The sequence below is a fragment of the Sphingomonas sp. 67-41 genome, assembly GCF_001899725.1.
In the GTDB taxonomy this organism is placed as follows: Bacteria; Pseudomonadota; Alphaproteobacteria; order Sphingomonadales; family Sphingomonadaceae; genus Sphingomonas; species Sphingomonas leidyi.
Genome location: NZ_MKWJ01000022.1, coordinates 1 through 57671, shown reverse-complemented (window position 1 = coordinate 57671; position 57671 = coordinate 1). Strand labels below are relative to the sequence as shown.

Sequence of the window (57671 nt, the reverse complement as noted above, 5' to 3'; positions counted from 1 at the left end):
CTGCCGATCACGATGCCGGGGATCGAGCCGAGCAGCAGCGCGACGAGCAGGCCCGGGTCCACCGATCCCATCGTCCAATGGCCGATGCCGGCGATGAAGGTGAGCGGCACCGCATGCGCGATGTCCGAGCCGACCAGCCGCGCCACCGGCGCGCCGGGATAGAGGACGAGCAGCGCCGTCATCCCCAGCGCGCCCGCGCCCACCGAAGTGAGCGAGACGAGCACGCCCAGCACCGCGCCCAGCACTATGGTGAGCCCGGCGATGATGCGCCCGTCCAGCCTGGCGAAGCGCTGTCCCGCCGCGCGCACGATGCGGGTGCGGAAGAACAGCGCGATCGCAGTGAGGATCAGGGTGACGCCGAGGATCGCCGAGATCAGATGCCCGGTATCCTGGGCGCCGCGATGGGCGGCGTTGAGGAACAGCAGCGTGGTGATCGTCGCCGGGACGCTGCCGGTCGCCAGCCGCCGCACCACCCGCCAGTCGACCGATCCGCGCCAGCCATGGACGACGGTGCCCACCGCCTTGGTGCCCGAGGCATAAAGCAGGTCGGTGCCGACGGCGGTGGCCGGGTGGAAGCCGAAGACGAGCACCAGCAAGGGCGTCATCAGCGATCCGCCGCCGACGCCGGTCAGCCCGACGAGCAGGCCGACGAGCACGCCGGCAAGCGAATAGAGCGGATCGACGTGCAGCACCGGCCCGGGCTCAGCCTGCCTTCGCCGCGGTGTTGACGCCCATCGACTTGAGATACTGCTTCACGTTGCGCGCGGCCTGGCGCAGGCGCTGTTCGTTCTCGACCATTGCGATGCGCACATAGCCCTCGCCATTCTCGCCATAGCCGACGCCCGGCGCGACCGCGACCTTGGCATGGGTGAGCAGCTGCTTGGAGAATTCCAGGCTGCCCAGATGCGCCAGTGCCGGCGGCAGCGGCGCCCAGGCGAACATGCTCGCGGGCGGGGAGGGGATTTCCCAGCCCGCGCGGCCGAAGCTCTCGACCAGCACGTCGCGGCGCTTGTGATAGAGTTGGCGATTGGCCTCGACGATGTCCTGCGGGCCGTTGAGCGCGGCGCAGGCGGCGGCCTGGATCGGCGTGAAGGCGCCATAGTCGAGGTACGACTTCACGCGCGTCATCGCCGCGATCAGCTGCTTGTTGCCCACCGCGAAGCCCATGCGCCAGCCGGCCATCGAATAGGTCTTGGAGAGCGAGGTGAACTCGATCGCCACGTCCTTGGCGCCCTTGACCTGCAGGATCGACACGGTCGGCTTGCCGTCGAAATACAGCTCCGAATAGGCGAGGTCGGAGAGGATCCACACCTTGTTCTCGCGCGCCCAGGCGACGAGCCGCTCGTAGAAGGCGAGGTCCACCGTCTCGGCGGTCGGGTTCGACGGATAGTTGACCACCAGGATCGAGGGGCGCGGCACGGTGAAGGCCATCGCCCGCTCGAGGCTTTCGAAATAATGTTCGTCCGGCGTGGTCGGCACCGCGCGGATCGTGGCGCCGGCGATGATGAAGCCGAACGTGTGGATCGGGTAGCTCGGGTTGGGCGCCAGCACCACGTCGCCCGGCGCGGTGATCGCGGTGGCGAGGCTGGCCAGGCCCTCCTTCGAGCCCATGGTCACGACGACTTCGGTCTCGGGATCGATGTCGACGCCGAAGCGGCGGGCATAATAATTGGCCTGGGCGCGGCGCAGGCCGGGAATGCCCTTGGACTGGGAATAGCCATGGGCATCGGGCTTGCGGGCGACTTCGACCAGCTTGTCGATCACGTGCTGGGGCGGCGGCAGGTCGGGATTGCCCATGCCGAGATCGATGATGTCCTCCCCTGCCGCACGCGCCGCTGCCCGCATCGCATTGACTTCGGCGATGACATAGGGGGGCAGGCGCTTCATGCGGTAGAATTCTTCGGACATTTCCTCGTCTCTCAGGGATTGGAGCGCGGCACGAACTTGTGCCGTGCACATGTCCTACGCCATGTTCGCGCCTGCGGGAATGACGAGTTGCCTGTGGTGCGCTAAAGCGGCGCTTGAAGAGGATGAGCATGGCCGAAACGACCACACCGCCGATTCCCGATCTCGAGGACCTGCAGCACTGGACCTGGGTGCTCGGCCGCGCGCAGCAGATGATGCTCGAGCACGGCCTCGACATGATGGAGCACATGCCCGCCGCGCCGCCCTTCGGTACGCTGCTCGATCCCGCCGCGGCCGTGAAGGCGACCACTGATTTCTGGTCGGACACGATGAAGCTCTGGCAGCGTTTCCTCGATCCGCAGAACGCCCAGCCTTTCGAGGAGACGCCCGAGCAGGCGCGCGACAAGCGCTTCAAGGCGCCGCAATGGCGCGAGGAGCCGGTGTTCGACTTTCTCCGCCAGAGCTATCTGGTGATCGCCGACCATATGCTGCGCGGCGTCGACGGGCTGGAGGGGATGGACCCCAGGCAGAAGGACCAGGTGCGCTTCGCGACCAGGGGCTTCCTCGACGCGATGAGCCCGACCAACTTCCCCGCGACCAACCCCGAAGTGCTCGAGAAGATCGTCGAGACCAAGGGCGAGAGCCTGCTCAAGGGGCTGTCCAACATGCTGGGCGACCTGGCCAAGGGGCAGATGACCCAGACCGCCGAGGGCGCCTATGAGCTGGGCCGCAACCTGGCGATGACGCCGGGCAAGGTGGTGAAGCGCACGCCGCTCTACGAGCTGATCCAATATGCCCCGGCGGAAGGCGCGAAACAGGTCTATGCGACGCCGCTGCTGATCTTCCCGCCCTGGATCAACCGCTTCTACATCCTCGACCTCAATCCCGAGAAGAGCTTCATCCGCTGGGCGGTGGAGCAGGGGCTCACCGTGTTCGTCGTCTCGTGGAAGTCCGCCGACGCCACGATGAAGGACATAGTCTGGGACGATTTCGTCGAGGGCGGGCAGATCGACGCGATCGACACGGTGCGCGATCTGCTCGGCGTGGAGGCCGTGCACGCGATCGGCTATTGCGTTGCCGGCACCACGCTCGCCGCGACGCTGGCGGTGCTGCACGCAAGGGGGCAGGCCGAGAAGGTGCGGAGCGCGACCTTCTTCACCGCGCAGGTCGATTTCTCCGAGGCCGGCGAACTGGGCATGTTCGTCGACGACGACCAGCTGGCGATGATTCGCAGCCTGGGCGGCGAGGGATTCCTCGACGGGCGCTACATGGCGGCGACGTTCAACCTGCTGCGCGGGCGCGACCTGATCTGGAACTACGTCACCAACAACTATCTGATGGGCAAGGACTATGCCCCGTTCGACCTGCTCCACTGGAATTCGGACGTCACCAACCTGCCCGCGCGCTGGCACATGAGCTATCTGACCGACCTCTACCGCGACAACAAGCTGGTCCAGCCCGGCGCGCTGGCGATCGGCGGCACGCCGCTCGATCTCGCGAAGGTGGCGACTCCCACCTATGTCCAGGCCGGGCGCGAGGATCACATCGCTCCGGCGCAGAGCGTCTGGAAGATCACGCAGTATTTCAGGGGGCCGCTCAAGTTCGTGCTCGCCGGATCGGGGCACATCGCCGGCGTGGTGAACCCGCCCTCCGCGCAGAAATATCAATATTGGACCAATTCGGAGAAGGTCGAATCGCTCGCCGAATTTTTCGCGGGAGCAAAAGAGACCAAGGGGAGTTGGTGGCCCGACTGGATCGGCTGGCTCGACGCGCTCGATGCCGCCAGGGTTCCGGCCAAGGGCGCGCGGATTCCGGGCAAGGGCAAGCTCAAGCCCTTGGAGGATGCGCCGGGAAGCTATGTCCGGATGCGCTGATTTCCCGCGCTATCCCAGGCTTTTATCTATTTTTGTGCAGTGCACAAAAGTCACTTGCATTGCAGTGCAAGAAGAGCTACATGCTGCATCGCAGCAATAGCTTTATGGGGAAGGCACATCATGGCCACCAAAGGACCGAAGACCGGCGCGCCCAAGCCCGTCGCTCCGAAGCCTGCGGCGCGCGCCAAGCCCGCGCCGAAAGTTGCTGCGCCCAAGGCTGAGAAGCCCGAGCCGGTGAAGGCCGCCGAGACGATCGTCGAGGCTCCCGTCGTCGCCGAGCCGGTCCCGGTCCTTGAGGCAGCACCGCAGGAAGTGACCGAAACCGAAACCGTCCAAGCCGTGGCCGAGACCCCCGTCGAGCAGATCGCCGAGGTTGCCGCGGAAACCGCAATCACCGTCGTCGAAGCCGTCGAGGAGACGGTCGCCGCGCCGGAAGTGAAGGGAAGCTGGAAGATGACCACCATCGAGAACGCCACCGACAAGGCCCAGGCTCTGTTCGCCGAGTGGAACGACCGCACCAAGGCCGCCGTCGAGAAGTCGACCAAGCTGGTCGAGGAAGCCAATGACTTCGCCAAGGGCAATGTCGAGGCGCTGGTCGAGTCGGGCCGCATCGCCGCCAAGGGCTTCGAGGGCCTGGGCCAGGACGCCGCCGAATATGGCCGCAAGTCGTTCGAGAGCGCGACCGCCGCGCTGAAGAACCTTGCCGCCGTCAAGTCGCCGACCGAGTTCTTCAAGCTGCAGAGCGACTATTTCCGCGGCGCGTTCGACTCGTACGTCGCCGAGGCGTCGAAGAACACCGAGGCGCTGATCAAGCTCGCCAGCGATGCCGCGCAGCCGCTGTCGAACCGCGTTGCCGTCGCCGCCGAGAAGGTGAAGACCGCCGCGTAAGCCGGCGCTTCCGGCTTGCCGGAAGACGAGATCAGGGCGGTCGTCCCCCGGGGGCGGCCGCCCTTTTCCTTTCCGGTGTCTCGTCGGGGGCACGCGTGGCCGGCGGCCTTGCCCTTGGGAGCGCGAGCCCATATTTTCGGCGGCGTGACAGATCCCGTGAAATTCGACATCAGCATGCCATGGCGCATGGCCGAGGACGGCAATGACGACGACCGGGGCAACGACCCCTCGGTCGGCATTGCCACGCGCACGCGCACCCGGACGAAGAAGCCCACGCCCTATCGCGTGCTGATGCTCAACGACGACTATACGCCGATGGAGTTCGTCGTGCTCGTCCTGCAGCGCTTCTTCCGGATGAACATGGAAGAGGCGACGCGCGTGATGCTCCACGTCCATCAGCGCGGCGTGGGCGTATGCGGCGTGTTCAGCTACGAAGTCGCCGAGACCAAGGTGGCGCAGGTGATCGACTTCGCCCGCCAGAACCAGCACCCCCTGCAATGCACGCTGGAAAAGGCGTAGGGCGATCGTTTCGCGCCTGCCTCCGTATCGACCCGTGTAGGCATTTTTCCGGGAAACACAGCGGCCCCGGCCCGGGCTATGAGATCTTCCGTTCCTGGGAACCGGGGGGTTTCGGGCGGGAACGGGGGCCGGACGGCGCGACTTGTCATCGCAGACGTCCGGCCCCTCGCGTTCCCGGCGAAGCTCAGCGCGCCCGGGGCAGCCAGCCCAGGTCGAGCCCCTCGTAGCGGTTGACATAATTGGCCGCGCGGGCAAGCGCGCGCTCGTCGAGCAGCGTGACGCGGCCGCCCTCCCGGGCGATCATCCCTTCCTCCTCGAGTTGGCGCAGCATGCGGTTGACATGCACGGCGGTGAGGCCGGTCGCGTCGCCCACTTCCTCCTGCGTCAGCCCCAGCGGGAAGACATTGGCGAGGCTCTTGTCGGTGGCGCGCAGGCGATTGCGCAACTCGAGCAGCAGCGCCGCGACCCGGGCCTTGGCGCTGGTGCGGCCAAGTGCGGCCAGCCGGTCGGTCAATGCGACGCGTTCGATCTGCGAATAGACCAGCACCATCGCGGCGAGGCGCGGATGATCGAGCATCAGATCCGACAGCACGCCGCGATCGAACGGGCAGACCACGCAGTCGGACAGCGCGGCCAGGGTCTCGGGCGCTTCCCGATAGACTGCGCTGGAAATCCCCAGCATGTCGCCCGGAAAGAGGAAGCGCAGGATCTGGCGGCTGCCATCGTCGAGCAGCACATAGCTCATCATCAGGCCCTTGCGCAGGATATAGAGTTCGTTGCCGCCCTCATTCTCGCGCTGGAGCACCGCCCCGCGGCGCAAGTGGCGCTGGCGTTCTTCCAATCTTTCGAGCGCTTTCCGCTCGACCTCTGATAAGTCGATCAGCTCGCTCAGCCTCTCCGCGAAACAACTGCCGGACACGCGATGGCTTCTCCCCACGCGCAATGCAAAGCAGTGCAACTGAATCAATGCATTAAAATCGATCAAGGGTGCGAAAAACGCCTGCCCTTGCGCGTGGCGGGACAAAGATTAGAAGCCCGGCATGGACCGTATTCTCATTCGCGGCGGCAAACGCCTTTCCGGCAAGATTCCCGTCTCCGGCGCCAAGAACGCGGCGCTCACGCTGATGCCCTGCGCGCTGCTCACCGACGAGCCGCTGACCTTGCGGAACCTGCCGCGCCTGGCGGACGTGGACAGCTTCGGCCATCTGCTCAACGAGCTCGGTGCCTCGACCGCGATCGAAGGCACGCGGCCCAGCGATTTCGGCCGGGTGATGACGGTGCGGGCCGGCAAGCTCACCTCGACCGTGGCGCCGTATGACATCGTCCGCAAGATGCGCGCCTCGATCCTGGTGCTCGGCCCGCTGCTCGGCCGCGCGGGCGAGGCGACGGTGTCGCTGCCTGGCGGCTGCGCGATCGGCAACCGCCCGATCGACCTGCACCTGAAGGCGCTCGAGGCGATGGGCGCCGAGATCGAGATCGCCGCGGGCTATGTGAAGGCGACGGCGCCCGGCGGTCGGCTGCGTGGCGGGCGCTACAGCTTCCCGGTGGTCTCGGTCGGCGCGACCGAGAACGCGCTGATGGCGGCGGTCACCGCCAAGGGCACCACTGTTTTCGACAATGCCGCGCGCGAACCCGAGATCGTCGACCTGTGCAACCTGCTCGTCGCGATGGGCGCGCATATCCAGGGCATCGGCACCGAACGGCTGGAGATCGAAGGCAGGGACCGCCTGCACGGCGCGACCTATGCGGTGATGCCCGACCGGATCGAGGCGGGCAGCTATGCCTGCGCGGCGGCGATCACCGGCGGCGACGTCGAACTGGTCGGCGCGGCGGCGAACGACATGCGCGCGACTCTCGACGCGCTGGTCCAGGCCGGAGTGACGGTCGAGGAGACCAGGGGCGGGATCCGCGTGGCAGCCAACGGCCCGCTCAAGCCGCTGACGCTGTCGACCGCGCCCTTCCCGGGCTTCGCGACCGACATGCAGGCGCAGTTCATGGCGATGCAATGCATGGCCGAGGGCGCCAGCGTCTTCACCGAGACGATCTTCGAGAACCGCTACATGCACGTGCCCGAGCTGGCGCGGATGGGCGCCCATATCGATGTGCGTGGGCGCACCGCGGTGGTGCACGGGCCGACCAGGCTGGTCGGCGCGCAAGTGATGGCGACCGATCTCCGCGCCTCGATGAGCCTGATCCTCGCCGGCCTGGCGGCCGAGGGCGAGACGCAGGTCAACCGCGTCTATCACCTCGACCGCGGCTATGAGCGGCTGGAGGAGAAGCTTTCGGCGGTGGGCGCGGATATCGAGCGGGTCGGCGACGGCTAGGGCAGATGCTCGGGCGGCGCTTCAGCCTGGCGATCGGGGCGGCGGCGCTGCTGCTGTTCCTGGTGCTGACGGCAAGCTGGTTCCTCGCATCGAAGATCGCCGCCGGGCATGCCTCGGCAGTGGCGCCGGTGCCGCCGCCGGCCGAGCAGGTGCAGCTTGCGGCGCGGGACGGTGTTTCGCTCGCCGGCACCTATTGGCCCGGGCGACGCCCCGATGCGCCGGCGGTGCTGCTCCTCCACGGCGTCGGCGCCTCGCGGAACCAGACCGCGCCGATGGCCGAGGCGCTGGTGGCGCAAGGCTATGCGGCGCTGGCGATCGACCTGCGCGGGCATGGCGCGTCGACGATCACCGATCATAGCTATGGGCTCGACGAAGGGCTGGACGCGCGCGCGGCGTTCGGCTGGCTCAAGGCAAGGCAGCATGGCGCGAAGGTGGCGGTGATCGGCGTCTCGCTGGGCGGCGCTGCGGCGCTGATCGGGCGCGACGGCATGGTCCCGGCCGATGCGCTGGTGCTGGTCGCAGTGTTCCCCGACATTCGTCATGCGATCTACAACCGGATGGCGGCGGTGCTGACGGCGGCGGGCGCGACGCTGGCCGAGCCGCTGCTGAGTTTCCAGGCGCTGCCACGTTATGGCGTGTGGCCCGGGCGGATCGCGCCGATCGCGGCGATCCGGGACTATTCCGGACCGGTCTTCGTGATTGGCGGCGCGGCAGATCGCTACACGCCGCCGGCGGAGACCCGCGCGCTCCATCGGGCCGCGCCGAACCGCAAGGCATTGTGGCTGGTACCGGGGCTGTCGCATGGCGAGGTGAGCAATCTGCACGACGCCGAATGGGCGCGGCGAATCGGCGGGTTCCTGCGCGAGACGATCGGGACGCCATAGGTTGCGGACTCGTATTCCCTCGCCCGTCCTCGTCCTCTTCGCAGGGATGGCGGGCCTGGTTCCAAGGCCTTGCTCGGAGTTGCCGACCTAGCGCGCCGTGCTCATCGAATAGGGGCGCGCCGCCCTGGCCGTAGCCCAGCCCTTGTTCGGCGTGGCGCGCATCGCGAAGCGCAGCTCGCCGCCGGCGACGATCTCCTCGTGCCGCAGATATCCCCGCGCCAGCGGCCTGCCGTTCAGCGTGACCTTGCCGACATAGGGGTTCGCCTCCGACAGGCCGTCGGCGATCACGGTGAAGCGCTTGCCGTTCGGCAGGTTGAGCGTCGCGCGGTCCAGGAAGGGCCGGCCGATCACATATTCGTTCGAGCCGGGCGCGACCGGATAGAAGCCGAGCGCGGTGAAGACCAGCCAAGCGGACATCTGGCCCAGATCGTCATTGCCCGAAAGCCCGTCCGGCGTCGGCTTGTACTGGCTCTCGACGATCTGCTTCAGCCGCTCCTGGGTGCGCCAAGGCTGGCCGGCATAGGCGTAGAGATAGGCGACATGGTGGCTCGGCTCGTTGCCATGGATGTACTGGCCGATCAGGCCGGCAATGTCCTCGGCATGGCTGTAGTCGAGCTTCGAATTGTCGAAATCGAACATCGCGTCGAGCTTGTTCACTGCCGCCGCGTCGCCGCCGAGCAGCGCGAACATGCCGGCCTGGTCCTGCGGCACGAACCAGGAATATTGCCAGGCATTGCCCTCGGTATAGTCCGATCCATAATTGATCGCGGTGGGATCGAAGGGCGTGCGATAGCTGCCATCGGCCTTGCGGGCGCGCAGGAAGCCGGTCTTCGCATCGAAGCTGTTGCGCCAGTTGCCGGCCCGCTTCCCGAAGGCGGCGGCGACGTCCGCCTTGCCCATCGCCCCGGCCATGCGCGCGATGGTCCAGTCGTCATAGGCATATTCGACGGTCTTCGACGCCGCTTCCGGCTCCCGGTCGATCGGCACATAGCCGAGCTTCATATACTGGTCCAAACCGCCATAGGGGCCGTAGGTCGCGCTCTTCACCATCGCATCGAGCGCGGCTTGTGCGTCGAAGCCGCGAATGCCCTTGAGATAGGCATCGGCGATCACCGGCACGGCGTGATAGCCGATCATCGTCCAGGTCTCGCGGCCATGGAACTGCCAGACCGGCAGGATGCCGAAGGGACTCACCTGCTGGCTGGCGACCAGCGATTGGACGAAGTCGGCGTTCCGCCTTTCCGGCTGGAGCAGCACCAGCAGCGGATGTTCGGCCCGGAAGGTATCCCATAGCGAGAAGGTCGAGTGGAAGGTGAAGCCCGTGGCGGCATGGACCTGGTCGTCCGGGCCCCGCCAGCGGCCATCGGCGTCGGAGAAGACGCTGGGGGCGATCAGGCTGTGATACAGCGCAGTGGCGACCATGCGCTTCATCGGCGCGGGCCCTTCGAGTTCGACTGCGCCGAGCGCCCTTTCCCAGGCCCTGCCCGTATCGGCGCGGATCGCGTCGAAATCGCCGCGCTCGCTGTCGAGATTGGCGATGGCGCCGTCCTCGTCGACCGCGGAGATGGCGACCTTCACTTCGAGCGGCCTGTCGAGCACGCCGAAGTCGAGCTGGGCGACCAGCGCGCGCCCCTGGAGCTGGGCCGGGTCCGCGGCGCCGCGGCCGGGGCCCTGAAAGCCGTTATACGCCACCTTCTCCTCGGTGTTCGAGAAGGCATGGCGGGTGAGCGGCGCGGAGGGGCGGATCGCGAAATAGAGCTTGCGGGCGGGCGCCCAGCCGCGCGTCTCGCGCATGCCGGTGATCGTGCCGTCCGCGCGGACCCGGATCGAGGACCAGAGCGTCTTGCCCGGATAATTGTAGAGCGAGCTGCGCAGATCGAGCAGCAGCCGGGCATCCTTGCCGGCGGGGAAGGTGTAGCGCTGCACGCCGACGCGGGTGCCCGCGGTCATCTCGGCACGTACCCCGCTATCGGCCAGGGTGACGGCATAATAGCCGGGCCGCGCCTGTTCGGTCGCGTGATCGAAGCGCGCGCGCTGGGCGCCGGGCTCGAGCGAAGTCGCATCGCCCACCAGCGGCTGGATCAGGAAGTCGCCCAGGTCCGAATGGCCGGCGCCCGAGAAATGCGTCATCGAGAAGCCCTGGATCGTCGGGTCCTCGTAGCGATAGCCGGCGGCGTGGCCGTAGCATTTGCGGATCTCGCAGGTCGTGTCGGTATCCGGGCTCAGCTGGATCATGCCGAAGGGCGCGACCGCCCCCGGGAAGGTGTGCCCCTCGCCGCCGGTGCCGATCATGGGATCGGCGGCGTCATAGGTGGATCCGCCGGACGTCTGGGCCGCGAGCGGCGCGGTGGCGAGCGACAGGGCGGCGAGCGCGGCGAGGCCGGTGCGAAGGGGCGCGGTCATGCGCTTCGTTAGAGCAGAGCCGCGCCGCGCCTCCAACCCGGATCGGAGCCGATGCCTGCCGCCGGCCGATCCGATGCCGCGATTTCGCGCGCCGGCGGAACGGGCTAGGGTGGCGCGATGAAGCCCTTTGCCCTTGCGCTGCTCGCGCCGCTTGTCCTCTCCGCCGCGCCCCCGCCCGAGGGCAGGCGACTGGCCGTCCATGTCGGCGGCCGCGCGATCGTCCAGGGCGGCGAGGTGCGGTTCGGCTGGCCGGGCACCTATGTCGAGGCGCGCTTTCGCGGCACCGACGTCACCGTCCGGGTCGAGACGCATGGCGACTTCCTGCGGGTGAGCGTGGACGGCAAGCCGTTCCAGACCCTGGTGACGCCCGGCCCCGCGACGGTGCGGATCGCGGGGCTGAAGCCCGGCGTCCACGCCATCCGCATCGACAAGCTGACCGAGAGCCAGTCGGGCAGCAGCAGCTTTTTCGGCTTCTTCACCCATGGCACGCCGCTCCCCGCGCCGGTCCGGTCCGGCGGGATCGAGTTCATCGGCGATTCGCACAGCGTGGGCTATGGCAACACTTCGGCGACGCGCACCTGCACGGCGCAGCAGGTGCACGACACGACCGATACCAGCCAGGCCTTCGGGCCCATCGTCGCCAGGCGATTGGGCGCCGATTACCGGGTGATCGCCTATTCGGGCTATGGCATCGTCCGCAACCATGCCGGCCGCTTCCCCGGCGAGAACCTGCCCTTTCTCTATCCGCGCGCGCTGCCCGGCGATCCGGCGCCGGCCGCGCCCGAGCCGGGCTGGAAGCCCCGGGCGATCGTGGTCAACCTCGGCACCAACGACTTCTCGACGCCGCTCCACGCCGGCGAGGCCTGGGCCGACGCGGCGGCGCTGCGGGCCGCCTATCGCGCCCGCTACATCGACTTCGTCAACGAGCTCCGCCGCCGCCAGCCCCAGGCGCGCCTGGTGCTGATGGGTGCCGGGGATTTCCAGGCCGATGTTGCCGCGGTGGCCGAGGCCACTGGTGCGACGGCGGTGCAGCTGCCCACGCTCGCGATGACCGGGTGCAACTGGCACCCCTCGCTCGCGGACCATCGCCTCATGGCCGATCTCCTGGCCGCGGCGCTAAAAGGCCGGCGCGGCTAGCTTCACGTCCGCCCGGACCCAGGCGGCGGCGAAATCCTTCTCCGCCGCGCCCGCGTCCTTGCCCTGGGCCTTCAGCGCCTGGGCGAGGCCGAGCAGCGCCCAGCCGTTGCGCGGATTGCGCCGGGGATCCAGGTCTTCGCGGAACACCGCCTCGGCTTCCGCCGCCTTGCCGGCGCCGAGCAGCGCGGCGCCGAGCAGGTGGCGAGTCGGGAAGAACTCGTCCGAAGGCTCGTTGTACGACAGCCCGTCCTCGACGGTGACTGCTTCGCGCAGCAGCGCGACGGCGCGGGGCCCGTCCTTCCGGGCGAGTGCGATCCGAGCCTCGGCGCGCAGCGCGGCGATGCGGAAGAGCGGCGCGGCCAGGTTCATGCCGGCCAGCGCCTCGGCGGGTGCGCCGGCGATCCTGGCCTTGAGGCCGGCCAGCTCGGCCTCGGCCTCGGCGATCCTGCCCTTGGCGGCGAGCGCGATGGTGCGTGCCGACAGCCAGTTGACGGTCAGGTCGAGCAGCCGTGCGTCGGGCCGGGGCTCGGCCAGCATCTCGTCCCAGCGGCCGAAGCGGACCAGCGCCTGATAGAGATAGCCGATTCCCCAATCCATGCCCGGCATGGCGGCCGCCTGGTCGTCGGTGAACACCAGCCGCACGTCGCGCAGCGCCTTGATCGTCTCGGCGGCGCGCCCCTCCATCGCCGTCGAGGCGGCGAGGAACTGGAGGTTGTGCGCCGAGTACATCGGATAATAGTCGATCGCCGCGGTCCTGGCGTAATAGGCCTTGTCGGCGGCATCGGCATCGCGATTGGCCACCGCCGATTCCTCGTAGCGGCCGACCCGCTGGAAGATGTGCGAGGGCATGTGCACGAGATGGCCCGCGCCCGGCATCATCGGGCCGACCCGCTCGGCGGCGGCGACGGCGCGGTCCGGCGTGGTCGAGGCTTCGACGGCGTGGATATAGTAATGGTTGGCGCCGGGATGCTGCGGGTTGCGCTTCAGCACCGTCTCCAGCGTGGCGACGATCTCGGGCGTGTCCCTGGCCGGGGTGCCGTCGGCATTCCACAGCTTCCACGGCGTTCGGTTCATCTGCGCCTCGGCGAACATCGTCAATATGTCGTCGTCCTGGGGGAAGGCCTTGGCGGCGCCCCGCATCGCATCGCCATAGGCGGCGAGCAGCGGCGCGCTGTTGCTCGGGTCGACCGGCTGCGGACCGGTATAGCGCCTGGCCAGCGCCAGGATCAGCGCGCGGTTCGCCGGCGTGGCGCCAGGCGCCAGCGCCTCGGCCTTCTTGAGCGCGTCCCAGGCGACGCGGGCCCGCGCCTCGGCCATCATCGGCATGTTGTAATTGGGGCCGAGGGCGAGCGCGACGCCCCAGTGGCAGATGCCGCACCGGGGATCGGCCTCGGCCGCCCGGGCGAAGCTGCGCGCCGCCTCGTCATGGTTGAACGCCCAGAGCAGGCGCATGCCCTGGTCGAAATAGGCCTGGGCGGCGGGCACCTTTGTCCCGGCATCGCGGTGGAAATCGCCGAGATCCGGGAGGAGCTGTGCGCCATGCGCCCAATCGGCGAGAGTCTGCGGGAAGTCGTGCCTGCCATGCATGCCGGCCATGTCGCCCGTCTGTGCCGTGGCGGGCAGCGCGAGCAGCGGTGCCGCAAGCAGAACCAGGAAGCGCGAAAGTCCGATCATGGCCGAGTTCCCCCTCGGGCCGGCAGGATATACCCGCCGGCCCTCGATCTCAATCGGCTCAGACGGCTTTGAGCGCCTCCTCGAAATCGGCGATCAGATCGTCGGCATCCTCGACGCCGATCGAGATGCGGACGAGATTGTCGGTGATGCCCAGCGCCTGCTTGCGCGCGTCGGGCACCGAGAGGTGAGTCATGCCGGCCGGGTGGCTGGCCAGCGTCTCGGTGCCGCCCAGCGACACGGCGAGCTTGGCGATCTTGAGGCTGTCGAGAAAGGCGAACGCCTCCTTCTCGCCGCCCTTGAGGTAGAGCGAGAAGGTCGAGCCCGCGCCGGTGCAGTGGCGCCGATAGATGTCGGCCTGGCGCGAGCCCTCCTCGAGGAAACCGAGATAGCCGACATGCTCCACCTTGGGGTGCGCGCGCAGGAACTCGCAGACCTTCACGGCATTCTCGCCGGCGCGCGACATGCGCAGTTCCAGCGTTTCGAGGCTGCGGAGCAGCATCCAGGCGGTGTTGGGATCGCAGATGGTGCCGATCGTGTTGCGCATCAGCCGGATCGTGTTGATGTGTTCCTTCGAGCCGAGCACGCCGCCGGCCACCAGGTCCGAATGGCCGCCGGCATATTTGGTCAGCGAATAGACGACGATGTCGGCACCCTGCTTGAGCGGCTGGGCCCACAAGGGCCCGAGGAACGTGTTGTCGATCGCGATCGGCGGCTTGTTCGGTCCCTTGAAGATCGCGTCGCGGCTGGCGGCGACGGCTTCGACATCGACCAGCGCGTTGGTCGGGTTGGCCGGCGATTCGAGATAGATCAGCGCGACGTTGCCGCTGGCGGCCTTGCCCAGCACCGCATCGATCTCCTCGCGCGTGGCACCGGCCGGGAAGTCGAGCCAGTGCACGCCGAAACGACCCAGGATACGGGCGATCAGCGTCTCGGTCGCGGCATAGAGCGGGCCCGAATGGACGATCGTGTCGCCCGGCTTGACCATCGACAGGAACAGCGTGGCGATCGCCGACATGCCGCTGGAAAAGGCCAGCGCATCCTCCGCGCCTTCCCACACGCCCAGGCGATCCTCGAGGATCTCCTGGTTCGGGCCGTTGAAGCGCGAATAGACCAGGCCCTCGGCACCGCCCGGGCGCTTGCCGGTGACGCCCTCGAAATGGCGCTTGCCGGCGGCGGCATTGGGGAAGACGAAGGTGGAGGTGAGGAAGATCGGCGGCTTGAGCGAGCCTTCCGATAGCATGGGGTCGAAGCCATGGCCCATCATCAGGGTGGCCGGCTTGAGCTTGCGCCCGCCGACCGTGTCGACATCCGCCTTGGGGCGGCGGCGCGGGGTGGCGCCGGTCAGGTCGGCTTCGGTCTCGTCGGTCATGCAGTCTCTCCGGTCAGGGGCGTGAGCGCCACCTGTTTCGTATCATCTGTAACGAGCCGGCGGCGGGATCGCACCCCCGGATGCGGCGAAAGTTTGCGAAGCCCGCGCTGCGAGGGTCGATTCCGCCTTCCCGCGTGCCGGATGCGTTCACGCCAGTCCGACGATCGAGATCTGCCGCCCGTAATCCGGCTCACGCCGATGCGTCGCGCGGCGATAGGAGTAGAAATGCTCCGGCCGCGCATAGGTGTCCTGGCCCAGCATCTCGACGGTACGGAGGCCCGCCGCGGCCAGCCGGTGCGCGACATAGGCTTCGAGATCGAACTGCCAGTGATCCTCGCGCCTGCCCTCGGTGAAGAAGCGCTCGTTCGCCGGATCGGCCTCGGCGAACCGGGCGAGGAAACCGGCATCGACTTCATAGGAGGCGCGGGCGATGCAGGGGCCGACCGCGGCGACCATCCGGTCGCGGCTCGCGCCCAGCATCTCCATCGCGGCGATCGTCGAATCGGTGACGCCGCCGAGCGCGCCCTTCCACCCCGCATGGGCGGCACCGACCACGCCAGCCTGCGTATCGGCGAACAGCACCGGCGCGCAATCGGCGGTGAGGATGCCGAGCGCCAGCCCCGGCCGATCGGTGACCAGCGCATCGGCATGGGGGCGCAGCCGATTCTCCCAGGGCGCGGCCACGGTGACGCAATCGGCGGAATGGACCTGATGCACCGAGACGAGGCGGGCGTCGGGCAGTACCGCTTCCACGGCGCGGCGGCGATTCTCGGCGATCAGCGCGGGATCGTCGCGCGAGCCCAGCCCGACATTGAGGCTGGCCATGTCGCCCGTCGAGACGCCGCCCTTGCGGCCGAGAAAGCCGTGCGCGACTCCGGCCAGCGCCCGCGCGCGGAAGATCTCGATCTCGTTCACAGGATGCGCCTCATCAACCGGTCCTCATCGGCGTGCTCGCCGACCATGAAGGCATAGGCGCCCCGGTCCTCGAACCCGTTCTTCTCGTAGAAGCGCCTGGCGCGGTGATTGTCGACATAGACCGAGAGCCACATCTCCTCGGCGCCCCGCGCCCGGCCCTGCTCCAAGGCCCAGTCGAGCAGCGCCTGGGCCGCACCGCTGCCCTTGGCCCGCTCGTCGAGATAGAGCTGGCGCAGCTCATGGGCAGGGGCGGTGGCCTCGGCGGGCAGGGTCAGCCCGCTCGTCTTGGCGAAGCCGGCCAGACCCCGTTCGTCCTCGGCGAGCCGGAAGCGCAGCTCGGGCTCCGCGAACTCCCCGGCCCAGGCCTCGGGCGTGAAGCCGGCGAGGAAGTCGGCAAGGTCCTTGGGGGCGTAGAGATGGCCGAAGGTCGCGACGAAGCTGGTGCGGAACAGCGCGTCGATCGCCGGCAGGTCGGCCCGGGTGGCGTCGCGGTAGATCATTCGAAGCCTGCGGGAACGGGCCAGCCGGGCGCCGTCAGCGCGATCACCTTGAACAGCTCGCCCATCTGCTCCGGATCGGTCAGCCGGTCGCGATCGGTGGCGAGCTGGCCGGCGCGGTCCGGCGCGGCGAGCGAGAGGCTGGCGGTGCGCTCGGCGATGCCGAGCCGCATCAGGAAGGCGCCCTGGGCCACCGGGCCATGGACGACCAGGCCCTCGGCCCGTGCGGCTTCGGCGAGCGTGGCGAAATCGACATGGGCGGTAAGGTCCGCCTCGCCCGGCATGTCGAACGGGTTGGCATAGGCATGGCCCTTCACTGCCTGGAGCGTGTCGCCGATCGCGGGCCCCATATAGCCATAGTCGACGATCAGCGCGGCGCCCCCCTGATCGTTCAGTCGCTTGGCGAGCTGGCGCAGCACCGCGACGCCGGCCGGCGAAGTCTCGAGGATCGAGCCGGGCGCGGCATCCCTGAAGTCGCGCGGGATGATCATGTCGAAGCTGCGATCGCCCTGGATCGGCAGGAACAGCATGTCCTGGCAGGCGACGAGCCGCTCACGCCAGCCTTCCCCGGTGGCGATGAGCTGGCGGATCGGCAGCGCGTCGAAGAATTCATTGGCGACGAAGATCAGCGGCGCATCGTCGGGCAGGCCGACCAGGTCGAGATGGAATTCGGCATGCGCCACGCGTTCGGCCTGGGCGGCACGCAGCGTCGGGCTGGTCTCGACCAGGTCGACCGGCGGCGTGAGCCCCGCCTTGGCCATGGCGCGCAGCGCGTCGGCGGCGAGCGTGCCGCGGCCCGGGCCGAGCTCGACATAGCGGACGGGCGGCGCGTCGGCGCGCTGCCACAGGTCCGCTATCCACAGGCCGATCAGCTCGCCGAACATCTGGCTCACTTCGGGCGCGGTAGTGAAGTCGCCCCGCGCGCCGAGCGGATCGCGCGTCGCATAATAATGCGCGTTGGCGGCGCCCATGAACTGAGACAGCGGGATGGGCCCGGCCATGGTGATGGCGCGGGCCAGCCGCTCGGCGAGCAGGGGCTCGGCGGCGTTGGCCGCGCGCTCCCCTGCCGGGGCGTCGAGAGGATTCTCGCTCAGGCGACGCTCTCCGTGCCGAGCGTGGGCTCGACGCGCTGGCGGCGGCCCTTGGCAGTGACGATCAGATAGATGCCGCCAATGATCATCGGCAGGCACAGCACCTGGCCCATATGGATGATGTTGGCGAAGAAGGTGCCGTCGAACTGCTGATCGGGCTCGCGGAAATATTCGACGAAGAAGCGGAAGCAGCCATAGCCGAGCAGGAAGATGCCGACGAGCTTGCCCGGTTCGTAGCGCGCCTTGGTGCGCCAGAAGAAGAACCAGAGGATGGCGAACAGCGCGATGCCCTCGAGCCCCGCCTCATAGAGCTGGCTGGGGTGGCGCGCATCGTTCCCGGCGCCGGGGAACACGATCGCCCAGGGCAGGTTCGCCGGCTTGCCCCACAGCTCGCCATTCACGAAATTGGCGAGGCGGCCGAAGAACAGGCCGAAGGGCGCGCAGCAGGCGACATAGTCGTGCACGCGCAGCCAGTTGAGCCCCTGGCGCCGGCACATCAGGATGATCGCCAGCGCCGTGCCGATCACGCCGCCATGGAACGACATGCCGCCGTCCCAGAGCTTGAAGATGCGGATCGGGTCGAGGAACATCCCGGGCGCGTAGAAGATCACATAGCCGAGACGCCCGCCCAGGATGATGCCGAGCGTGGCGTAGAAGACGAGATCGTCGGCATGGCGCCTGCTCATCGGCGCGCCGGGCTGGCGGAGCAGGCGGAGGAGATACCACCAGCCGACCAGGATCCCGGCGATATAGGCCAGCGAATACCATTTGATCTCGAAGAAGCCGAGGTTGAGCGCGACCTTGTCGAGGCCGAGATCCTTGAACTGGATATGGTCGGCCGCGGCGGCGGCCAGGGTGGAAAGCAGCACGGGTGTCCCTCCGGGTGTCGGGCCCCCGATAGAGCAGGCTCGCCGCAAACCCAAGGGGCTCGCGTTCGAAGGACGACTCGCCCATCGTCGGGGGGAGCCGGGGTGACAGCCTTTGGCGGGCAGGATAGACGGCATGCGATGAAGGTCGATTTCGGCAAGCTCCAGAAGCTGGATCGGCGCACGCTGCTGATCGGCGGCGGCGTGGGCGTGGGGCTGGTGGTCGCCTGGGCGGTGTGGCCGCGCACCTATCTCCCCAATCTCACCGCGGCACCGGGCGAGAGCCTGTTCGGTGCCTGGATCAAGATCGGCACCGACGGGCACGTCTCGGTCGCCGTCCCGCAATGCGAGGAGGGGCAGGGCGTGTTCACCGCCATGCCGCAGATCATCGCCGACGAACTGGGCGCGGACTGGAAGCTGGTGGGCGTGGAGCCGGCACCGCTCAACCCGCTCTACGCCAATCCGCTGGCCGCCGAGGAACTGTTCGAGCAGGCGCTGGGCGGGCTGCCCGAGCAGCTGCGGCGCAGCCATGCCGCGCGCACCGGGCTGGTGCTCACCGGCTGCTCGACGTCGATCCGCAGCTTCGAGGATCAGCTGCGCCATGCCGGGGCCGCCGCGCGGGTGCTGCTGTGCAAGGCGGCGGCGCGGCGCTGGGGCGCGGAATGGCAGAGCTGCGACACGGCCGGCGGCCAGGTGATCCACGGCAATTCGAAGCTCGGCTTCGGCGCGTTGGCGGCGGAGGCGGCGGACGAGCGCGTGCCCGGCGACGTGCCGCTGCGCACCGGCGAGGCGAACCGGCTCTATGGCCAGGAACTGCCCCGGCTCGACGCGCCGGCCAAGGTGGACGGCAGCCTGCTCTACGCGGCGGACGTGCGCTTGCCGAACATGGTGTTCGCCTCGATCCGGATGGGGCCGATCGGCGAGACCGAGCTGGTGAAGCTCGACCGGGCGGCGGCGGACAGGATCCCCGGCATGCTCTCGATCGTGACGACCCGGGACTGGGTGGCGACGATCGCCAACAATGGCTGGGCGGCGGAGCGGGCGATCGACGCGATGCGCCCGCGCTTCAAGACGCCCGAGGAAGTGATCAACAATGATTCGATCGCCTCGGCGCTGAGCGATGCGCTGAACGCCGACGGCGCGCGGATCCATGAGGCCGGCGACCTCGCGGCGGATTTCCGCGGGGCGAAAGTGGTTTCGGCCGAGTATCGCGTCGACGTGGCGCTCCACGCCGCGCTCGAGCCGATGACCTGCACGGCCAATTATCATGAGGGGCACCTCTCGCTCTGGCTGCCGACCCAGGCGCCGGGGCTGGCGCGGGCGGCGGCGGCACGGGCGATCGGCATCGCCGAGAGCTCGGTGACCGTGCATGCGACGATGGCGGGCGGCTCGTTCGGAGCGAAGCTGGAACATGCGGTGGCGGAGCAGGCGGCCCTGCTCGCCGAGCGGATCGGCCGGCCGGTGCAGCTCACCTGGCCGCGCGGCGAGGACATGCGGCACGATCGCTACCGCCCGCCCGCGATCGGCCGGATGACCGGCAAGCTGAACCCGCGGGGCCAGGTCTCGGGCCTGCTCGCCAAGATCGCCGCGCCCGAGACGGGCCGCGAGCTGGCGACGCGGCTGCTGGGCAGCGATCCGGTGGTGCAGGCGTCGCTCGCGCTGCCCGGCAAGGGCGATCCTTCGGCGGTGGCGGGGGCGCGGCCCTTTTATGCCATCCCCAATTACGCAGTCGATCACCATGTCGCGGCGATCGGGGTGCCGACCGGCTATTGGCGCTCGGGCGCACACAGCTACAATTGCTTCTTCGTCGAGAGCTTCCTGGACGAGCTGGCGCATGCCGCCGAGCAGGACGCGGTGTCGTTCCGCATGGCGATGCTCGGGGGTGAGACGCGGCTTGCCCGTTGCGTGCAGATGGCGGCCCAGCTGGGCGGCTGGCAGGGCGGCCAGCCCGGCAGCGGCCAGGGGATCGCCTGCCACGCCTTTCGCGGCTCCTATGTCGCGGTGATGGCCGAAGCGCGGCTCGACGGGCGCAAGGTGAAGGTGGAGCGGCTGGTCGCCGCGGTCGATTGCGGGCGGGTGGTGAACCCGGACCTGGTGACTCAGCAGATCGAGGGCGGGTTGCTGTTCGGCATGGCGGCGGCGCTCGCCGGATCGACCGGCTTTACCGAGAATGTCGCGGACGTGCGCGATCTTTCCGAACTCGGCCTGCCGACGCTGGCGGATGCGCCCGACATCACCGTGGAGCTGATCCGCAACGCCGCCGACCCGGGCGGCGTGAGCGAACTCGCCGTGCCGCCGGTCGCCCCCGCCATCGCCAACGCGCTGCAATCGGCGAGCGGCGTGCGCTTCCGCGTGTTGCCCCTGCTCTCGGACGTCGAATGAGCGTCCCCGCCGGGCATCCGCCCTTCTTCGTCCCGGACAGGATCGGCGTGCTGCTGGTCAATCTCGGCACGCCGAGCGCGCCGGATGCCGCGTCGGTGCGGCGCTACCTCGCCGAGTTTCTGTCCGATCGCCGCGTGGTGGAGATTCCGCCGATCGCCTGGCAGCCGATCCTGCACGGGATCATCCTGCGCACTCGGCCGCGCAGATCGGCGCATGCCTATCGGCAGGTGTGGCGCGCGGACGGCTCGCCGCTCGCCGCGATCACGGCCGCGCAGTCCGGGGCATTGCAGGGCGCGTTCGGCGAAGGCAGTCCGGTCGACTGGGCGATGCGCTATGGCGAGCCCAGGATCGCGGACCGGCTCGCCGCGATGCAGGCCGATGGCGTGCGGCGCATCCTGATCGCGCCGCTCTATCCGCAATATTGCGCGGCGACCACCGCCACCGCCAACGATGCCGCCTTCGCCGCGCTGGCGAAGATGCGCTGGCAGCCGGCGATCCGCACGTTGCCGCCCTATTATGATCACCCCGCCTATATCGCCGCGCTCAAGGCATCGGTGGAAGCCAGCCTCGCCCGGCTCGACTTCGAGCCCGACGCGATCCTGGCGAGCTTCCACGGCATGCCGCAGCGGACGCTCGATCTCGGCGATCCCTATCATTGCCATTGCCGCAAGACCGCGCGGTTGCTCGGTGAGGCGCTGGCGGACACGCTGGGGGGGCGGGAGCTGATCGTCACTTTCCAGTCGCGCTTCGGCCGCGCGAAATGGCTCGAACCCGCCACCGACGCCATGCTCGCCGCGCTGCCGGGCAAGAGCGTGGGGAAGGTCGCGGTCGTGGCGCCGGGCTTCTCGGCAGACTGTCTCGAGACGCTGGAGGAGCTGGCGATCCGCGGGCGCGAGACGTTCCTCGCCGCGGGCGGGAGCCGGTTCGCCTATCTGCCCTGTCTCAACGACGGCCCGGATGGCATCGGGATGCTGCGCACAATTTTAAGCGAGGAGCTTGCGGGCTGGATCGAGCCTGCCTAGCCTTTCGGTGCACCACGAAGGAGAGGAAAAGCATGGCACGCGTAGCGATCGTGACGGGCGGCACCCGCGGCATCGGCGAGGCGATCAGCCTCGCGCTCCAGGACGCGGGAATGATCGTCGCCGCCAACTATGCGGGCAATGAGGAGAAGGCCCGGGCCTTCACCGACCGCACCGGCATCGCGGCATATAAATGGGATGTGGGCGATTACGACGCCTGCCACGAAGGCGTGGCGAAGGTCGCGGCCGAGCTCGGTCCGGTCGACGTGGTGATCAACAATGCCGGCATCACCCGCGACGGCACGATCCTGAAGATGAGCCGCGACATGTGGGAGGATGTGATCCGCATCAACCTGGGCGGCTGCTTCAACATGGCGCATGCGGTGTTTCCCGGCATGCGCGACCGCAAATGGGGCCGCATCGTCAATATCGGCTCGATCAACGGCCAGGCCGGCCAATATGGCCAGGTCAACTATGCCGCCGCCAAGTCCGGCATCCACGGCTTCACCAAGGCGCTGTCGCAGGAAGGCGCGCGCTTCGGCGTGACGGTGAACGCGATCGCGCCCGGCTATATCGACACGGACATGGTCGCCGCGGTGCCGCCCGAGGTGCTCGAGAAGATCGTCGCGAAGATCCCGGTCGGCCGGCTCGGCCAGGCGCACGAGATCGCGCGCGGCGTGGCGTTCCTGTGCTCGGACGAGGCGGGATTCGTCACCGGATCGACGCTTTCGATCAACGGCGGCCAGCACATGTACTGATGCGATGAGGGCCGCCCCTTTCAGGGCGGCCCCCAACCCCTCGATACGCTACGCGAGGGAAACTCTTGTTCGAACAACCAACGCCTCCCTAGCCGGGTTCCCTTTAGTTTCTTCTGAACGGGCTGGTCACCCGGCGTTCATCTTTCGGGCGCTGGTCCTTCCGTCGCCAGCCGCTATGAGCGGAGGCGATGCTGCTCCGTGTTGCGATTGCCCTGTTCTCCCTCGGTTTCATCCTGCTGCTCTCCGCATCGGGGCGCGACGGGCGCGACCTGCTGGGCAAGGTGCCGCGCATGACCGTGGAGCGCGTGCCGCTCGACGCGCGCGATCCCGGGCGGACCCGGGTGGGCGCGCTCACCTATCTGGGCGGCATCCGGCTGAAGAGCCCGGATCGCGCCTTTGGCGGCTTTTCCTCGATGCGGATCAAGGGCGATCGCTTCACTCTGCTCAGCGACGGCGGCACCTTCATCCGGTTCCGCATGGGCGCCGACTGGACGCCGCGCGAACTGGCGTTCGGCGACCTGCCCGCCGGCCCCGGCACCGGCTGGCTGAAATCGGACCGCGATTCGGAATCGATGACGAGCGACCCTGCCACCGGGCGGACCTGGGTGGGATTCGAGCGCTACAACGCGATCTGGCGCTATGACGAGGGGCTGACGCGGGCCGAGCGGAGCGTGGAGCCCGCCGCGATGCGGGACTGGTCCGTCAATGGCGGACCCGAATCGATGGTTCGCCTGGCCGATGGCCGATTCGTGGTGATCGGCGAGACCTCGCGGCCCAAGGGGAGCCGGGTCGGCCGCGAGGCGCTGCTCTTCCCTGGCGATCCCACCGCGCCGGGGGCCGAGCCGATCCGCTTCGTCTACATGCCGCCCGACGAGCGCTACGATCCGAGCGATGCGGTCCAGCTGCCCGATGGGCGGCTGATCGTGCTCAACCGGCGCTTCGCGGTGCCGAGCCTGTTCACGGTCAGGCTGACCCTGGTGGATCCGAAGGAATTCCGTGCCGGCGCAGTGGTGCGCGGCACGGAGATCGCGGCGCTGGCCGCGCCCCTGATCCACGACAATTACGAAGCGCTGGCGATCACGCGCGAGGGCGACGACACGATCCTGTGGATCGCATCGGACGACAACCAGCAATTCTGGGAATGGTCGCTGCTGCTCAAGTTCCGGATCGAGTTCGGGAAGCGCTGAGCGGCCGATGCCGCTACAAGGGCATCCCCTCCGGTTTCGTTTCGGCTGCCATTGGAATGTAGATGAGCCCGCTCCCGCACAGTACGAAAGCCTTTCTCTATCAATCCGGCCTCGATCGCATCCGGGACGGATTCCGGGCGGCGACCGCTTCGCTGGAGCAAAGCCGGAACGCGTCGAACGAAGCCCATGCGCGCTATGTCGACAGCGGCGAGGACGACTCGGAATATGACGAGGACGGGTGCCTGATCCACAGCACGGCCCACGCGCTCCGCAGTGCCGGAGAGGAAGCCGATTATGCGCTATTGGCGGTGCGGGAGGCATTCATCATGGCATCGTTCCACTATTGGGAGCGATGGGCGCGGACGGCGACCGGGCTTACCGCCCCCGGCGATCGTTTCGACAAGGTGCGGACGGCATGCGCGCAACTCTATCCCGTCAGCGACGCGTTGGGGACGCTCAACTGTCTGAACAACCTGCTGAAACATGGCAGCGCCCATAGCGCGCGCAAGCTTGCCGGGATTCGCGTCGATCATTTCCGGGTGCGCCCGTCCTGCTTCCTGCACGACAGGCGGGAGCATTGGGCACTGGGCATTGGCGACAGGCATGTCGAGGAAGCGTTCGAGATCGTGCGCGCTTCCGGGCCGCAATATGCGGATTCCGGGCCCGTCGCGGACAAATGATCTCCGCGGGGTCGCGTGCTGCGGCGCTGCGGCGACACGCAGGTTGGAAGACATGCGAAAAGCCCGCCCTCCGCATGGAGAACGGGCTCGCATTGGAGCCGTCGAAGGCGTGGCGGTTAGGCCGCGGTCTTCTCGGCCGACGCCTTGCGCACTTCGCGCTTCAGGCGGCGGGCGCGCAGCGACAGATCGTCGTCGCTGGTCTTGAGCAGCCAGTTGTCGAGGCCGCCATTGTGCTCGACCGAGCGCAGGCCGTGGGTCGACACGCGCAGGCGCACGCTGCGGCCCAGCGCATCGCTGATCAGCGTGACGTTCTGCAGGTTGGGCAGGAACGTACGCTTGGTCTTGTTGTTGGCGTGGGAAACGTTGTTACCCACCTGCCGGCCCTTGCCGGTCAGCTCGCAAATGCGCGACATCGCTTGATATCCTGGTTTGAGCCTCAGCGAACTGGGGCCGGAAAGGTGGCGCCGATAGCCGTAATGGGACGGTGCGTCAACCGATTCGCCCCAAGAAACGCCTTGTGCCGGCGCAACCACCATGGTTGATGCGGCGTTGATTACGCAACCGATTCAATTGGGGAGATGAAGCGATGCGTGGAATTCTCGTTCTCATAGGTCTGATCGCGCTGGCCGTGGTGGTGCTCATGTCGGTCGGCATGCTGCGCATCGAGCAGCAGCAGGGCGCGTCGATGCCGACGATCACTTTCGATGCCAAGGGCGGCCAGCTGCCCAAGTTCAAGGCCGAGACGGGATCGGTGGGTATCGGATCGACCAATACGACCGTTGCGGTGCCGACGGTCGAGATGCGGAACACCACGGTCACCCTGCCCACCATCGAAGTGAAGCAGGCCGGCGCCACGCCGACGCCCACGCCCGCCGCGAAGTAACGGCCGGGCGCCCCGGACCCAATTGGCGGCGATAGCGCTGCCGCCGCCGGGTGCGTATCCGGCGAAGGGGCCGGGGCGCGACTTCCGGATTGCCTGCCGGGCGATTCGGATGCCGATCGGTGGCCGCATAGCAGGTCCCCGGCCTTCGCCGTGAAGCAGGTGACGGGGAAGGGCGGGTACGCTAGGCCCGCTCCATGTTCCCCCTCCCCGAACCGATGCGCCTGGCGCTCGACGCTGCCCGTGCGGCCGCGGAAGCGGGCGAGGTGCCGGTGGGCGCGGTGCTGGTGCATGCGGGCAGGGTCATCGCCACGGCCGCGAATGCCCCGCGCGGGCTCCGCGACCCGACCGCCCATGCCGAGATGCGGGTGATTCGCGCGGCGGCCGCGGCGCTGGGGCGCGAACGGCTGGAGGATTGCGACCTGTGGGTGACGCTCGAGCCCTGCGCGATGTGCGCGGGGGCGATCGCGCATGCCCGGATCGCGCGCGTCTATTACGGCGCCGGCGACCCCAAGGGCGGCGCGGTGGAGCATGGCCCGCGCTTCTTCGCCCAGCCGACCTGCCATCACCGCCCCGAAGTCTATCCCGGCATCGGCGAGGCCGAGGCGGGGGAGATATTGCGCGATTTCTTCCGCGAGCGGCGCGGCTGATCTTACATTTCATTGCGCGGATGCAACGCCGGTTGCCGCATGGCACCATCTGCGGATATGAAGGGCATCACACCATGTTGGCGCCTTTCCCCTGGATAGACGTAGCGATCATCTTCGCGCTGATCGTTCTGAACGGCCTTTTCTCGATGTCCGAACTCGCGATCGTATCGTCGCGCACGGCACGGTTGGAGGCGATGGCGCGTGCCGGGCGCAGCGGGACCGGCGCGCGTACCGCCATCCAGCTGGCCGCCGATCCGGGCAAGTTCCTTTCCACCGTGCAGATCGGCATCACGCTGATCGGCATCGTCGCCGGCGCCTATTCGGGCGCCAGCCTGGGCGAGCCGACGGCACAGCGGATCGCGCTGCTCGGCGTGGGCGACGAGCTTGCCCATACCATCGGCATCGCGATCGTGATCGGCCTCACCACCTTCGCTTCGCTGGTCGCGGGCGAGCTGGTGCCCAAGCAGTTCGCGCTCCGCTCGCCCGAGCCGATCGCAGTGCTGGTCGCGGTGCCGCTGCTATGGACGAGCCGCGCGACTGCGCCGCTGGTGTGGCTGCTCGATTCGACCACCCGGCTCATCTTCCGCCTGATCGGCCTCAACCGCGAATCGGAGAACCGCGTCACGGCCGAGGAACTGCACCTGCTGGTCGCCGAGGCAAGCAAGTCCGGTGTGATCGAGGAGCATGAGCGCTCGATCATCTCCAGCGTCGTCCGCCTCGCCGACCGGCCGGTGCGCGAAGTGATGACGCCGCGCACCGAAGTCGACTGGGTCGACGTCAACCTGGACGCCGACGGCATCCGCGAGGCGCTGCTGCTCACCCCCCACACCCGCCTGCCGGTGGCCGAAGGATCGGTCGATACGGTGATCGGCGTGGTCCAGGCGCGCGACATCGCCGCCGCGCTGTTCCGCGGCGAGGCGCTCGACCTGCGCAAGCTGATGCGCGAGGCGCCGATCCTGCCCGACACCGTCGATGCGATGGACGCGCTGGGCGCCCTTCGGCGCGCGGAGGTGCCGATGGGGCTGGTGCATGACGAATATGGCCATTTCGAAGGCATCGTCACGCCGGCCAACCTGCTGGCCGCGATCGCGGGCGAGCTCGCCTCGGACGTGGAGCCCGGCGACAACCCCAATATCGTGACGCGCGAGGATGGCTCGCTGCTCGTCTCGGGCCAGATGGCGGCGGACCTGCTTGCGGAGCGGCTCGGCCTCGATCTCGACGAGGACCGCGATTACGCTACCGTCGCCGGCCTGGCGCTGGCGGTGTTCAAGCGGTTGCCCAATGAAGGCGACTATTTCGTCGAGCAGGGCTGGCGCTTCGAGATCGTCGACATGGACGGGCGCAAGATCGACAAGCTGCTGGTCCAGCGGGCGGCGGGGTGAGCGCGGCGATGCGCCGCGGCCCGGACGGGGCGAGGCGCACCGCGCCTCAGTACGCAGGGGGCATCGACATCCGGGATTGAAGATCCGGCATTGCCGGGACTCCACCCGTCCCCCCGGCACGGGGCCCGGGTGACAAGGTATTTGCGGTGCCGTCGTGCGAGCTCGGGCGGCGATGCATCCTAGAGCTTCCCGAAGACCCCCTCGAAGCCGGCAATGTCTTCCTTCGCCAGGAAGCTCGCCTGCTCGATCCAGCGGTCGCGGTGGATGCGACCCTGGAAGTCGCCCAGCCTGGCGTCGAGCGTATCGGCTTCCTGGGGGGTGAGCGCGGCGAGCTGGGCGAAGCGGGTGATGCCGACGCTGGCCAGCCGCTCGGCGAGGCGCGGGCCGACGCCCTTCATCCGGGTGAGATCGTCCGCCGCCGGGCCGGCGGGCGCTGGCTCCGGCGTGGCGGCGGGCTCGACGGCTGCCGCTGCCGCCTCCGGCGCGCGCATGGGTTCGGCGATGTCCGAGGCGAGCGATGCGGGCGTGGCGTCGAGCGGCGCGGCGGCGGCGATCGGCTCGTCCGCGAGAGGCTCGGGTGCCGGCGTTTCATCCACCCGCTGCGCGGCGGTCTCGGCGGCCGGTTCGGCCTCCTCCACGACGGGCGGGAGCGGCGCCGGGACGATCTCTGCGACCGGCTCCGGTTCCGGGGCGGGCGGCGCCAGCGGCGGCTCGGCCAGGGGCGGCGGCGAGGGAGCGACGGGCGGGGTGATCGGCCGGGCCTGCGCGGCGTCCTCCCGATACTCCTCGTTATATTCCTCTATCTCCGCGCGCGCATTGCGGCGGCGGCCGGCGAGGCGGGCGCCCCACCACAGGACGAGGAGCGCGAAGAGGGCGCCCAAGGCGATCGCCGCGAACGGGAGCGTCAGCCAAAGCGGGGCTCCGTTGAAGAGCGGTTCCGTGCTGTTCATCTGCGCCTGTCCCGTCCTTGCGAAATTGCGATTCCCGGCAACTGCATAACGTGGTGCGGCGCAGCGCGACAAGCTGGTCGCGCGCGCCGCTCGCCGACTGTCCCGAAACGGCAAGCTTTGCCGGTCGCGCCGCGCCCTATGGCTGGCGCGCCACTTCGCGCCAGCCGATGTCGCGGCGGCTGAAGCCGGTGGGGAAGTCGATCGCGTCCACTGCCGCATAGGCCGCGGCCTGGGCCGCCTTCGCCGTCTCGCCCAGCGCGGTGACGCTGAGCACGCGGCCGCCGGCGGCGACCAGCGTGTCGCCGTCCATCCGGGTGCCGGCGTGGAATACCTTGGCGCCGGTCGCCTCCGCCCGCTCGATCCCTGCGATCGCGCCGCCCGTCTCCGGCGTGCCCGGATAGCCATTGGCCGCCATCACCACGGTGAGCGCGGTCCTGGCCGCGAAGGTCGGCGCCGGTTGACCGGCCAGCTCGCCCTTCGCCACCGCAAGCATCAGCTGGAGCAGGTCGCCGGTGTAGCGCATCATCAGCACCTGGCATTCGGGATCGCCGAACCGGGCATTATATTCGATCAGCTTGGGGCCGGTCGGCGTCAGCATCAGCCCGGCATAGAGCACGCCCGAATAGGGCGCGCCCATCCGGGCCAGCGCCGCGATCGTCGGGCGGACGATCTCGTCGATCGCCCGGGCCTCCAGCGCGGGCGTGAGCACGGGGGCGGGGCTATAGGCGCCCATGCCGCCGGTGTTCGGGCCGGTATCGCCGTCGCCCACCCGCTTGTGATCCTGGGCCGAGCCGAAGGAGACGAGCGTCTCGCCATCGGTGAGCACGAACAGGCTGGCTTCCTCGCCTTCCAGGAATTCCTCGATCACCACGCTGGCGCCCGGCTCGGCGAAGATCGCGTGCACCGCGCCTTCCGCCTCTTCGTGGGTGAAGGCCACCGTCACGCCCTTGCCCGCGGCCAGGCCATCGGCCTTGATCACCACCGGGAGGCCGAAATCCTCGAGGCTGGCCAGCGCGCCGTCGCGGCTTTCGCAGCGGACATAGCCGGCGGTCGGGATCCGCTCGCGCGCGCACAGGTCCTTGGTGAAGCCCTTGGAGCCCTCGAGCTGCGCCGGCACCTTGTTCGGCCCGAACACGGCCAGGCCCATGGTGCGCAGATTGTCGGCCAGGCCGGCGACCAGCGGCGCCTCGGGCCCGATCACCACGAAGCCGATCGAGTGGCGCAGGCAGAAGTCGATCACGGCCCGATGGTCGTTCACCGCGATGTCCACGATTTCGGCGTGCTCGGCTATTCCCGGATTGCCCGGCGCGGCGTAGAGCCGCTCGAGCAGCGGCGATTGCGCGAGCTTCCAGGCGAGCGCATGTTCGCGGCCACCGGACCCCAACAACAGGACATTCATGGCCGACCCCTTTCCCGATACGCCTGGGCGGCTCGTAGCCGAGCCGGTGCCGGGCGACAACGCGCCTGCGCTCTCGGTGAGCGAATTATCTTTGGCATTGAAGCGGATGGTCGAAGGCGAGTTCGGCCATGTCCGGCTGCGCGGCGAGATTTCGGGGTGGAAGCGGGCGGCGTCGGGCCATGCCTATCTGGCGCTCAAGGACGCGGATGCGGTGATCGACGGCGTGATCTGGCGCGGCGCCGCCAGCGCGATCCCGTTCCAGCCGCAGGACGGCATCGAAGTGATCGTCACCGGCAAGCTCACCACCTATCCCGGGCGCAGCAAGTACCAGATCGTCATCGATCGCATGGAACTGGCCGGCGAAGGCGCGCTGATGGCGCTGTTCGAGAAGCTGAAGGCCAGGCTGGCCGGCGAGGGACTGTTCGATCGCGAGCGCAAGCAGCCGCTGCCCTATATGCCGAAGGTGATCGGCGTCGTGACCTCGCCCACCGGCGCGGTGATCCGCGACATCCTGCATCGCCTGGCGGACCGGTTTCCCAGCCATGTGCTGGTCTGGCCGGTGAAGGTGCAGGGCGACGGCGCCGCGCAGGAAGTGGCGAACGCGATCCGGGGCTTCGATGCGCTGGAGCATGGCGGGGCGGTGCCGCGGCCCGACCTGCTGATCGTCGCGCGCGGCGGCGGCTCGATCGAGGACCTGTGGGCCTTCAACGAGGAAGCGGTGGTGCGCGCCGTCGCCGCCTGCCGCATTCCGGTGATCTCGGCGGTGGGGCACGAGACGGATACCAGCCTGTGCGACTATGCCGCGGACCTGCGCGCGCCGACCCCCACGGCCGCCGCCGAGATCGCGGTGCCGGTGCTGGCCGATGTGCGCCACACGCTGGCGACGCTGGCGCACCGCACCGAGCGCTGCGTGCGCCGCTATCACGAGCGCGCCGGCGAGCGGCTGGCGGCGCTGGTGCGCGTGCTGCCGCGCCGCGACGCGCTGCTCGGGCCGCAGCGGCAGAAGATGGACGATCTGAGCGGGCGGCTCGACCGGGCGCTGGAACGCCGCGTCACGCTGGCGCGCGGGCAGCTCGACCGTTCGGCGGGGGCGCTGCGCCCCGCGATGCTCGACCAGCGGCTCGCCGCGGCCAGGCAGCGGCTGGAGGGCATCGGCCGGCATCTCGACCTGGTGCACCCCAATCGCCCGCTCGAAAAGGGCTATGCCTGGGTCGAGGCGCGGGGCACGTGCAAGGTGATCGGCACGGCCGAGGGCGCGCGCGGCGCGGGCGCCGTGACGCTCCACTTCATCGACGGCGCGGTCGATGCGCGGGTTGAGCGGCCGGGCGGCAAATCCTATGATGCGGCCAGGCCCGAACAGCCCAGCCTGTTGTGAGGAAAATGCCAGTCACGAGGATGCCGCGCTTATGCTGATGTCGAACCCCGTCGCCCGCGCGGCGCGCCTTCACTTCATGGCGAACGGCTTTCGCGTCCTGACGCCGGGCGACCATGTCGTCTGCGCGGTCAGCGGCGAGAAGGTGCCGCTCGAGCGGCTGCGCTACTGGAGCGTCGCCGCCCAGGAGCCCTATGCCTCCGCGGCGCTGGCGATGCAGGCGATGCGCGGCTGATGGGACTCGCTGGCCGGCTTCCCGCCGCGATCCTGGGCTTCACGCTGCTCGGCAGCGCCCAGTCGCCCGTTGCGCCCGGCGTTGCGGCTTCCGCGGCGGTTGGGGCGGCGATCCCGCCGGCCCCCGATGTCGCCGGGCCCTTCGCCTTTCAGGGGCAGCTGGTCCAGGGCGGCGCGGCGATCGGCACCGCGCCCAAGGGCACCAGCCTGTTGACGCTCGACGGCGAATCGGTGCCGGTCGCGCCCGATCGCCGCTTCCTGATCGCCTTCGACCGCGATCACGGCCCCTCCGCTACCCTGGTGGCGACGCTGGGCGACGGCACCCAGCAGCGCCAGGTGCTGGCGATCGCGCCGCGCGCCTGGGACATTTCCCGGCTCGATACCCTGCCCAAATATCCGGTGCCGCGTCCCGAGTTCGAGCGGGTCCGTCCCGGCGAGCTCGCCCAGATCAATGCCGCGCGGAAGCTGCAGACCGATTCGGCGGGCTGGCGGCAGATGCCGTTCTTCTGGCCGGTGGTCGGGCGCATCTCCACGCTGTTCGGATCGCAGCGCATCTATCGCGGCGAGCCCGGATCCTATCATTCGGGAATCGACGTCGCCCGGCCGGCCGGCACGGTGGTGCTGGCGCCTGCCGACGGCGTGGTGATCCTCGCGGCCGCCAGGCCCTTCACGCTGGAAGGCAACCTGCTGATGATCGATCACGGCGCGGGGCTGAACAGCGCCTTCATGCACCTCTCGCGCATCGACGTTAAGCTGGGCGAGCATGTTCGGCGCGGCCAGCCCATCGGGGCGGTGGGGATGACGGGGCGCGCCACGGGGCCGCATCTCCACTGGAGTCTCAAATGGCGCGACGCGCGGATCGATCCGCTGCTCGTTGCGGGGCCGATGCCTGTTACCGATTGAGGCGCCAATGTGTCGCGCTGCAACACAAAAAAACACGAATCGTGTCGACTGCGCAATATTACAAGCCGTCATGTGGCATTTTGGCTACAGTCCCGTTGAAAGCGCGCACAGTATCGCCGTGTGCGGTTTACAGTCGCCGGGCGGCGATCCACGATCCCGCCAAGCTCTGCCATCCTGATACGTGAGTTGCACACGAATGGATGGCGGAGCGGGGAGACAAACCCGGCTGTCGAGCATCCGCGGAACAGCCGGATACAAGAGGGATCACCATGAAGAACACGCAGATCACCCTGCGCGGGAGCACGGCGCTGTCCGCGCTCGTGCTCGCGGGTGCGCTCATCGCCACGCCGGCGATGGCGCAGGACTCGAGCAGCTCCACCACCTCGACCAGCAAGAGCACGAATGCCCAGGACGACCAGAGCGGCGGCGAGATCGTCGTCACCGGCTCGATCCTGCGTCGTACCGACACCGAGACGCCGTCGCCGGTGACCGTGCTGTCGGCGGAAACGCTGGAACAGCGTGGCGTCAACACCGTCGCCGAGGCGCTGCAGCGCCTGTCGGCCAACGGCTCGGGCACCATCTCGGAAGGCTGGAACAACGGCAACAACTTCGCAGCCGGCGCGAACGCCGTGTCGCTGCGCGGCCTGACCGTGCAGAAGACGCTGACGATCTTCGACGGCATGCGCATGGCGCCGTATCCGCTCGCCGACGACGGCCACCGCAACTTCGTCGACCTGAGCACCGTTCCCGACGCGATCATCGACCGGATCGAAGTCCTGAAGGACGGCGCTTCGTCGACCTACGGCGCCGACGCCGTCGCGGGCGTGGTCAACGTGATCACCAAGAAGGAAGTCAAGGGCATTCACGCCAATGCCTCGGCCGGCATCTCGAGCCGCGGCGACGGTGGCGAGCAGCGCTTCGACCTGACCCTGGGTCATGGCGACCTGGAGGAGCAGGGCTTCAACGTCTACATCAACGGCTTCTACCGCAAGAATGACGAGATCTGGGCGCGCGACCGCCAATATCCGTTCGGCAGCGGCGACAACAGCGCGATCTGCGAGCCGGGCACCCCGGCCACCGGCCTGACCACCGGCTGTATGCCGATCGCCACGCGCTGGTATCAGTTCGGCGTCAACCGCAACGGCACGCTCGGCGGCTCGACCATCTCGGTCAACCCGCTCGTCGCAGCCGGCACCGCCGCCGGCGGCCGCACCGGTGAATATCAGCTGCTGAACAGCGATTGCGGCGCCTTCGGCCTCTCGCCGATCACGCTGCCGAACAGCGCGCGCCAGCTCAACACGGCGGGCACGCTCTATTCCTGGGCTCCGAACCAGTGCACGGGCGACCTGCGCAAGCTGTACGGCACCGTGCGCCCGTCGACCGAGCGCTATGGCTTCGCGACTCGTGCGACCATCAAGGTCGGCGACAATGCCGAGGCGTACATCACCGGCAACTACATGCATGTGAATACCTATTCGCAGCTGACGCCGGCCGCCTTCAACAACCAGACGCCGCCTCCGGGCCCCGTCACGCTGAACCCGATCGTCCTGCCGGTCTATGTCTGCGCCGCCGGCGTGGCCACGATCAACCCGGCGACGGGCGTGAACACCAGCACGGGCTGCTCGGCCGCGAACGGCACGCTCAACCCGAACAATCCGTTCGCAGCCGCCGGCACCGTCGCGCTGCTGCGCGGCCGCTACGATCGCCCGCAGACCGTGGAAACGAACGCCCGTTCGCTCCGCGGCGCCGCCGGCATCCGCGGTTCGTTCGGCGAGAACAACGACTGGAACTACAACGTCGAGTTCACGGCGTCGCAGGTCGAGCTCAGCCGCATCAGCCAGAACTACCTCATCCCGCAGCGTCTGGCCGATGTGATCGCCACCGGTGCCTACAACTTCGTGAACCCCTGGCTGAACACCCAGGCGGTGCGCGACTATGTGGCTCCGACCAGCATCAAGCGTTCGACTTCGGATCTGTGGCAGGTCAACGCGACTCTCGGTCGCGCCCTGTTCGAGCTGCCGGGTGGCCCGCTGCAGGCCGCCGTCGGTGCGTCGTACCGCCACGAGGCGATCAACGACGCCTCGGCCAACGCGGAGAACCTCGCGCATCCGTATGATCGCTACTACACGATCAACGCGGTGGGCGCGATCGGCTCGCGCAACATCAAGTCGGCGTTCTACGAAATCAGCGCGCCGATCGTGAAGGAACTCGAGCTGAGCGCTTCGGGCCGCTACGACGATTATTCGTCGGGCCAGACCAACTTCTCGCCGAAGTTCGGCGCGAAGCTGAAGCCGATCGAGCAGATCCTGCTCCGCGGTACCTGGTCGAAGGGCTTCCGTATCCCGTCGTTCAACGAGGCCTATGGCCTGCCGACGACCGGCTACACCACGCTCTCGATCAACTGCACCACCTATGCGGCGTTCTGCGCCTCGCACGGCAACAACACCTATGTGACCGGCCAGTATTCGCTGGGCCGCACTTCGGTGGGCAACCCGGCGCTGGCGCCTGAAAAGTCCACCAGCTGGACCGCCGGCGCGGTGTTCGAGCCGATCCGCAACCTCAGCTTCACCATCGACTATTTCAACATCAAGGTGAAGGACGTCATCGGGAACATCTCGGCGGCGGACCAGGATGCGGCGCTCGCGGCGTATCTGAACAGCGGCGCCACCACTGCCGTTCCGGGCGTCGTGGTGGTTCCGGGCACTGCCGACGCGCAGTTCCCGGCCGCACGTCCTCTGCCGGGCTTCATCCAGTTCTCGTTCCAGAACGCGGATGAAGAGCGCGTCCAGGGTATCGACCTCGGCTTCGAGTTCCGTCACGACTTCGGTGGTGTGAAGCTCTACAGCTCGTTCGACTCGTCGTACCTGATCAAGTACGAAGTGCTCCGTCAGGACGGTTCGGTCGAGCGCTATGACGGCTCGCTCAGCCCGTGCGACTACACTTCGTGCTCGGGTTCGCCGAAGTGGCGCGGCAGCTGGCAGAACACCCTCTCGATGGGTGGCTTCTCGCTGACCGGCACCGTCTACTACACCGGCGGCTACAGCCTCGGTTCGGTCGACTACGGCGGCAACCGCGGCACCAGCGCTGCGGACTGCCGTGCCAATATCGGTCACTCGGTCGTCACCTACCAGAACGGCAACCCCGTGCTCTGCAAGGTGGGCGCGCAGTGGAACGCCGACCTCAGCGCCAGCTACCGCGTGAACGACAACTTCATGATCTACGTGAACGCGCTGAACTTCCTGGACATCAAGCCGAAGTTCGACCCGTCGGCCGCGTACTCGATCTTCAACTACAACCCGTCGTGGGCGCAGGCCAATGTGGTCGGCCGCTACTTCCGCGTCGGCACCCGGATCGACTTCTAAGTCCTTCCGAGCGACTAAAAATCGGGGCGGCTCCTTCGGGAGCCGCCCCTTCTTTTTGTCCGGTCCCTTCGCCGATGCCGCTCCGTCTTCGCGCGGCGGGCGCGGGAAGCGGTGGGCGCAGCGAAAATCAGGCGGCCGCGAGCGCGAGCGCTCCGTCGCCCTCGTCGATCCGGACGGTCGATCCGTCCTTCACCTCGCCGCGCAGGATCATGTCGGCGAGCGGATCCTGCAGATAGCGCTGCACCGCCCGCTTCAGGGGCCGGGCGCCATAGACGGGATCATAGCCCACCCGGCCCAGCCAGGCGCGCGCGGCGTCCGTCAGGTCGAGCTGGATCTTGCGGTCCCTGAGCAGCCTGGCGACGCGGCCGACCTGGATGTCGACGATCGGCGCCATGTGCTCCGCGCCCAGCCGGTGGAATAGGATGATCTCGTCCAGCCGGTTGAGGAACTCGGGGCGGAAATGCGCGCGGACGATTTCCATCACCTGCGGCTCGACGCTCTCGACCGGCTGCCCCTCGCCCAGATTGGTGAGGAACTGGCTGCCCAGGTTCGAAGTGAGGATGACGATCGTATTCGAGAAGTCCACCGTGCGGCCCTGGCCGTCGGTCAGGCGGCCGTCGTCGAGCACCTGGAGGAGCACGTTGAACACGTCGCCATGCGCCTTTTCGACTTCGTCGAACAGCACGACCTGATAGGGCCGCCGCCGCACCGCCTCGGTCAGCACGCCGCCCTCCTCATAGCCGACATAGCCCGGAGGGGCGCCGATCAGCCGCGCAACCGCGTGCTTCTCCATGAACTCGCTCATGTCGATGCGCACCATCGCGTTCGGGTCGTCGAACAGGAACTCGGCGAGCGCCTTGGTCAGCTCGGTCTTGCCGACGCCGGTCGGCCCCAGGAACAGGAAGCTGCCCAGCGGCCGGTTCGGATCCTGCAGCCCGGCGCGGCTGCGGCGCACCGCGGTCGACACGGCTTTCACCGCGTCGGCCTGGCCGATCACCCGCTTGCCGAGCACATCCTCCATGGCGAGGAGCTTCTCGCGCTCGCCCTCCAGCATCTTGTCGACCGGGATGCCCGTCCAGCGCGCGACCACCGCGGCGATATCCTCGCTGGTCACTTCCTCGCGCAGCATCGCGCCCTTGCTCGCGCCCTGCGCTTCCTCGAGCTGCTTGGCGAGCGACGGGATGGTGCCGTAGCTGAGCTCGCTCATCCGGGCGAGATCGCCGGCGCGCTGCGCCTGTTCCAGCTCGATCTTGGCGGCCTCGAGCTGTTCCTTCAGCTTCGATTCGCCGGCGATCTTGTCCTTCTCGGCCTGCCAGCGCGCGGTCAGGCCCGCCGATTGCTGCTCGAGATTGGCCAGTTCCGCCTCGAGATTGGCCAGCCGGTCGCGCGACGCTTCGTCGGTCTCCTTCTTCAGCGCCTCGCGCTCGATCTTGAGCTGGATGATGCGGCGATCGAGATTCTCGATCTCCTCGGGCTTGGACTCCACTTCCATGCGGATGCGGCTGGCGGCCTCGTCCATCAGGTCGATCGCCTTGTCGGGCAGGAAGCGATCGGTGATATAGCGGTTGGAGAGCGTCGCGGCGCTCACGATCGCGGCATCGGTGATGCGCACGCCGTGGTGCAGTTCGTACTTCTCCTTCAGGCCGCGCAGGATCGAGATCGTGTCCTCGACCGTGGGCTCGCCGACGAACACCGGCTGGAAGCGCCGCTGCAGCGCGGGGTCCTTCTCGACATATTTGCGATACTCGTCGAGCGTGGTGGCGCCGATGCAGTGCAGCTCGCCGCGGGCGAGCGCGGGCTTGAGCAGGTTCCCCGCGTCCATCGCGCCCTCGGTCTTTCCCGCGCCGATCAGCTGGTGCATCTCGTCGATGAACAGGATGATGTCGCCTTCGCCGGCCTTCACTTCGTCGAGCACGCCCTTCAGCCGCTCCTCGAACTCGCCGCGATATTTCGCGCCGGCGATCAGGCTGCCCATGTCGAGCGACATCAGCGTGCGGTTCTTGAGATTGTCGGGCACGTCGCCATTGGCGATGCGCAGCGCCAGCCCCTCGGCGATCGCGGTCTTGCCGACGCCGGGTTCGCCGATCAGCACCGGATTGTTCTTGGTGCGCCGGGCGAGGATCTGGATCGTGCGGCGGATCTCCTCGTCGCGGCCGATCACCGGGTCGAGCTTGCCGTCCTTCGCCGCCTGGGTGAGGTCGCGCGCGAACTTCTTGAGCGCGTCATAGCGGTCCTCGGCGCCCGCGGTATCGGCGGTGCGGCCGCCGCGCAGCTGGTTGATCGCGGCGTTGAGCGCCTCCGGCTTCACGCCGGCGGCCTGGAGCGCCTTGCCCGCCGCGGTGTTCAGCGACAGCGCGAGCGCCACGAGCAGCCGCTCGACGGTGACGAAGCTGTCGCCGGCGCGCTGGGCGATCTGCTCGGCCTGGTCGAGCACCCGCACGGCATCATTGTCGAGCCCCGGCGTCTGTTGCGCCCCGCCGCCCGAGACCGCGGGAATCTTCGACAGGGCCAGGTCGGTCTCGGCAAGCGCGCGCCTGGCGTCGCCGCCCGCCGCCTGGATCAGGCCGCTTGCCATGCCCTGCTCGTCCTCGAGCAGCGCCTTCAGGATATGCTCCGGCGCGATCCGCTGGTGATTCATCCGGATCGCGACGGTCTGCGCCGACTGGAGAAAGCCCTTGGCGCGGTCGGTGAATTTCTCGAGGTTCATGCTGGCCCCTTGTTTCGGTCAGCCCGGATGTAGTGTTGCCATTGTGCAACACAAGGGCTGGCGCGCCGGGTGCAGATGCTAGTCCCCCTCGCGCTGCTCGGTATTTGCCTGCGCGACATAGTCCCAGATTATCAGCCCGGCTTCGACCAGGTCGTCCGCATAGACCCTGCCGAGCGAACGGAGCTCGAAGATCGGCCGGGTCCGGTTGGGCTTGGTGCCCTTCGAATAGCCGAGCGCGGCGGTGCCGAGCCCGCCGAGCGCCAGCAGACCGCCTGCGAGCCCGCCGCTGGCCAGCGTGGCCGCGATGCCCGCCACCATGCCGGCCACTCCCAGGGTGATCGCGGCATAGCCCCCTCCGCTGATCGAATAGCTGCTGGCATCCAGCTTGGTCCCATAGCCGCCGAGCGATTCCAGTTCGTCGGCAGCGTCCTGATTGCCGTGCCGGGCCTGATAGTCGGCGCCGGTGAGTCGATCCTCGTCATTGGCGAGCCCGGAAAACCAGTCGCGCCGGGAGAGATGCTGCGAGAGGTGGCGGGTCTTGTCGTTCGGCTTGCTGAACGCATGTTCCGGAAAGACCGGCGCGCCCTCTTCTTCGTCCTGTTCGCCAATCACCGCGCGGGTGATCGCGAGCAGGACATTGGTCCAGGCAACGCGATTGTTCTGGATCGCCCGCAATTGATCGGGGGGCAATTGGCGGAGGATCGTCGTGAAATTGCTGCGCGCCATCAAGGGGCCGGCGGCGCTCTTCGGATAGAGGAGCCCGCCCTGGGCGGCCGCGACGGGCACGTTGACGATCATCCCGATCACTGCGCAGAGATTGTCGATATTGACATGCCCGGGCAGGTGCAGCGCCGCGCGGATCCGGGCCTTGTGCGCCTCCACCCCTTCCGCGATGGCCCGATCGGCGGTGCCGCCTTCGGCGAGCGCGTCCCGTACGGTGACGTTGGCGTCCTCGGGCACCAGCGCGTTGATCCGCCGGAGCGCCTCGCCCGAGCGCATCCGGCGCAGTCCGTCCAGCGACAGCCCGACGCTTGCCTGAACCTGCGCCACGCAGCTCCGCGAAGTCGGCCTGATATCGATGCCGGGAGGCGCACCCGCATAGCGGTGCGGATAGCTCTTCTGAACGGCGTTCCACTGCGCGGCGATCGCGGTCAGGATCTTCTGCGCCTCCTTGCGTCCGCCAGGCGTGACGTCGTCGATCGGCTTGGTGCGGAATTCGAGGTCGAAGACGCTGCCCGGATCCCGCGGCGCCCGTTCCTCCTTGGCTTCGCCGTCGTCCTCCTCCACCGCATGATGGTCCGGGGGCAGGGGGACCTCGTCGACCGAGGCGTCCCAGCCCGGCCCCGTCCACAGGACCTGGCCCTTGACGGGCGGAGCGTCGGTGGTCGAGGTGACGCGGATATCGCCGACCTCCACCTCATAGCCGATCGCGCGCTGGACGACCGGTGGCCCGGCGACGCGCTGGACCGGCGCGAGTCCGCCCGGTTCGAGCCCGGATCCGGCAGGCCCGGGTCGCGCGGCCCGGATGCCCATGGTGTCGGCTTCGCGCTCGAGCCCGGCATCGTCGTTGATCGCGGTGCCGCCGAGCCGCATCGTCGGGCGCACGCGGCCCTGCTTCTGCTGGACGACGTGCCAGGCCTCATGCGCCAGGTGGCGTTCCTGGCCGGGGCCGAGGTGGATCTCGCTGCCCTGGGTATGGGCGAGCGCCCGGAGCTGGGCCGGTCGGGCCGAATTGCGGTGGACGCGCACATCGTCGAGCGCGATGCCCGAGAGCGATTCCATGCTGCTCTTCAGCCGGTCCGGAAGGCCGGTGCGGTTGGGCCCGGCAGCGGTACGCGACACGCCAAGGGCATGCGATGCGGCATAGTCGGCGATGGTTTCCCGCGGTGCCGCGATGTTCGCGGCAGCGCTCCAGCGCCCCGGCGTCGCGGCGCGCTGCACGGCGGCCGGGCGAGCGGCGTCCGCCCGGCCGCCCGGCCCGCGCGTCGCGTCGATGGGCCTATGCCGGAACGGCGCTTGCATCGGCCTCCCTCCTCGGCACCGGGTGTCGCGGGCTGCCGCCGCGCGCGCTTTCCGGGGCGGGCCGCGCCTTGCCACCGGCGGCGAGCGGCCCGTGGGAGAGCGACCTAGGACATGCTGGCATCGTCATCGTCGAGCTCCGGGAACAGTTTGGGCAGCGGCGAACTGGTCCAGCTGGTGGTGAAGCCGCCGGTCCCGAAGCCCGGCGAGAAAGGCGAGGTCGACGGTGCGAGCGGGCCGGAGGAGGGGCCCGGGCCGAAGAAGGAGGCGCCGAATCCGCTCGAACCCGGGGACGATCCCGAGGCGCCGCCCGTCCCGCCATGCTGCGGCGGCTGGGGCTGCGCCTGCGGCTGGGCTTGCGCCGGCGCGCGCGACAGGAGCTGGCGCAGCGCGGTGAATACGCCGGTATAGTCGGCGGGCGCGCGCAGGGAATCGAGATACTGGACGGCAAGCCCGTGCTGGGTGCGCGTCACCCGCACCGTGATCCAATGGAGCTGCTTGGTCGCGGCGTTCACATGGCCCTGTATGTTCAGGATCAGCGTCAGCGAAGGGATCGTGCCCAGCATGAAGGCGCGTACCGGCTGCAGCGAGGCCACTTCGCCCTGGCCGATCTGCATGTGCGCCAGCCATGCCAGGTCGTTCTGGTTGATATGGTCGACCACCGCTCCGACCTGGCCGATATTGCCCATGACCGGGATGTCGGTCGCGCCTGCGGTCGCCAGCATCTGCCGGATCGCGTTCTCGTCGATATTGTTCGCGAAATTGCCGAGCGCATTGAGACCGGCCTGATTGGCCACATCGGCCTGGACGGCCTGGGCGCTTGGGTCCCGGCCGACGATCGCCAGGGCATTGCGCGCGGCCATCTGTCCGCATTCGGCGAACACTTGCTCGAGTGCCGCCAGCCTTTGCCCGGCGACGCCATGCGGATCCTCCGGATTGGTGTGGAAGATCAGGTCGCGGCGAAGGACCGGGGCCGCCTGGCGATAGCTATGGTTGAGCGCGCCGAGCAGCTGGTGCAGATGCAGCTGCGCCGCAGGGGAGAGCAGGTTGGCGTTCGTCGCCACATTGCGCGCATATTGCACCTGGATGGCAAAGATGCCGCGATTGACGTCGTCCTGGTCGCCTTGCGGCTGCAGCAGGCGCAGCAGGTCGTCCGCCACGCCGATCACGTTCGCCTGCAGGGTGAGCATCTGCTGCGACGGCTGCGGCACCGATATGCCGAAGATGGGCGATTGCGTGGGCGGTGCCGTGGTCGTCGCGGGCAGCGGTCCGGTCGACTGCGCCGAGCTCGATTGCGGAACGCTCGGCGTCGTCGCTTTCGGCGCGAGCGGGCCCAGCATGCGCAGCCGCTTGCGCTGCTCCTTCGATCCGCCCTTGCGCGCGGGCAGGAAGGTCGAACCGGTCTTGCTGCCGAACGCCTTGTGGAAGCTGGTCTCGCCGCGCTCGCGCTTGCGCAGCTCTTCCAGGAAGTCGTCCTGGGTGCGCTGCGAATGATGCTCTGTGCGCATCGGATCGGATATCAGCCCGACCGAGAGGAGCCCGCCCAGGCCCGCCCGGCCTTCGCTGGTCAGGTCGCCGAACTTGACCGTCGGGTCGCTCTCGAGAAAGGTCAGGACGTTCTTCGCGCGTGCCCGTTTGACCGGCTCGGCCTCATTGTCGGAAAGCTCGTCGACGAAGTCGGAATAGTCCTTGTCGACCTTCTTGTGGCCCTTGCCATAGTCCTTGGTGCGATAGCTCACCATGCCCTGCGCCCGCTTGGTCGTCTCCTGGGGCGTGTCGAACGCTTCGCCGCCGCGCGAGATGGTCTTGCTGCCGAACGGATAATGGACCCGCACGGTGCGCGGCTGGCTCTGGAAGCTTTCCCGGATCAGGCCGATCGCGCTCAAGCCGCTGATGCCCTGGCTCGTCGCGATCTGCTGGACGTTGAACTCGGTCTGGGTCGTCGGAAGGGCAGTGCCCTGGGTCGTGCTGCTGGAAGGGATGCTCGGCGCGCTGGAGGGAGGGGTGCCGGTATGGCCGGGCACGACCGGGGTGGAGCCGGGCGGGGTGGAGCCGGGCGGGGTGGAGCCGGGCGGCGTGGAGCTGGGCGCGCCGGTAGTGAGCGTGCTTCCCGGGCCCGTCGCGCTCGAGGACGATGCGCCGACCCGCGCATGGATATTGCCCTGGCCGCGCACCGTGCCGCAGCTGAAGGTGAACCAGCCGTTGATGCCGATCGCCTGGAGCACGCCATTCTGCCGGACGCCGGCATTGGTCGTCACATCGAAGGTCTGGCCGATATCGGTGACATCGACTCGTATGCACTGGGCCGCGGGCGATGCCGGCGCGAAGGCCGGTGCGGGCGGCCCCTCGCTCCCATGCGGCAGCGGCGCGCGCGTCGCCCGGGCACCCATCGCATCGGCTTCGTCCTCCAGCGCGATGTCCGCATTGATCGGGACGCCGCCGGCCCGCTGCGTCGCGCGGACCCGGCCCTGTTTCTGCTGGACGACGTGCCACGCCTCATGCGGCAGATGGCCTTCCTTGCCCGGCGCCAGATGGATGTCGCTCCCCTGCGCAAAGGCATGCGCCTGAAGTTGCGCGGGCCGGGCGGAGTTGCGATGCACGCGGACATCGTCGAGCGCGATGCCGGAAAGCGTCTCGATGCCCGTCTTCAGCCCATCGGGCAGGCCGGTGCGGTTGGCCGCCACTGCCGCGCGGGCCAGGCCGGAGGCGCGCGAGCGGGCATAATCGGCGATCGTCTCGCGCCCGGGCGCCAGATGCGCCGGCGCGGCGCGCTGTGCTACGGGCTGGGTGCCAGCTGCAGGCGGGCGCGCCTGCAGGTCCTGCGCGGGTCGGCCGGGCCTGGGTTGCAGGCGAGCATGCATCCGCCTTCCTCTTCACCGTCTTGCCGCGACTATGACCCAGGCAGCCGCAAAGAGGAACGGCGATTAGCTTCGTTATGGCGGTTGCCGCTACGGTTTCCGTAATGTGTCCGGAAGCTGTAACTTCACGGTCGCGCAACTGACATCGCGGCTACGCGATGCTGCAACGCACAAATCCTAGCTCCCCGACTGCCGGGCACTGTGCCCGCGCCGAAAACAAACCCTGGGGGGAACCCGCCATGCGCAAGCTTTCCATTCTGCTCGCCGGCACTTCGATGCTGCTTTCCGGTGCCGCCTTCGCGCAGGACGCGCCGGCCGGGCCGGTGCCCGCCGCCGACGACGGCGCGGACCAGAATCATATCGTGGTGATCGGCCGCGGCGAGACCCGCCAGGTCCAGCAGCTCTCCAGCAGCGACATCGCCGAACTCGCCGCCGGCACCAGCCCCTTGAAGGCGATCGAGAAACTGCCCAGCGTCAACTTCCAGTCCGCCGATCCCTTCGGCGCCTATGAATGGGCCACGCGCGTCTCGATCCGCAGCTTCAACCAGAACCAGCTCGGCTTCACGCTCGACGGCATTCCCCTCGGCGACGCCAGCTACGGCAACGTCAACGGCCTCCACATCAGCCGCGCGATCACCAGCGAGAATGTCGGCGAGGTCCGGGTGTCGCAGGGCGCCGGCTCGCTCGGCACCCAGGCGACCAACAATCTCGGCGGCACGCTGGAATTCTTCTCGCGCGATCCGTCGGACCAGTTCGGCATCCATGCCGAGGGCACCTATGGCAGCGAGAACACCAAGCGCATCTTCGGCCGGATCGAGACCGGCGATATCGGCGGCGGCGTGAAGGCCTATGCCTCCTATGTCTATTCGGACCTCGACAAGTGGAAGGGCTGGGGCTCGCAGCGCACCAACCAGGCGAACGGCAAGATCGTCGCGCCGCTGGCCGATGATGTCCGCCTGGTCGGCACGATCAGCTATTCGGACCGCCGCGAGAACGACTATCAGGACCTGTCGCTCGGCATGATCAAGCGTCTCGGCTACAACTGGGACAATATCTCGAACGACTATGCGCTCGCGGTCCGCATCGCCGATATCGCGAACAATCGCGGCGATACCGGTGCCCCGGTGTCGAACGCGGCGGCGGGGACAGTCTATCCGGCGCCCTTCGCGACGGTGGACGATGCCTATTTCGACGCGGCGGGCCTGCGCCGCGACTGGCTGGGCTCGCTCGGCTTCGAAGGCGAGAGCGGCGGCCTGCGCTTCGCGCTCAAGGGCTATTACCACAATAATCACGGCCAGGGCCTGTGGTTCACGCCGTACGTGCCCAGCCCGGGCGGCACCTCGCCCATCTCGATCCGCACCACCGAGTACGACATCGATCGCAAGGGCGTGTTCGGCCATACCGGCGGCAAGCTCGGCGAGCATAACGACGTGACCATCGGCTTCTGGTACGAGCGCAACGATTTCCAGCAGGCCCGCCGCTTCTATGCCCTGTCGAGCCGCACCGCGCCGTCGCGCCGCAGCCTCGATTTCCAGTCGAACCCGTTCGCGACCCAGTGGGACTATGACTACACGACGGACACCTTCCAATATTATGTCGAGGACAAGCTGACCTTCGGCGACCTGACGCTGAACCTGGGCTGGAAGGGCTTCAAGGTGAAGAACGCGGCCGATCCGAACGTCGCCGGCGCGCTGGCGCGCGGCAAGATCGACGTGACCGATTGGTTCCAGCCGACCGCGGGCTTCAACTACCGCCTCGGGGCCGGTGCCGAACTGTTCGGCGGCTTCACTCAGGTGACTCGCGCCTTCGTCGCCTCGGCCACCAGCGGCCCGTTCGCGACCACCCAGGCCGGCTTCAACGCGCTCCTCTCGGGCTCGACCAGGCTCAAGCCCGAGCAATCGGACACCTGGGAACTGGGCGGCCGCCTGCGCTCGGGACCGTTCACCGGCTCGCTCGCCGGCTATTATGTCAACTTCCGCAATCGCCTGCTCGGCGTCACCACCGGTGCCGGCATCGTCGGCAATCCGGTGACGCTGCAGAATGTCGGCGACGTCCGCGCCATCGGCTTCGAAGCGACCGGCGATCTCCGTCTGGGCAGCGGCTTCGGCGCATTCGTCTCGTACAGCTACAATGACTCGACCTATCGCGACGATGTGCGCAATGCGGCCGGCACGCTGCTGGCGGCGACCAAGGGCAAGACCGTGGTCGATGCCCCCAAGCACCTGCTCAAGGGCGAACTGACCTACGACCTTGCCGGCTTCAACGCCCGCATCGGCGCCAACTATATGAGCCGGCGCTATTTCACCTATACCAACGACCAGTCGATCGCCGGCCGCGTGCTGGTCGACGCCACGCTCGGCTACAAGTTCGACCTGGGCGGCCGCAGCCTGGAGATCCAGGCCAACGCGACCAACCTGTTCGACAAGAAGTACGTCTCGACGATCGGTACGAACGGCTTCGGCAATTCGGGCGACAACCAGACGCTGATGGTCGGCGCGCCGCAACAATTCTTCGTGACGCTGAAGGCCGGGTTCTGAGCCTCTCCTCCCCGCGGACAGCAAGGGGAGGGCAGCGGGAAGGGCCGGGGCGCGAGCTCCGGCCCTTTCCGTGCGGCGCGCCGCGGTTCGGCCGCGCGCCGCTATAGCTCGGGCACGTAGTGCCCCAGGTCGCCATCCATGAACAACGCGACATAGACTTGCTTGTCGCCGCCGCCGATGTCGACGCGGCTTTGATATTTGAGCGTCTTCAGGTCGTAGGTGACAAGGCGCACCCAGATCGTCTCCTCGACCTCGTCGTTGAGCGCATCGACGAACGCCGTGATGTCGCGCGCGTCGACAGCCACATCCACGGTCAGGCCCGCTGCATCGGCGGCGTCCGAAAGCTGCTTCGCGGTGAAGCCATAATGGCGCATCGTATCCCAGAAGCATTCGCCGCCATCGCGAATGCCGACCGTGTTCGGACTGAACTTGTGGCCGAAATAGGTCACCGTATCGCGTGACGCTAGGGTCTTGGCGTTCCTCGATTTCTTATGGGGTTTCTTCTCTTTGCCGCTGTCGCTGCTGCTGGATTCGTCCTCGTCTTCGTCCGAGGACTTGGATTTGGAAGAGCTGCTGGATTCCGGCTTGCGCTTCTTCTTCTTGAGCTCCTCCCGCGCCTTGCGCGAGTAGCGGCGCTCGCGCGGTGAGATCGAAGAGAAGACATAGGCCGTGCCGCCCTCCTTCGGCTTCTGCTCGTCCTCTTCCTCATCCGACGAATGGAACAGATCGCCGCGCGTCTGCAGATAAGTCTCATATTCGAGCGAGCTCTTGTACTTGGCCTTCGTGTCGAGCGTGTTGGAGCCCAACACGCCATGCCGGTCCTCGCCGCGGTTCGTCGATTTGGGGCCGTTATAGGTCGTGTACGGATTCAGCTGGAGCAGCTTGCGCGCGACGAGGTGGAAGAGCGAGCCGACGCCGTGATCGCCGTCGCCCTTCAGCAGGCGCATGAACTCGTCGTACAGGCTGCGATAGTCGAGCGCATAGCGTTCGAGCACGTCGTCGCCATCGTCGAGGCCATATTCCGACTTCATCAGGGAAATCGCCCGTTCCGGCGTTTCGACCTGATCGAGAAGTTCGAGATACTGCCCCTTGGCCAGCCGGTGCTGCAGCCTTTCCTCGAAGGCGATGAACGACAGCGAATGCGGCCCCTGTTCCTGATGCCGCACCTTGGCCGTCACGGCAGTCTTGAGATGGCCATAGGGCGTGGGCACGCGGCGGGCCCGATGCTGGCTCGTCGTGATCGCCCCGTCCACGACGTCGGAGTTGCCCGACAGCGTGTCGTCGAATTCCTGGGCCTCCTTCCGTGACGTGAAGGTGGTGAGCCGCTTGCCTCGCTCGACCACTTCCAGGTCGGAGTAATAGACGAAATTGTCCTCATCGTCCTTGAGGTGCAGCACCGAGCGCTGCACCACCGGCGCGGCGATGCCGGCCCGTTGCACCGGCGCCATCGACCCGGCCGGCGTGCCGCCCGTCCGCTCGGCGCGCTGGCCCATCCGGTCGGCTTCGCCTTCCAGTCCGGCATCGTCGTTGATCGAGGTGCCGTTCAGATCGAGCGTGGGGCGCACGCGGCCCTGCTTCTGCTGCACCACGTGCCAGGCCTCGTGCGGCAAGTGGCGCTCCTGCCCGGGGGCAAGATGGATCTCGCTGCCCTGGGTATAGGCATGGGCCTGGATGGTGGCGGGCCGGCTCGATCCGCGATGCACGCGGACATCGTCCATCGACAGGCCCGACAGCGTTTCGATGCCGCTTTTCAGCCCATTGGGCAGGCCGGTGCGATTGGGCGCCGCAAGGCCGACCGAGGCGGGGAGCGCATGATAGGGCGCCGGCGCCGCGACGCATTGCACGGGCGCAGGTCCGGCGGGCCCGGTCGCGGCGGGGCGATCGGCAATCGGCTTGCGCTTGGCGGCCTGGTACACGGCGGGTCGAGTCCTCGCACGGCTGGTGCGGGAGCCTGCCGCCTTTCCGCCTGGCGGAAAAGCAGAGAAAGCCCCGTTTCCGCGCCGCTCAGTTCTTCGCCGGTGCCGGCACGGCAATCGAAATCGCCTTCGGTGCCGTGGCGGCCGGCACATTCGCCGGCCGCGGTGCCTTGGGCGCATCCCTGGCATAGCGTTCGCCGAAGCTGTTGCCCTGGTACCAGCGCGGCTCCTGGTCGGCATCGGCGATTTCGCGCGCGATCAGATAGTTGATCTTCGCGAACCTGGCGCCGGCCTGCCAGTCGAACGGTTGGCGGATATCGTCGCTCACCTTGTGGTAGTGCGCCTTCAGGAAGTCGCGGAACGCCTTCTCGCCGCCATTCCTGAAGCCGGTGACGAGGAAGATCGACGGCACGCCGGCCTTGACGAAACTATAGTGATCCGAACGGAGGAACAGCTGCTCTTCGGGCATGGGATCGGGCGAGAGCGCCACGCCCATCTTCGCCGCCGCGCGCGCGACGATCGGCCCGAGCGTCGAATGCTCGGCGCCGAAGGCGACCACGTCCTGGAAGTCATAGAGCAGGATCGGCATGTCGAGATTGACGTCGGCCACCACCTTGCCGCCGCCCACGACCGGATAGCGCGCGAGGAACTCGGAACCGATCAGCCCGTCCTCCTCGGCGGTGAGCGCGACGAACAGGATCGAGCGGCGCGGGCGCTTGCCGCTCTGCGTGAAGGCGCGCGCGGCTTCCAGCATCGTCGCCACGCCCGCGGCATTGTCCATCGCGCCATTGTAGATCTTGTCCTCGCCCGCCAGGCCCGGATCGGTGCCCTCATGGTCGAGATGCGCGGAGAGCACGACATATTCATCGGCGAGCTTCGGATCCGATCCCGGCAGGATGCCGATCACGTTCTCGCTCTTCTTCACCGTGACGATGCTGGTCCGCTGCAGGGTGAGCCGCTGCTTGAGCGCGAAGCTGCCCGGCGTGCCGCCCGGGGCGGCGAGCATGGCATAGAGCTGGTCGGCGCGCATCGGCGCGTCCTTGAACAACGCCTCGGCGGCGGCGCCCTTCACATAGGCGCCGATCCTGAGCCCGGGATTCTCGCCCCTGGGGAAGCCGTCCGGGCTCAGCCAGTTGGTCTGCGGGCCCTGGAAATAGGTGACGGCCTGCGCCCAGGGGAAGGCGTCCTTCAGATTGTCCGGCGTGACGAGATAGATCAGGCCGAGCGCGCCGTGCCGGCCGGCGACGGCGGCCTTGTCGAGCTTGCCGGGTTCGATGCCCGGCGGATTGCCGAGCAGCGTGACGACGAACTTGCCGGTCGCGTCGACCCCGGCATAGTCGGCCTCGCGACCATGGCCGACGAACACCGCGTCGGCGGTGAGGGTCTGGGTCTCGTTGCCGTGGAGCGGGCTCGGACCGAACAGCACGTCCTGGCCGCTGGCGAACCGTTTCGCGCCAACCGCGAGCGAGGCCGGCTTCCCGACGTCGAGCACATAGTCCGCGATGTTGACCGGCTGGTACCAGCCTTGCGTCCCGCCGGGCTTGAAGCCCATCGCGTCGAAGCGGCTGGAGACATAGCGTGCCGCGATCTCGAACCCCTGGGTCCCGTTGTCGCGCCCGCCGAGCAGGTCGTCGGCGAGGAACTCGACATGCGCGCGCACTTCGTCGGGGCTGAACGCCGGTTCCCCGGCCCCCGCCTGCGCCTCCGCCTGCGCCCCCACCTGCGCCCCCACCTGCGCCCACGCCGCGGCCGGTGCCAGGGCGAGTGCCAGCGCGATGAGAAACGATTTGCGGTGCACGGATTTCTCCCCGGAATGGCGCAGTTTTCCGCAGGCTAGAGCAAATGAATGCGGGTGCAACCGGCTTGCGGCGGGCCTGCCCGGCGCTATGCTCGCCCTCTCTCTTGTCTCTCGGGGAAACAGCTACATGAAATCGTTCCGGATGCTTTGCGGCGCGTCGATCTGCGCGCTGGCGATTGGCGCTGCCGTGCCCGTATTCGCCCAGCAGGCGCCCGCCGCCGCCGCTGCCGCCCCGGCAGGGGCCAAGCCAGTTCCGGTGGCCGAGCTCGTGAAGAAGATCGACATCCCCTATGAGGGCTTCACGCTTCCGAACGGCCTGCGCGTGCTGGTCCATACCGATCGCAAGGCGCCGATCGTCGCGGTGTCGACCTGGTACGATGTCGGCTCGAAGCACGAACCCGCCGGCAAGACCGGCTTCGCGCACCTGTTCGAGCATCTGATGTTCAACGGCTCGGAGAATGCCCCGGGCGATTTCTTCGAGCCGCTCAAGCAGGTCGGCGCCACCGATTTCAACGGCACCACCAGCTTCGATCGCACCAATTATTTCGAGACCGTGCCGCGCCCGGCGCTCGATCGCGCGCTGTTCCTCGAGAGCGACCGCATGGGCTATCTGCTCGGCGCGATCACCCAGGACGTGCTCGACGAGCAGCGCGGCGTCGTCCAGAACGAGAAGCGTCAGGGCGACAACCAGCCCTATGGCCTGGTCTTCTACAAGGTGCTCGAGGAACTGCTCGGCAGCACGCCCTATGGCCATAACGTGATCGGTTCGATGGCCGATCTCGATGCCGCGAGCCTCGACGACGTCAAGAACTGGTTCCGCGCGCATTACGGCCCGAACAACGCGATCCTCGTCCTCGCCGGCGATGTCGACGTCAAGGAAGCCCGGCCGCTGGTCGAGAAATATTTCGGCGCGATCCCGGCCGGTCCGAAGAGCGTGCTGCCGCAGGTCACGGTGCCGACGCTGGCCGCACCCAAGACGGTGACGATCAAGGACAGCGTCGCCGCCACCCTGATCCTGCGCAGCTGGGCGGTACCCGGGCTGAACGACAAGGATGCGACGGCGCTCAACGTCTTCGCCTCGGTGCTGGGCGGCCTCGCCAGCTCGCGGCTCGACAATGAACTGGTCCGCAAGGACAAGACCGCCGTCCAGGTGTCGAGCAACGTCCAGTCGCTGGCGCAGATCGGCATCTTCATGGTCCAGGCGGTGGTGAAGCCCGGCGTCGATCCGGCGGTGGTATCGAAGCGCCTCGACGAGATCCTGGCCGATCTCCTCAAGAACGGGCCGACCGCGGACGAAGTGAAGCGCGTCGCCACCACCAATGTCTCCGGCCGCATCGCGGGGCTGGAATCGGTCGGCGGCTTTGGCGGCAAGGCCGTGGCGCTCGCGTCGGGCGAGCTCTATTCGGGCGACCCGCTCCACTTCAGGAAGGAGCTGGAAGCGATGGCACGGGTCACGCCGGCCGAAGTGACCGCGGCGGCGAACAAGTGGCTCAACCGGCCCGCACTCACCGTGATGGTCGTGCCTGGCCAGCGGGAGGCCTATCAGGAAGCGACCGCCGTCGCCGCGAAGCCGGCCGAAGGCGCCAAGGCCGAGCCGGTGAAGGGCACCCGCGGCGCACTGCCCGCCGTCGCCCCGATCGGCGATCTCGTCTTCCCCAAGGTGGAGCGCACCCGGCTCTCGAACGGCATCGAGCTGGTCTATGCCCATCGCAATGCCGTGCCGGTCACCCAGATCGAGATGAGTTTCGATGCCGGCGTCGCCGCCGATCCTGCGGGCAAGCTCGGCACCCAGCGCCTGACGCTCAACATGATGGACGAAGGCACGACCAGCCTCGATTCGACGGCGCTCGCCGAAGCGCGCGAGCGGCTGGGCGCGACCATCGGCTCGGGCAGCTCGGCCGATCGCACCTATCTGGGCGTCGATGCGCCGAGCCCCAACCTGGCCGGTGCGCTCGACCTGTTCGCCGATGTGGTGGAGCGGCCCGCCTTCGTGCCGGCCGAGATCGAGCGCGTGCGGGGCCAGATGCTCGCTGGCATCGCGCAGGAGCTGACCAGCCCGACCGGCCTGTCCGGCCGCATGGTGCCGCGCGTGCTCTACGGGGCGGGTAGCCCCTATGCCAAGCTCGGCGCCGGCTCGGGCGATCCGGCGGTCGTGAAGACGATCACGCGCGACGATCTGGTCGCCTGGCACAATGCCTGGATCCGTCCGGACAAGGCCAAGATCTTCGTCGTCAGCGACCGTCCGCTCGCCGAGATCAAGGCCGCGCTCGAGACGCGCTTCGGCGGCTGGAAGAGCGAGGGGCCGGCCGGCGCCAAGGCCTTCGCACCCTCGGCCCAGGCGATGACACCCCGGATCATCCTGATCGACCGGCCCAATTCGCCGCAGTCGCAGATCGTCGCGGCGCAGCTGACCGGCGTCGATCCCTTCTCGGACACGCTGGCGGTGACCACCGCCAACCAGGCGCTCGGCTCGGGCTTCCTCTCGCGCATCAACATGGACCTGCGCGAGGCCAAGCACTGGTCCTATGGCGCGGGCGGCGGCTATTCCTTCCTGGAGCACGCCGTGCCCTATACGATCAGCGCTCCGGTCCAGGCGGACAGGACGGGCGATTCGATCAAGGCGATCCAGCAGCAGGTGCGCGACTTCCTGACCACCAAGGGCGTGACGCCCGAGGAGCTGACGCGCGAAGTCAATGGCTCGACTCGCGAGCTGCCCGGCCGCTTCGAGACGTCGGACGCCGTGCTCAACGCGATGCAGCAGAACGACCTGCGCCGCCGTCCGGACGATTATTTCAGCACCATCGCACAAAAATATCGGATGCTCGCCATACCCCAGCTTGACGCTGCGGCACGCGCGGCTCTCGACCCGAACAAGTTCGTTTTCGTGGTCGTCGGCGATGCCGCGAAGGTCCGGCCGCAGCTTGACAGCATCGGCCTGCCCGTCGAGGTGGTCCCCGCAGCGTCGCTGGCAAGCACCAAGCCGGCGGCCAATTAATCAGGAGAGTTCTCATGGCGAATGTGGACGGCAGCTGGAACACGGTCGTTAAGTCGCCGCTGGGCGACCAGGCGGCAGTGTTCACCGTGACGAGCGACGGCGACACCTTCACCGGCACCTTCGCCGGCGCGATGGGCAATGCCGAAGCCAAGGACGGCAAGACCGATGGCGACAAGCTGACCTGGACGATGGACGTGTCGGTCCCCATGCCGATGACGCTCACCGGCGAGGCGACCGTGGACGGCGACGCGATGACCGGCACCGTCACGGCGGGCGCGTTCGGCGCTTTCCCGCTCACCGGCACGCGCGCCTGACGGCACGTAACCCAAGCTGATCGGAGCGCCCGTCCCGCACCATGCGGGGCGGGCGTTTCATTTTGCGGGGAAGTGCGGAAGCGGGGGCGAACCGTTACCCCCGCTTCCGCAAGACGCGGTGCCGCCGGGCGGCAGCCCCGCGCCTTCCCGAACCGGCACCTCGCGAGCGCACCAGAGCAGGACGGAGGAACCGGCCGGGCCCCTTGTTTCGCAAGCGGATCAGCAGTCCCGATGCGGGCGATTAGGAGAAAAGGTGCAGGCCAGTGCGTTGCGCCGAACCGCGGCTTCGCTATGGGCTGAACGCCAGTTCACAAAGGGGGATACATGCCGGGCGGTCTGGTCGCATTGCTGGATGACGTTGCCGCGCTCGCCAAGCTGGCGGCGGCCTCGCTGGACGACGTGGCGGGAGCCGCGGGGCGCGCCGGCACCAAGGCGGCAGGAGTGGTGATCGACGATGCCGCGGTCACGCCGCGCTATGTCGTCGGCCTCACGCCGGATCGCGAGCTGCCGATCATCTGGAAGATCACGCTCGGGTCGCTCCGCAACAAGCTGCTCTTCATCCTGCCGGTCGCGCTCGCGCTCAGCGCCTTCGCGCCTTGGGCGCTGACGCCGCTGCTGATGCTCGGCGGCTCCTATCTGTGCTTCGAGGCGGCGGAGAAGATCGTCGAGGCGCTGGCCGGCCATCATGCCGAGGCGGAAGTCGCCGGGATCGATACGCCGGCCGAGCTGGAGAAGCGCCAGGTCGCCGGCGCGGTGCGCACCGATTTCATCCTGTCGGCGGAGATCATGGCGATCGCGCTGGCCGAGTTGCCCGATGCGTCGTTCGGCATGCGCGCGGCGGCGCTGGCGGCAGTTGCGGTCGCGATCACGATCGGCGTCTATGGCGTGGTCGCGCTGATCGTGAAGATGGACGATATCGGGCTGCACCTGAGCAAGCGCCCCTCGGCGATCGCGCAGCGCACGGGCAGGCTGCTGGTCCAGGCGATGCCGGTGCTGCTCCAGGCATTGTCGCACATCGGCGTGGCGGCGATGGTCTGGGTCGGCGGCGGCATTCTGCTCCACGGATTCGAGGCGTTCGGGCTGAATGCGATTCCGCATTTCGTCCATCACCTTGCCGAAGCAGCCGGCCATGCGGTGCCGTTCGCGGGCGGGTTCGTCGAATGGCTGATCGGCGCGATCGGTGCGGGCATCTGCGGCCTGATCGTCGGCGCGGCGATCGTCGGAGCGATCCATCTGGTGCCGCGGAAGAAGCACTGACCTGAACTCCCCCTTGCAGGGAGGGGAGGGGCTATGCCCGCTTCACTCGCGTGACATGGCCCATCTTCCGCCCCGGCCGGGCATCGCCCTTGCCATAGAGGTGGAGGTGCGTGCCCGGCTCGGCGAGCAGCTCGGGCCAGCGATCGGCATCCGCGCCGATCAGGTTCTCCATCTCGATCCCCGTGCCGGTGAGCCCGGTGCTGCCGAGCGGCAGCCCGCAGATCGCGCGGATATGGTTCTCGAACTGCGAGCATTCGGCACCTTCGATCGTCCAATGCCCCGAATTGTGCACGCGCGGCGCCATTTCGTTGAACACCGGCCCGTCGTCGGTCGCGAAGAATTCCAGCGTCAGCACGCCGACATGGCCCAGCGCCTCGGCCACCCGGCCGGCGAGCGCCGCCGCCTCGGTCCAGTGGCGTGCGATCTCGGCGGGGGCGGGCACGGTCGACTTGTCGAGGATGCCGTCCTTGTGCTCGTTCCAGGGCGGCGGATAGCTGGCCAGCGAACCGTCGACGCCGCGCACCGTGATGATCGAGAATTCGTGGCTGAACGTCACAAAGCCTTCGAGGATCGCCGGCCGCTCGCCGATCTCCTCCCAGGCCGAAGCCGCCTCGGCCGCGTCGCGGATGCGCACCTGGCCCTTGCCGTCATAGCCCAGGCGCAGCGTCTTCAGGATCGACGGCGCACCGATCTCGGCGATGGCGGCGTCGAGCTGCGCGCGGGTCTCGACCAGCGCCCAGGGCGCGGTCCGCCCGCCCAGCGCGGCGACGAACGCCTTCTCGCGCGCCCGGTCCTGCGCGATCGACAGGCTCTGCGCGCCGGGGCGCACCGGCACCTTGCCGGCGAGGAACTCCACCGGCCCGATCGCGATATTCTCGAACTCATAGGTGATCACGTCACACTGGGCGGCGAGCTCGTCGAGCACGATGCGGCTGTGATAGTCGGCGCGCGTGTAGCTGGAGGCGGTCTGCGCGGCGACGCTCTCTTCATCGGGCGCGAGCACATGGGTGCGATAGCCCAGCTGCGCGGCGGCGACGGCGAGCATGCGGCCGAGCTGGCCCCCGCCCAGGATGCCGATCGTCGATCCGGGGGGCAGCGCGTCGCTCATTCGGGATCGGTCGCCACGCTCTCGGTCTGTGCCGCGCGCCACGCCTGGAGGCGCTGGCTGAGCGCTTCGTCCGAAGTCGCCAGGATCGCGGCGGCGAGCAGCCCGGCATTGATCGCGCCAGCCTTGCCGATCGCCAGCGTGCCCACGGGGATGCCGCCGGGCATCTGGGCGATCGAGAGCAGGCTGTCCATGCCCTTGAGCGCCTTGGATTCCACCGGCACGCCGAGCACCGGCAAGTGCGTCATCGAAGCGGCCATGCCGGGCAGGTGCGCCGCGCCGCCGGCCCCGGCGACGATCACCTTGAGGCCGCGCCCGGCCGCGCCGGTGGCATAGTCGTAGAGCCGTTGCGGGGTGCGATGCGCCGAGACGACCTTGGTCTCGTGCGGCACGCCGAGCTTCTCGAGCACCTTGGCGGCGTGGTGCATCGTCTCCCAGTCGGAAGTGCTGCCCATGATGATGCCGACCAGAGGTGCCACGTCTTGCCCCGTGCTGTTGGAAGCGGCGTGACTAGAGGGAAGGGCGGGAGAGGGCAACCCATCCCGGCTGGAAGTGCGAGGGGCATTGCCCTATCGTCCGATGATGCTGTTCGCCTTCGCCCTGCTCGCCGGCGCGACTGCCGCTGGGCCGTCCGAATTTCCCATCCATGTCGGCTAGTGCCAGTGGGTGCGCGGCGCCTTCTATGTGGCGAACGGCAGCGGCATCAATCGCCTCTGGGTACGCGGCACCCGCCATGTGCTCAACCTGCACGACAATGACAGCGACGCAGAGGTGCCCCGGGCGATCAAGCAGTTCTGGAAGGGCCGGCCTTTCGAGTCACGTCTGTGGGGGGACTTCTATGTTTGCGCCCGTGCCCGCTACATCCCCGGCCATATGCAGCGCGTCCGCATCTTGCGTACGCGCCGCACCATGATTGCCAGGCGCTGAATCTACCGCTCGCTCAGATAGTAGCGCTCGACTTCGTTCAGCGCGTCGTCCAGCTCATAGACGATCGGCTGGCCGGTCGGGATTTCCAGGCTGACGATCTCGTCGTCGGGAATGCCCGAGAGATGCTTCACCAGCGCGCGCAGCGAGTTGCCGTGCGCGGCGATCAGCACGCGCTTGCCGGCCTTGAGCTCGGGGGCGATCCGTTCCTCCCAATAGGGCAGCACGCGCGCGATCGTGTCCTTCAGGCTCTCGGTCTGCGGGATCGCCACGCCGCGATAGCGCGCGTCCCTGGCCAGGTCCCAGGGCGAGCCCGCTTCGGGGAGCGGCGGCGGCACGTCGAAGCTGCGGCGCCAGATCTTCACCTGCTCGTCGCCATGCAGCGCCGCGGTCTCCGCCTTGTTCAGCCCGGTCAGGCCGCCATAATGGCGCTCGTTCAGCTTCCAGCTCTTCTCCTCGGGCAGCCAGAGGCGTCCCATCGCTTCGAGCGCCAGGTGCAGCGTCTTGATCGCGCGGCTCTGGAAGCTGGTGAAGCACAGGTCGAAGTCGAGCCCCTTCTCCTTCATCAGCGTGCCCGCGGCCGCCGCTTCCTGCACGCCCTGCTCGGTCAGGTCGACGTCCCACCAGCCGGTGAAGCGGTTTTCGAGGTTCCAGGCCGACTGGCCGTGGCGGATCAGGACGAGCTTGGGCATGCGAACTCCTTGCAACCGGTTGCGAGCGTCCTTAGCGGCGGGAGCGGCGGGGACAAGGGAGACAGGCGATGGCGATCGTTCGGCAGACTCTGGCATATCACGGTCCCGGCGGCCCCTTCGAGGGCGTGGTCGCCTATGAGGACGAAGTGACGACGCTGCGCCCGGGCGTGCTGGTCCTGCCCAATGTGCTCGGCCAGAAGGAAGCCGACAACGTCCATGCCGAGAACCTCGCCAAGCTCGGCTATGTCGCGCTGGCGGCCGACATTTACGGCCAGGGCAAGCGCGTGACGCACGCCTCGCCCAACCGCAACGAATATATGGATGCGCTCAACGCCGACCGGGCGCTGCTGCGCGCCCGGCTGGCGGCTTCGCTGGAAGCGCTGGCCGGTTTCGACCGGGTCGATCCCGCCAGGCTGGCCGCGATCGGCTTCTGCTTCGGCGGCAAGTGCGTGCTCGACATGGCGCGGGCGGGGCTGCCGATCCTCGGCGGCGTCTCGTTCCACGGCGTCTACGACCGCCCCGACTATGCCAATGTCGCGCCGATCGCGGCCAGGCTGCTCGTCTGCCATGGCTGGGAAGATCCGATCGCGCCGCCCGAGAAGACCGTGGCGCTGGCCCGGGAGCTGACCGAATCGGGCGCCGACTGGCAGATCCATGCCTATGGCCATGCCGGCCATGCCTTCACCGACCGGGACCGCAAGACGTCCACGGTGCCAGGCGTGGTCTACGAGCCCAAGGCCGACCGCCGCAGCTGGCAGGCGATGGCCAATTTCCTCGAAGAGGTGTTCGCTTGAGCGCGCGAGTCGCGGCCATGGTTAACGAATCGTCGACGCGCCGGGCCCGGATTCATCCGTAAGGTGCGATTACCATAAGGGTTCCCGCCAAATTGGCGGGCCCCTTGCCCCCGTTCATATTCCCCGCACGACAGCAGCAGCCGGGGCGCTGCCGCAGCAGGGGATACGCAATGTCGAAGATCACGATCGCGCTCGAAGCAGCCGTCGCCACCGTTCTCGAGAACATGCCGAAGGACGCGGCGCAGACGAAC

At 68.3% G+C, this 57671-nt stretch carries 45 protein-coding genes (1 of these 45 running past the window's edge); 24 read left to right on the top strand and 21 right to left on the bottom strand.

Annotated elements, in window-relative coordinates:
• Window positions 1-689, bottom strand: the 5' portion of a protein-coding gene (locus BGP17_RS11220; RefSeq protein WP_167300554.1) for a sulfite exporter TauE/SafE family protein. Its footprint begins 88 nt before the window's first position; 689 of the gene's 777 nt are visible here — the first part of the coding sequence; its start codon is at window positions 687-689; its stop codon lies beyond the left edge, outside the window.
• A 13-nt stretch (window positions 690-702) separates the two neighbouring features.
• Window positions 703-1908: an LL-diaminopimelate aminotransferase gene (locus tag BGP17_RS11215; protein WP_167300415.1), complete on the bottom strand. Its 1206-nt coding sequence runs from the start codon at window positions 1906-1908 to the stop codon at window positions 703-705.
• Between the two features lie 122 nt (window positions 1909-2030).
• On the opposite strand from BGP17_RS11215, the gene BGP17_RS11210 reads away from it, so the two are divergent.
• The 3 genes from BGP17_RS11210 (at window position 2031) to clpS (ending at window position 5186) form a co-directional block, all read left to right on the top strand.
• Complete coding sequence (locus tag BGP17_RS11210) at window positions 2031-3779, top strand: PHA/PHB synthase family protein (protein WP_380925840.1); 1749 nt, start codon at window positions 2031-2033, stop codon at window positions 3777-3779.
• A 120-nt stretch (window positions 3780-3899) separates the two neighbouring features.
• The gene (locus BGP17_RS11205; protein WP_286711982.1) at window positions 3900-4667 is read left to right on the top strand and encodes a phasin family protein; all 768 of its coding nucleotides are present in this window, start codon (window positions 3900-3902) and stop codon (window positions 4665-4667) included.
• 186 nt (window positions 4668-4853) lie between these two features.
• Complete coding sequence (clpS, locus tag BGP17_RS11200) at window positions 4854-5186, top strand: ATP-dependent Clp protease adapter ClpS (protein ID WP_086128377.1); 333 nt, start codon at window positions 4854-4856, stop codon at window positions 5184-5186.
• A gap of 184 nt (window positions 5187-5370) precedes the next feature.
• Here clpS and BGP17_RS11195 read toward each other — a convergent pair whose 3' ends face one another.
• Window positions 5371-6078, bottom strand: a complete 708-nt coding sequence (locus BGP17_RS11195; RefSeq protein ID WP_208413677.1) for a Crp/Fnr family transcriptional regulator — start codon at window positions 6076-6078, stop codon at window positions 5371-5373.
• Between the two features lie 148 nt (window positions 6079-6226).
• On the opposite strand from BGP17_RS11195, the gene murA reads away from it, so the two are divergent.
• The gene (murA, locus tag BGP17_RS11190) at window positions 6227-7510 is read left to right on the top strand and encodes a UDP-N-acetylglucosamine 1-carboxyvinyltransferase (RefSeq protein WP_167300419.1); all 1284 of its coding nucleotides are present in this window, start codon (window positions 6227-6229) and stop codon (window positions 7508-7510) included.
• 5 nt (window positions 7511-7515) lie between these two features.
• Window positions 7516-8394 (top strand): alpha/beta hydrolase, encoded by an 879-nt coding sequence (locus BGP17_RS11185; RefSeq protein ID WP_286711981.1) that lies wholly within the window; start codon window positions 7516-7518, stop codon window positions 8392-8394.
• Window positions 8395-8481: 87 nt separating this feature from the next.
• On the opposite strand, the gene BGP17_RS11180 is transcribed toward BGP17_RS11185, so the two are convergent.
• Window positions 8482-10797, bottom strand: a complete 2316-nt coding sequence (locus tag BGP17_RS11180; protein ID WP_286711980.1) for a GH92 family glycosyl hydrolase — start codon at window positions 10795-10797, stop codon at window positions 8482-8484.
• A 117-nt stretch (window positions 10798-10914) separates the two neighbouring features.
• Here BGP17_RS11180 and BGP17_RS11175 point away from each other — a divergent pair, with 117 nt between their 5' ends.
• Window positions 10915-11934: an SGNH/GDSL hydrolase family protein gene (locus BGP17_RS11175; protein WP_286711979.1), complete on the top strand. Its 1020-nt coding sequence runs from the start codon at window positions 10915-10917 to the stop codon at window positions 11932-11934.
• Here BGP17_RS11175 and BGP17_RS11170 read toward each other — a convergent pair.
• The 6 genes from BGP17_RS11170 to lgt all read right to left on the bottom strand — a co-directional run bounded on the left by BGP17_RS11170 (window position 11914) and on the right by lgt (window position 18349).
• Window positions 11914-13608, bottom strand: a complete 1695-nt coding sequence (locus BGP17_RS11170) for a hypothetical protein (protein ID WP_286711978.1) — start codon at window positions 13606-13608, stop codon at window positions 11914-11916. The genes BGP17_RS11175 and BGP17_RS11170 overlap by 21 nt on opposite strands.
• 58 nt (window positions 13609-13666) lie before the next feature.
• On the bottom strand, window positions 13667-14977 hold the full coding sequence (locus BGP17_RS11165; RefSeq protein ID WP_086127418.1) for a cystathionine gamma-synthase family protein: 1311 nt from the start codon (window positions 14975-14977) through the stop codon (window positions 13667-13669).
• A gap of 147 nt (window positions 14978-15124) precedes the next feature.
• Window positions 15125-15892 carry a peptidoglycan editing factor PgeF gene (gene pgeF, locus BGP17_RS11160; protein ID WP_286711977.1) on the bottom strand — a complete coding sequence of 256 codons (768 nt, stop codon included), beginning with the start codon at window positions 15890-15892 and terminating at the stop codon, window positions 15125-15127.
• A complete protein-coding gene (locus BGP17_RS11155; protein WP_286711976.1) occupies window positions 15889-16392 on the bottom strand; it encodes a GNAT family N-acetyltransferase in 504 nt (167 codons plus the stop codon). The genes pgeF and BGP17_RS11155 overlap by 4 nt, the downstream gene beginning before the upstream one ends.
• Window positions 16389-17390 carry a class I SAM-dependent methyltransferase gene (locus BGP17_RS11150; protein WP_167300427.1) on the bottom strand — a complete coding sequence of 334 codons (1002 nt, stop codon included), beginning with the start codon at window positions 17388-17390 and terminating at the stop codon, window positions 16389-16391. The genes BGP17_RS11155 and BGP17_RS11150 overlap by 4 nt, the downstream gene beginning before the upstream one ends.
• Before the next feature lie 89 nt (window positions 17391-17479).
• Window positions 17480-18349 (bottom strand): prolipoprotein diacylglyceryl transferase, encoded by an 870-nt coding sequence (lgt, locus tag BGP17_RS11145; RefSeq protein WP_286711975.1) that lies wholly within the window; start codon window positions 18347-18349, stop codon window positions 17480-17482.
• A 138-nt stretch (window positions 18350-18487) separates the two neighbouring features.
• On the opposite strand from lgt, the gene BGP17_RS11140 reads away from it, so the two are divergent.
• From BGP17_RS11140 to BGP17_RS11120, 5 genes are all read left to right on the top strand, one after another.
• Window positions 18488-20728 carry a xanthine dehydrogenase family protein molybdopterin-binding subunit gene (locus BGP17_RS11140; RefSeq protein ID WP_286711974.1) on the top strand — a complete coding sequence of 747 codons (2241 nt, stop codon included), beginning with the start codon at window positions 18488-18490 and terminating at the stop codon, window positions 20726-20728.
• Complete coding sequence (gene hemH / locus BGP17_RS11135; protein ID WP_286711973.1) at window positions 20725-21750, top strand: ferrochelatase; 1026 nt, start codon at window positions 20725-20727, stop codon at window positions 21748-21750. The genes BGP17_RS11140 and hemH overlap by 4 nt, the downstream gene beginning before the upstream one ends.
• Before the next feature lie 32 nt (window positions 21751-21782).
• Complete coding sequence (gene phbB, locus BGP17_RS11130; RefSeq protein WP_086127411.1) at window positions 21783-22505, top strand: acetoacetyl-CoA reductase; 723 nt, start codon at window positions 21783-21785, stop codon at window positions 22503-22505.
• A gap of 188 nt (window positions 22506-22693) precedes the next feature.
• Window positions 22694-23692, top strand: coding sequence for an esterase-like activity of phytase family protein (locus BGP17_RS11125; protein WP_167300431.1), 999 nt, complete (start codon window positions 22694-22696; stop codon window positions 23690-23692).
• Window positions 23693-23754: 62 nt separating this feature from the next.
• The gene (locus BGP17_RS11120) at window positions 23755-24372 is read left to right on the top strand and encodes a hypothetical protein (protein ID WP_286711972.1); all 618 of its coding nucleotides are present in this window, start codon (window positions 23755-23757) and stop codon (window positions 24370-24372) included.
• A gap of 116 nt (window positions 24373-24488) precedes the next feature.
• Here BGP17_RS11120 and rpmB read toward each other — a convergent pair whose 3' ends face one another.
• A complete protein-coding gene (gene rpmB, locus BGP17_RS11115) occupies window positions 24489-24785 on the bottom strand; it encodes a 50S ribosomal protein L28 (RefSeq protein ID WP_086127409.1) in 297 nt (98 codons plus the stop codon).
• Window positions 24786-24958: 173 nt separating this feature from the next.
• Here rpmB and BGP17_RS11110 point away from each other — a divergent pair, with 173 nt between their 5' ends.
• The 3 genes from BGP17_RS11110 to BGP17_RS11100 all read left to right on the top strand — a co-directional run bounded on the left by BGP17_RS11110 (window position 24959) and on the right by BGP17_RS11100 (window position 27284).
• Window positions 24959-25255, top strand: coding sequence for a hypothetical protein (locus tag BGP17_RS11110; protein ID WP_167300433.1), 297 nt, complete (start codon window positions 24959-24961; stop codon window positions 25253-25255).
• A 215-nt stretch (window positions 25256-25470) separates the two neighbouring features.
• Complete coding sequence (locus BGP17_RS11105; protein ID WP_167300555.1) at window positions 25471-25902, top strand: nucleoside deaminase; 432 nt, start codon at window positions 25471-25473, stop codon at window positions 25900-25902.
• A gap of 74 nt (window positions 25903-25976) precedes the next feature.
• The gene (locus tag BGP17_RS11100; RefSeq protein ID WP_167300434.1) at window positions 25977-27284 is read left to right on the top strand and encodes a hemolysin family protein; all 1308 of its coding nucleotides are present in this window, start codon (window positions 25977-25979) and stop codon (window positions 27282-27284) included.
• 179 nt (window positions 27285-27463) lie between these two features.
• Here the strand turns inward: BGP17_RS11100 and BGP17_RS11095 are convergent, their stop codons facing one another.
• Window positions 27464-28234 (bottom strand): helix-hairpin-helix domain-containing protein, encoded by a 771-nt coding sequence (locus tag BGP17_RS11095; RefSeq protein WP_286711971.1) that lies wholly within the window; start codon window positions 28232-28234, stop codon window positions 27464-27466.
• Between the two features lie 136 nt (window positions 28235-28370).
• Complete coding sequence (gene purD, locus BGP17_RS11090; protein ID WP_286711970.1) at window positions 28371-29633, bottom strand: phosphoribosylamine--glycine ligase; 1263 nt, start codon at window positions 29631-29633, stop codon at window positions 28371-28373.
• On the opposite strand from purD, the gene xseA reads away from it, so the two are divergent.
• The 4 genes from xseA to BGP17_RS11070 all read left to right on the top strand — a co-directional run bounded on the left by xseA (window position 29632) and on the right by BGP17_RS11070 (window position 35504).
• Complete coding sequence (xseA, locus tag BGP17_RS11085) at window positions 29632-31008, top strand: exodeoxyribonuclease VII large subunit (RefSeq protein ID WP_286711969.1); 1377 nt, start codon at window positions 29632-29634, stop codon at window positions 31006-31008. The two genes, purD and xseA, sit on opposite strands and share 2 nt — an antisense overlap.
• Window positions 31009-31039: 31 nt before the next feature.
• Complete coding sequence (locus BGP17_RS11080; RefSeq protein WP_167300438.1) at window positions 31040-31240, top strand: DUF2093 domain-containing protein; 201 nt, start codon at window positions 31040-31042, stop codon at window positions 31238-31240.
• The gene (locus tag BGP17_RS11075; RefSeq protein ID WP_286711968.1) at window positions 31240-32142 is read left to right on the top strand and encodes a M23 family metallopeptidase; all 903 of its coding nucleotides are present in this window, start codon (window positions 31240-31242) and stop codon (window positions 32140-32142) included. Before BGP17_RS11080 ends, BGP17_RS11075 begins: the two co-directional genes overlap by 1 nt.
• A 269-nt stretch (window positions 32143-32411) precedes the next feature.
• Entirely contained in the window at window positions 32412-35504 is a 3093-nt protein-coding gene (locus tag BGP17_RS11070; RefSeq protein ID WP_286711967.1) for a TonB-dependent receptor plug domain-containing protein, read from the top strand.
• A gap of 127 nt (window positions 35505-35631) precedes the next feature.
• On the opposite strand, the gene clpB is transcribed toward BGP17_RS11070, so the two are convergent.
• From clpB to BGP17_RS11055, 3 genes are all read right to left on the bottom strand, one after another.
• Window positions 35632-38211, bottom strand: a complete 2580-nt coding sequence (clpB, locus tag BGP17_RS11065) for an ATP-dependent chaperone ClpB (RefSeq protein WP_167300441.1) — start codon at window positions 38209-38211, stop codon at window positions 35632-35634.
• Window positions 38212-38289: 78 nt separating this feature from the next.
• Entirely contained in the window at window positions 38290-40233 is a 1944-nt protein-coding gene (locus BGP17_RS11060; protein WP_286711966.1) for an eCIS core domain-containing protein, read from the bottom strand.
• A gap of 104 nt (window positions 40234-40337) precedes the next feature.
• Window positions 40338-43091: an eCIS core domain-containing protein gene (locus BGP17_RS11055; RefSeq protein WP_286711965.1), complete on the bottom strand. Its 2754-nt coding sequence runs from the start codon at window positions 43089-43091 to the stop codon at window positions 40338-40340.
• A gap of 236 nt (window positions 43092-43327) precedes the next feature.
• Between BGP17_RS11055 and BGP17_RS11050 the strand changes: the two genes are divergently transcribed.
• Complete coding sequence (locus BGP17_RS11050; protein ID WP_286711964.1) at window positions 43328-45625, top strand: TonB-dependent receptor; 2298 nt, start codon at window positions 43328-43330, stop codon at window positions 45623-45625.
• 101 nt (window positions 45626-45726) lie between these two features.
• Here the strand turns inward: BGP17_RS11050 and BGP17_RS11045 are convergent, their stop codons facing one another.
• Both BGP17_RS11045 and BGP17_RS11040 read right to left on the bottom strand, forming a co-directional pair.
• Complete coding sequence (locus BGP17_RS11045; protein WP_286711963.1) at window positions 45727-47541, bottom strand: eCIS core domain-containing protein; 1815 nt, start codon at window positions 47539-47541, stop codon at window positions 45727-45729.
• An 88-nt stretch (window positions 47542-47629) separates the two neighbouring features.
• Window positions 47630-49339 carry a M20/M25/M40 family metallo-hydrolase gene (locus tag BGP17_RS11040; RefSeq protein ID WP_286711962.1) on the bottom strand — a complete coding sequence of 570 codons (1710 nt, stop codon included), beginning with the start codon at window positions 49337-49339 and terminating at the stop codon, window positions 47630-47632.
• A gap of 127 nt (window positions 49340-49466) precedes the next feature.
• Here BGP17_RS11040 and BGP17_RS11035 point away from each other — a divergent pair, with 127 nt between their 5' ends.
• From BGP17_RS11035 to BGP17_RS11025, 3 genes are all read left to right on the top strand, one after another.
• Window positions 49467-52334 carry a M16 family metallopeptidase gene (locus BGP17_RS11035; RefSeq protein WP_286711961.1) on the top strand — a complete coding sequence of 956 codons (2868 nt, stop codon included), beginning with the start codon at window positions 49467-49469 and terminating at the stop codon, window positions 52332-52334.
• 14 nt (window positions 52335-52348) lie between these two features.
• A complete protein-coding gene (locus BGP17_RS11030) occupies window positions 52349-52648 on the top strand; it encodes a hypothetical protein (RefSeq protein ID WP_167300447.1) in 300 nt (99 codons plus the stop codon).
• A gap of 324 nt (window positions 52649-52972) precedes the next feature.
• Window positions 52973-53905, top strand: coding sequence for a DUF808 domain-containing protein (locus BGP17_RS11025; protein WP_286711960.1), 933 nt, complete (start codon window positions 52973-52975; stop codon window positions 53903-53905).
• A gap of 31 nt (window positions 53906-53936) precedes the next feature.
• Here the strand turns inward: BGP17_RS11025 and BGP17_RS11020 are convergent, their stop codons facing one another.
• Complete coding sequence (locus BGP17_RS11020) at window positions 53937-55013, bottom strand: 5-(carboxyamino)imidazole ribonucleotide synthase (RefSeq protein ID WP_167300449.1); 1077 nt, start codon at window positions 55011-55013, stop codon at window positions 53937-53939.
• Window positions 55010-55465, bottom strand: a complete 456-nt coding sequence (gene purE, locus BGP17_RS11015; RefSeq protein ID WP_208413680.1) for a 5-(carboxyamino)imidazole ribonucleotide mutase — start codon at window positions 55463-55465, stop codon at window positions 55010-55012. Before purE ends, BGP17_RS11020 begins: the two co-directional genes overlap by 4 nt.
• Window positions 55466-55676: 211 nt before the next feature.
• Here purE and BGP17_RS11010 point away from each other — a divergent pair, with 211 nt between their 5' ends.
• Window positions 55677-55937 (top strand): hypothetical protein, encoded by a 261-nt coding sequence (locus BGP17_RS11010; protein ID WP_286711959.1) that lies wholly within the window; start codon window positions 55677-55679, stop codon window positions 55935-55937.
• Window positions 55938-55939: 2 nt separating this feature from the next.
• Here BGP17_RS11010 and gpmA read toward each other — a convergent pair whose 3' ends face one another.
• Window positions 55940-56626 (bottom strand): 2,3-diphosphoglycerate-dependent phosphoglycerate mutase, encoded by a 687-nt coding sequence (gene gpmA, locus BGP17_RS11005; protein WP_286711958.1) that lies wholly within the window; start codon window positions 56624-56626, stop codon window positions 55940-55942.
• A gap of 68 nt (window positions 56627-56694) precedes the next feature.
• On the opposite strand from gpmA, the gene BGP17_RS11000 reads away from it, so the two are divergent.
• Window positions 56695-57420 (top strand): dienelactone hydrolase family protein, encoded by a 726-nt coding sequence (locus BGP17_RS11000; protein WP_167300453.1) that lies wholly within the window; start codon window positions 56695-56697, stop codon window positions 57418-57420.
• Window positions 57421-57671 lie beyond the last annotated feature (251 nt).

Bases quoted from the DNA above. Each gene is read 5' to 3' on its own strand.
- BGP17_RS11020 (WP_167300449.1), bottom strand. From the start codon at position 55,013: ATGAGCGACGCGCTGCCCCCCGGATCGACGATCGGCATCCTGGGCGGG.
- BGP17_RS11035 (WP_286711961.1), top strand. From the start codon at position 49,467: ATGAAATCGTTCCGGATGCTTTGCGGCGCGTCGATCTGCGCGCTGGCG.
- BGP17_RS11215 (WP_167300415.1), bottom strand. From the start codon at position 1,908: ATGTCCGAAGAATTCTACCGCATGAAGCGCCTGCCCCCCTATGTCATC.
- murA (WP_167300419.1), top strand. From the start codon at position 6,227: ATGGACCGTATTCTCATTCGCGGCGGCAAACGCCTTTCCGGCAAGATT.
- BGP17_RS11105 (WP_167300555.1), top strand. From the start codon at position 25,471: ATGCGCCTGGCGCTCGACGCTGCCCGTGCGGCCGCGGAAGCGGGCGAG.
- hemH (WP_286711973.1), top strand. From the start codon at position 20,725: ATGAGCGTCCCCGCCGGGCATCCGCCCTTCTTCGTCCCGGACAGGATC.
- BGP17_RS11180 (WP_286711980.1), bottom strand. From the start codon at position 10,797: ATGACCGCGCCCCTTCGCACCGGCCTCGCCGCGCTCGCCGCCCTGTCG.
- BGP17_RS11070 (WP_286711967.1), top strand. From the start codon at position 32,412: ATGAAGAACACGCAGATCACCCTGCGCGGGAGCACGGCGCTGTCCGCG.
- purE (WP_208413680.1), bottom strand. From the start codon at position 55,465: ATGGGCAGCACTTCCGACTGGGAGACGATGCACCACGCCGCCAAGGTG.
- phbB (WP_086127411.1), top strand. From the start codon at position 21,783: ATGGCACGCGTAGCGATCGTGACGGGCGGCACCCGCGGCATCGGCGAG.
- BGP17_RS11080 (WP_167300438.1), top strand. From the start codon at position 31,040: ATGCTGATGTCGAACCCCGTCGCCCGCGCGGCGCGCCTTCACTTCATG.
- purD (WP_286711970.1), bottom strand. From the start codon at position 29,633: ATGAATGTCCTGTTGTTGGGGTCCGGTGGCCGCGAACATGCGCTCGCC.
- BGP17_RS11050 (WP_286711964.1), top strand. From the start codon at position 43,328: ATGCGCAAGCTTTCCATTCTGCTCGCCGGCACTTCGATGCTGCTTTCC.
- BGP17_RS11120 (WP_286711972.1), top strand. From the start codon at position 23,755: ATGAGCCCGCTCCCGCACAGTACGAAAGCCTTTCTCTATCAATCCGGC.
- gpmA (WP_286711958.1), bottom strand. From the start codon at position 56,626: ATGCCCAAGCTCGTCCTGATCCGCCACGGCCAGTCGGCCTGGAACCTC.
- BGP17_RS11210 (WP_380925840.1), top strand. From the start codon at position 2,031: ATGAGCATGGCCGAAACGACCACACCGCCGATTCCCGATCTCGAGGAC.
- BGP17_RS11030 (WP_167300447.1), top strand. From the start codon at position 52,349: ATGGCGAATGTGGACGGCAGCTGGAACACGGTCGTTAAGTCGCCGCTG.
- BGP17_RS11125 (WP_167300431.1), top strand. From the start codon at position 22,694: ATGCTGCTCCGTGTTGCGATTGCCCTGTTCTCCCTCGGTTTCATCCTG.
- BGP17_RS11140 (WP_286711974.1), top strand. From the start codon at position 18,488: ATGAAGGTCGATTTCGGCAAGCTCCAGAAGCTGGATCGGCGCACGCTG.
- BGP17_RS11185 (WP_286711981.1), top strand. From the start codon at position 7,516: ATGCTCGGGCGGCGCTTCAGCCTGGCGATCGGGGCGGCGGCGCTGCTG.
- BGP17_RS11155 (WP_286711976.1), bottom strand. From the start codon at position 16,392: ATGATCTACCGCGACGCCACCCGGGCCGACCTGCCGGCGATCGACGCG.
- xseA (WP_286711969.1), top strand. From the start codon at position 29,632: ATGGCCGACCCCTTTCCCGATACGCCTGGGCGGCTCGTAGCCGAGCCG.
- BGP17_RS11110 (WP_167300433.1), top strand. From the start codon at position 24,959: ATGCGTGGAATTCTCGTTCTCATAGGTCTGATCGCGCTGGCCGTGGTG.
- BGP17_RS11055 (WP_286711965.1), bottom strand. From the start codon at position 43,091: ATGCATGCTCGCCTGCAACCCAGGCCCGGCCGACCCGCGCAGGACCTG.
- BGP17_RS11075 (WP_286711968.1), top strand. From the start codon at position 31,240: ATGGGACTCGCTGGCCGGCTTCCCGCCGCGATCCTGGGCTTCACGCTG.
- BGP17_RS11100 (WP_167300434.1), top strand. From the start codon at position 25,977: ATGTTGGCGCCTTTCCCCTGGATAGACGTAGCGATCATCTTCGCGCTG.
- BGP17_RS11025 (WP_286711960.1), top strand. From the start codon at position 52,973: ATGCCGGGCGGTCTGGTCGCATTGCTGGATGACGTTGCCGCGCTCGCC.
- BGP17_RS11150 (WP_167300427.1), bottom strand. From the start codon at position 17,390: ATGGCCGGGCCCATCCCGCTGTCTCAGTTCATGGGCGCCGCCAACGCG.
- rpmB (WP_086127409.1), bottom strand. From the start codon at position 24,785: ATGTCGCGCATTTGCGAGCTGACCGGCAAGGGCCGGCAGGTGGGTAAC.
- clpB (WP_167300441.1), bottom strand. From the start codon at position 38,211: ATGAACCTCGAGAAATTCACCGACCGCGCCAAGGGCTTTCTCCAGTCG.
- BGP17_RS11165 (WP_086127418.1), bottom strand. From the start codon at position 14,977: ATGACCGACGAGACCGAAGCCGACCTGACCGGCGCCACCCCGCGCCGC.
- BGP17_RS11205 (WP_286711982.1), top strand. From the start codon at position 3,900: ATGGCCACCAAAGGACCGAAGACCGGCGCGCCCAAGCCCGTCGCTCCG.
- BGP17_RS11000 (WP_167300453.1), top strand. From the start codon at position 56,695: ATGGCGATCGTTCGGCAGACTCTGGCATATCACGGTCCCGGCGGCCCC.
- BGP17_RS11095 (WP_286711971.1), bottom strand. From the start codon at position 28,234: ATGAACAGCACGGAACCGCTCTTCAACGGAGCCCCGCTTTGGCTGACG.
- BGP17_RS11060 (WP_286711966.1), bottom strand. From the start codon at position 40,233: ATGCAAGCGCCGTTCCGGCATAGGCCCATCGACGCGACGCGCGGGCCG.
- BGP17_RS11170 (WP_286711978.1), bottom strand. From the start codon at position 13,608: ATGATCGGACTTTCGCGCTTCCTGGTTCTGCTTGCGGCACCGCTGCTC.
- BGP17_RS11175 (WP_286711979.1), top strand. From the start codon at position 10,915: ATGAAGCCCTTTGCCCTTGCGCTGCTCGCGCCGCTTGTCCTCTCCGCC.
- clpS (WP_086128377.1), top strand. From the start codon at position 4,854: ATGGCCGAGGACGGCAATGACGACGACCGGGGCAACGACCCCTCGGTC.